The organism is Halomonas sp. SpR1 (assembly GCF_031010175.1).
Lineage (GTDB): Bacteria > Pseudomonadota > Gammaproteobacteria > Pseudomonadales > Halomonadaceae > Vreelandella.
The window spans coordinates 1-55,749 of the sequence record NZ_JAUAMB010000029.1 but is presented as its reverse complement, the minus strand read 5'-3'; the positions used below and the strand labels follow the sequence as shown (position 1 = coordinate 55,749).

The 55,749-nt window shown below is 53.9% G+C and carries 61 protein-coding genes and 2 tRNA genes (1 of these 63 only partly in view); 17 read left to right on the top strand and 46 right to left on the bottom strand.

Annotated features, from left to right (window positions below):
* Window positions 1-567, bottom strand: the 5' portion of a protein-coding gene (locus tag QT231_RS17905; protein ID WP_308338194.1) for a riboflavin synthase subunit alpha. It extends 60 nt beyond the left edge of the window; only the first 567 of its 627 coding nucleotides appear in the window; the start codon lies at window positions 565-567; the stop codon falls past the left edge of the window.
* Window positions 568-1,203: 636 nt separating this feature from the next.
* Here QT231_RS17905 and QT231_RS17900 point away from each other — a divergent pair.
* From QT231_RS17900 to QT231_RS17885, 4 genes are all read left to right on the top strand, one after another.
* A complete protein-coding gene (locus QT231_RS17900) occupies window positions 1,204-2,262 on the top strand; it encodes a methionine ABC transporter ATP-binding protein (RefSeq protein WP_308338193.1) in 1,059 nt (352 codons plus the stop codon).
* A complete protein-coding gene (locus QT231_RS17895; RefSeq protein WP_088700003.1) occupies window positions 2,243-2,896 on the top strand; it encodes a methionine ABC transporter permease in 654 nt (217 codons plus the stop codon). The genes QT231_RS17900 and QT231_RS17895 overlap by 20 nt, the downstream gene beginning before the upstream one ends.
* Before the next feature lie 104 nt (window positions 2,897-3,000).
* Window positions 3,001-3,792 (top strand): MetQ/NlpA family ABC transporter substrate-binding protein, encoded by a 792-nt coding sequence (locus QT231_RS17890; RefSeq protein ID WP_308338192.1) that lies wholly within the window; start codon window positions 3,001-3,003, stop codon window positions 3,790-3,792.
* Window positions 3,793-3,890: 98 nt separating this feature from the next.
* A complete protein-coding gene (locus tag QT231_RS17885) occupies window positions 3,891-4,364 on the top strand; it encodes a GAF domain-containing protein (protein WP_308338191.1) in 474 nt (157 codons plus the stop codon).
* A gap of 68 nt (window positions 4,365-4,432) precedes the next feature.
* On the opposite strand, the gene QT231_RS17880 is transcribed toward QT231_RS17885, so the two are convergent.
* Window positions 4,433-4,509: transfer RNA gene (locus QT231_RS17880), tRNA-Val, on the bottom strand.
* A 23-nt stretch (window positions 4,510-4,532) separates the two neighbouring features.
* Window positions 4,533-4,609, bottom strand: a tRNA-Val gene (locus QT231_RS17875).
* Between the two features lie 247 nt (window positions 4,610-4,856).
* Between QT231_RS17875 and QT231_RS17870 the strand changes: the two genes are divergently transcribed.
* Window positions 4,857-5,927, top strand: a complete 1,071-nt coding sequence (locus QT231_RS17870) for an endonuclease/exonuclease/phosphatase family protein (RefSeq protein WP_308338190.1) — start codon at window positions 4,857-4,859, stop codon at window positions 5,925-5,927.
* A 26-nt stretch (window positions 5,928-5,953) separates the two neighbouring features.
* On the opposite strand, the gene QT231_RS17865 is transcribed toward QT231_RS17870, so the two are convergent.
* Complete coding sequence (locus tag QT231_RS17865; protein ID WP_308338189.1) at window positions 5,954-7,330, bottom strand: class II fumarate hydratase; 1,377 nt, start codon at window positions 7,328-7,330, stop codon at window positions 5,954-5,956.
* Window positions 7,331-7,620: 290 nt separating this feature from the next.
* Here QT231_RS17865 and QT231_RS17860 point away from each other — a divergent pair, with 290 nt between their 5' ends.
* A complete protein-coding gene (locus tag QT231_RS17860; protein WP_308338188.1) occupies window positions 7,621-7,995 on the top strand; it encodes a phasin family protein in 375 nt (124 codons plus the stop codon).
* 101 nt (window positions 7,996-8,096) lie between these two features.
* Here the strand turns inward: QT231_RS17860 and hda are convergent, their stop codons facing one another.
* Window positions 8,097-8,804 carry a DnaA regulatory inactivator Hda gene (gene hda / locus QT231_RS17855; RefSeq protein ID WP_308338187.1) on the bottom strand — a complete coding sequence of 236 codons (708 nt, stop codon included), beginning with the start codon at window positions 8,802-8,804 and terminating at the stop codon, window positions 8,097-8,099.
* Complete coding sequence (locus QT231_RS17850; protein WP_308338186.1) at window positions 8,801-9,931, bottom strand: AI-2E family transporter; 1,131 nt, start codon at window positions 9,929-9,931, stop codon at window positions 8,801-8,803. Before QT231_RS17850 ends, hda begins: the two co-directional genes overlap by 4 nt.
* 306 nt (window positions 9,932-10,237) lie before the next feature.
* Here QT231_RS17850 and purM point away from each other — a divergent pair, with 306 nt between their 5' ends.
* Together purM and purN are read left to right on the top strand one after the other, a co-directional pair.
* Window positions 10,238-11,305, top strand: a complete 1,068-nt coding sequence (purM, locus tag QT231_RS17845) for a phosphoribosylformylglycinamidine cyclo-ligase (protein ID WP_308338185.1) — start codon at window positions 10,238-10,240, stop codon at window positions 11,303-11,305.
* A complete protein-coding gene (gene purN / locus QT231_RS17840; RefSeq protein ID WP_308338184.1) occupies window positions 11,302-12,057 on the top strand; it encodes a phosphoribosylglycinamide formyltransferase in 756 nt (251 codons plus the stop codon). The genes purM and purN overlap by 4 nt, the downstream gene beginning before the upstream one ends.
* A gap of 149 nt (window positions 12,058-12,206) precedes the next feature.
* Here purN and dcd read toward each other — a convergent pair whose 3' ends face one another.
* From dcd to cobA, 4 genes are all read right to left on the bottom strand, one after another.
* On the bottom strand, window positions 12,207-12,773 hold the full coding sequence (dcd, locus tag QT231_RS17835; RefSeq protein ID WP_308338183.1) for a dCTP deaminase: 567 nt from the start codon (window positions 12,771-12,773) through the stop codon (window positions 12,207-12,209).
* An 11-nt stretch (window positions 12,774-12,784) separates the two neighbouring features.
* A complete protein-coding gene (gene apbC / locus QT231_RS17830) occupies window positions 12,785-13,585 on the bottom strand; it encodes an iron-sulfur cluster carrier protein ApbC (protein ID WP_308338182.1) in 801 nt (266 codons plus the stop codon).
* Between the two features lie 175 nt (window positions 13,586-13,760).
* Window positions 13,761-14,993, bottom strand: coding sequence for a kinesin (locus tag QT231_RS17825; protein WP_308338181.1), 1,233 nt, complete (start codon window positions 14,991-14,993; stop codon window positions 13,761-13,763).
* 188 nt (window positions 14,994-15,181) lie between these two features.
* Window positions 15,182-16,003 carry a uroporphyrinogen-III C-methyltransferase gene (cobA, locus tag QT231_RS17820; protein WP_308338180.1) on the bottom strand — a complete coding sequence of 274 codons (822 nt, stop codon included), beginning with the start codon at window positions 16,001-16,003 and terminating at the stop codon, window positions 15,182-15,184.
* Window positions 16,004-16,248: 245 nt separating this feature from the next.
* Between cobA and QT231_RS17815 the strand changes: the two genes are divergently transcribed.
* From QT231_RS17815 to QT231_RS17800, 4 genes are all read left to right on the top strand, one after another.
* Entirely contained in the window at window positions 16,249-17,151 is a 903-nt protein-coding gene (locus QT231_RS17815) for a GGDEF domain-containing protein (protein ID WP_308338179.1), read from the top strand.
* A gap of 30 nt (window positions 17,152-17,181) precedes the next feature.
* Window positions 17,182-17,520, top strand: a complete 339-nt coding sequence (locus QT231_RS17810) for a 4a-hydroxytetrahydrobiopterin dehydratase (RefSeq protein ID WP_308338178.1) — start codon at window positions 17,182-17,184, stop codon at window positions 17,518-17,520.
* Window positions 17,521-18,711, top strand: a complete 1,191-nt coding sequence (locus QT231_RS17805) for an amino acid aminotransferase (RefSeq protein ID WP_308338177.1) — start codon at window positions 17,521-17,523, stop codon at window positions 18,709-18,711. It begins immediately after the preceding gene.
* Between the two features lie 169 nt (window positions 18,712-18,880).
* A complete protein-coding gene (locus QT231_RS17800) occupies window positions 18,881-20,365 on the top strand; it encodes an NCS2 family permease (protein ID WP_308338176.1) in 1,485 nt (494 codons plus the stop codon).
* On the opposite strand, the gene QT231_RS17795 is transcribed toward QT231_RS17800, so the two are convergent.
* From QT231_RS17795 to QT231_RS17785, 3 genes are all read right to left on the bottom strand, one after another.
* Window positions 20,362-21,696, bottom strand: a complete 1,335-nt coding sequence (locus QT231_RS17795) for an MATE family efflux transporter (RefSeq protein ID WP_374694410.1) — start codon at window positions 21,694-21,696, stop codon at window positions 20,362-20,364. The genes QT231_RS17800 and QT231_RS17795 overlap by 4 nt on opposite strands.
* A 93-nt stretch (window positions 21,697-21,789) precedes the next feature.
* Window positions 21,790-22,374, bottom strand: a complete 585-nt coding sequence (locus QT231_RS17790) for a YceI family protein (RefSeq protein ID WP_308338173.1) — start codon at window positions 22,372-22,374, stop codon at window positions 21,790-21,792.
* 79 nt (window positions 22,375-22,453) lie between these two features.
* Entirely contained in the window at window positions 22,454-23,020 is a 567-nt protein-coding gene (locus tag QT231_RS17785; RefSeq protein ID WP_308338172.1) for a cytochrome b, read from the bottom strand.
* Between the two features lie 370 nt (window positions 23,021-23,390).
* Between QT231_RS17785 and QT231_RS17780 the strand changes: the two genes are divergently transcribed.
* On the top strand, window positions 23,391-23,669 hold the full coding sequence (locus QT231_RS17780) for a hypothetical protein (protein ID WP_308338171.1): 279 nt from the start codon (window positions 23,391-23,393) through the stop codon (window positions 23,667-23,669).
* Between the two features lie 115 nt (window positions 23,670-23,784).
* Here the strand turns inward: QT231_RS17780 and QT231_RS17775 are convergent, their stop codons facing one another.
* The 15 genes from QT231_RS17775 to leuC form a co-directional block, all read right to left on the bottom strand.
* Complete coding sequence (locus tag QT231_RS17775) at window positions 23,785-25,011, bottom strand: O-succinylhomoserine sulfhydrylase (protein ID WP_308338170.1); 1,227 nt, start codon at window positions 25,009-25,011, stop codon at window positions 23,785-23,787.
* Between the two features lie 12 nt (window positions 25,012-25,023).
* Complete coding sequence (gene purF, locus QT231_RS17770) at window positions 25,024-26,544, bottom strand: amidophosphoribosyltransferase (protein ID WP_215094674.1); 1,521 nt, start codon at window positions 26,542-26,544, stop codon at window positions 25,024-25,026.
* 87 nt (window positions 26,545-26,631) lie between these two features.
* Complete coding sequence (locus QT231_RS17765) at window positions 26,632-27,207, bottom strand: CvpA family protein (protein ID WP_308338169.1); 576 nt, start codon at window positions 27,205-27,207, stop codon at window positions 26,632-26,634.
* A 3-nt stretch (window positions 27,208-27,210) separates the two neighbouring features.
* Window positions 27,211-27,951 (bottom strand): SPOR domain-containing protein, encoded by a 741-nt coding sequence (locus QT231_RS17760; protein ID WP_308338168.1) that lies wholly within the window; start codon window positions 27,949-27,951, stop codon window positions 27,211-27,213.
* A complete protein-coding gene (folC, locus tag QT231_RS17755; protein WP_308338167.1) occupies window positions 27,938-29,293 on the bottom strand; it encodes a bifunctional tetrahydrofolate synthase/dihydrofolate synthase in 1,356 nt (451 codons plus the stop codon). Before folC ends, QT231_RS17760 begins: the two co-directional genes overlap by 14 nt.
* Window positions 29,271-30,290, bottom strand: a complete 1,020-nt coding sequence (gene accD, locus QT231_RS17750) for an acetyl-CoA carboxylase, carboxyltransferase subunit beta (protein ID WP_308338166.1) — start codon at window positions 30,288-30,290, stop codon at window positions 29,271-29,273. The genes folC and accD overlap by 23 nt, the downstream gene beginning before the upstream one ends.
* 94 nt (window positions 30,291-30,384) lie before the next feature.
* Window positions 30,385-31,188: a tryptophan synthase subunit alpha gene (gene trpA, locus QT231_RS17745; RefSeq protein ID WP_308338165.1), complete on the bottom strand. Its 804-nt coding sequence runs from the start codon at window positions 31,186-31,188 to the stop codon at window positions 30,385-30,387.
* Between the two features lie 8 nt (window positions 31,189-31,196).
* The gene (gene trpB / locus QT231_RS17740; protein ID WP_170938529.1) at window positions 31,197-32,384 is read right to left on the bottom strand and encodes a tryptophan synthase subunit beta; all 1,188 of its coding nucleotides are present in this window, start codon (window positions 32,382-32,384) and stop codon (window positions 31,197-31,199) included.
* Between the two features lie 189 nt (window positions 32,385-32,573).
* Complete coding sequence (locus QT231_RS17735; RefSeq protein ID WP_308338164.1) at window positions 32,574-33,212, bottom strand: phosphoribosylanthranilate isomerase; 639 nt, start codon at window positions 33,210-33,212, stop codon at window positions 32,574-32,576.
* The gene (gene truA, locus QT231_RS17730; RefSeq protein WP_308338163.1) at window positions 33,209-34,147 is read right to left on the bottom strand and encodes a tRNA pseudouridine(38-40) synthase TruA; all 939 of its coding nucleotides are present in this window, start codon (window positions 34,145-34,147) and stop codon (window positions 33,209-33,211) included. The genes QT231_RS17735 and truA overlap by 4 nt, the downstream gene beginning before the upstream one ends.
* A gap of 9 nt (window positions 34,148-34,156) precedes the next feature.
* On the bottom strand, window positions 34,157-36,202 hold the full coding sequence (locus tag QT231_RS17725; protein ID WP_308338162.1) for a FimV/HubP family polar landmark protein: 2,046 nt from the start codon (window positions 36,200-36,202) through the stop codon (window positions 34,157-34,159).
* Between the two features lie 182 nt (window positions 36,203-36,384).
* The gene (gene asd, locus QT231_RS17720; protein WP_308338161.1) at window positions 36,385-37,497 is read right to left on the bottom strand and encodes an aspartate-semialdehyde dehydrogenase; all 1,113 of its coding nucleotides are present in this window, start codon (window positions 37,495-37,497) and stop codon (window positions 36,385-36,387) included.
* Window positions 37,498-37,628: 131 nt separating this feature from the next.
* Window positions 37,629-38,708, bottom strand: a complete 1,080-nt coding sequence (gene leuB, locus QT231_RS17715) for a 3-isopropylmalate dehydrogenase (protein WP_308338160.1) — start codon at window positions 38,706-38,708, stop codon at window positions 37,629-37,631.
* Window positions 38,709-38,807: 99 nt separating this feature from the next.
* A complete protein-coding gene (leuD, locus tag QT231_RS17710) occupies window positions 38,808-39,455 on the bottom strand; it encodes a 3-isopropylmalate dehydratase small subunit (RefSeq protein WP_308338159.1) in 648 nt (215 codons plus the stop codon).
* A gap of 3 nt (window positions 39,456-39,458) precedes the next feature.
* A complete protein-coding gene (gene leuC, locus QT231_RS17705) occupies window positions 39,459-40,910 on the bottom strand; it encodes a 3-isopropylmalate dehydratase large subunit (protein WP_308338158.1) in 1,452 nt (483 codons plus the stop codon).
* Between the two features lie 174 nt (window positions 40,911-41,084).
* On the opposite strand from leuC, the gene QT231_RS17700 reads away from it, so the two are divergent.
* Together QT231_RS17700 and QT231_RS17695 are read left to right on the top strand one after the other, a co-directional pair.
* Entirely contained in the window at window positions 41,085-41,981 is an 897-nt protein-coding gene (locus QT231_RS17700; protein WP_308338157.1) for a LysR family transcriptional regulator, read from the top strand.
* A gap of 329 nt (window positions 41,982-42,310) precedes the next feature.
* Window positions 42,311-43,345, top strand: coding sequence for an IS110 family transposase (locus QT231_RS17695; RefSeq protein ID WP_308338156.1), 1,035 nt, complete (start codon window positions 42,311-42,313; stop codon window positions 43,343-43,345).
* Between the two features lie 428 nt (window positions 43,346-43,773).
* Here QT231_RS17695 and QT231_RS17690 read toward each other — a convergent pair whose 3' ends face one another.
* The 16 genes from QT231_RS17690 to QT231_RS17615 all read right to left on the bottom strand — a co-directional run bounded on the left by QT231_RS17690 (window position 43,774) and on the right by QT231_RS17615 (window position 52,634).
* The gene (locus tag QT231_RS17690; RefSeq protein WP_308338155.1) at window positions 43,774-44,193 is read right to left on the bottom strand and encodes a GFA family protein; all 420 of its coding nucleotides are present in this window, start codon (window positions 44,191-44,193) and stop codon (window positions 43,774-43,776) included.
* A gap of 230 nt (window positions 44,194-44,423) precedes the next feature.
* Window positions 44,424-45,062, bottom strand: a complete 639-nt coding sequence (locus QT231_RS17685) for an SGNH/GDSL hydrolase family protein (protein WP_308338154.1) — start codon at window positions 45,060-45,062, stop codon at window positions 44,424-44,426.
* A 140-nt stretch (window positions 45,063-45,202) separates the two neighbouring features.
* Window positions 45,203-45,709 (bottom strand): DUF6151 family protein, encoded by a 507-nt coding sequence (locus QT231_RS17680; RefSeq protein ID WP_308338153.1) that lies wholly within the window; start codon window positions 45,707-45,709, stop codon window positions 45,203-45,205.
* Window positions 45,710-45,828: 119 nt separating this feature from the next.
* Window positions 45,829-46,377, bottom strand: coding sequence for a macro domain-containing protein (locus tag QT231_RS17675; protein ID WP_308338152.1), 549 nt, complete (start codon window positions 46,375-46,377; stop codon window positions 45,829-45,831).
* Between the two features lie 113 nt (window positions 46,378-46,490).
* Entirely contained in the window at window positions 46,491-47,063 is a 573-nt protein-coding gene (locus tag QT231_RS17670) for a nicotinamidase (RefSeq protein ID WP_308338151.1), read from the bottom strand.
* A gap of 176 nt (window positions 47,064-47,239) precedes the next feature.
* On the bottom strand, window positions 47,240-47,473 hold the full coding sequence (locus QT231_RS17665; protein WP_308338150.1) for a hypothetical protein: 234 nt from the start codon (window positions 47,471-47,473) through the stop codon (window positions 47,240-47,242).
* A gap of 65 nt (window positions 47,474-47,538) precedes the next feature.
* Window positions 47,539-47,967 (bottom strand): arsenic resistance N-acetyltransferase ArsN2, encoded by a 429-nt coding sequence (gene arsN2, locus QT231_RS17660; protein ID WP_308338149.1) that lies wholly within the window; start codon window positions 47,965-47,967, stop codon window positions 47,539-47,541.
* A gap of 76 nt (window positions 47,968-48,043) precedes the next feature.
* Window positions 48,044-48,337, bottom strand: a complete 294-nt coding sequence (locus QT231_RS17655; RefSeq protein WP_308338148.1) for a type II toxin-antitoxin system RelE/ParE family toxin — start codon at window positions 48,335-48,337, stop codon at window positions 48,044-48,046.
* Window positions 48,334-48,558, bottom strand: a complete 225-nt coding sequence (locus QT231_RS17650) for an addiction module protein (protein WP_308338147.1) — start codon at window positions 48,556-48,558, stop codon at window positions 48,334-48,336. The genes QT231_RS17655 and QT231_RS17650 overlap by 4 nt, the downstream gene beginning before the upstream one ends.
* Window positions 48,559-48,810: 252 nt before the next feature.
* Window positions 48,811-49,425: a LysE family translocator gene (locus QT231_RS17645; protein WP_215094711.1), complete on the bottom strand. Its 615-nt coding sequence runs from the start codon at window positions 49,423-49,425 to the stop codon at window positions 48,811-48,813.
* Between the two features lie 14 nt (window positions 49,426-49,439).
* The gene (locus tag QT231_RS17640; RefSeq protein ID WP_308338146.1) at window positions 49,440-50,063 is read right to left on the bottom strand and encodes a SagB/ThcOx family dehydrogenase; all 624 of its coding nucleotides are present in this window, start codon (window positions 50,061-50,063) and stop codon (window positions 49,440-49,442) included.
* Between the two features lie 37 nt (window positions 50,064-50,100).
* On the bottom strand, window positions 50,101-50,328 hold the full coding sequence (locus QT231_RS17635; RefSeq protein WP_308338145.1) for a DHCW motif cupin fold protein: 228 nt from the start codon (window positions 50,326-50,328) through the stop codon (window positions 50,101-50,103).
* Window positions 50,291-50,923: a LysE family transporter gene (locus QT231_RS17630; RefSeq protein ID WP_308338144.1), complete on the bottom strand. Its 633-nt coding sequence runs from the start codon at window positions 50,921-50,923 to the stop codon at window positions 50,291-50,293. The genes QT231_RS17635 and QT231_RS17630 overlap by 38 nt, the downstream gene beginning before the upstream one ends.
* A 58-nt stretch (window positions 50,924-50,981) precedes the next feature.
* Complete coding sequence (locus QT231_RS17625) at window positions 50,982-51,728, bottom strand: thioredoxin family protein (protein ID WP_308338143.1); 747 nt, start codon at window positions 51,726-51,728, stop codon at window positions 50,982-50,984.
* Between the two features lie 153 nt (window positions 51,729-51,881).
* On the bottom strand, window positions 51,882-52,289 hold the full coding sequence (locus tag QT231_RS17620) for a VOC family protein (RefSeq protein ID WP_308338142.1): 408 nt from the start codon (window positions 52,287-52,289) through the stop codon (window positions 51,882-51,884).
* A gap of 111 nt (window positions 52,290-52,400) precedes the next feature.
* Window positions 52,401-52,634, bottom strand: coding sequence for a nucleotidyltransferase domain-containing protein (locus tag QT231_RS17615; RefSeq protein ID WP_308338141.1), 234 nt, complete (start codon window positions 52,632-52,634; stop codon window positions 52,401-52,403).
* Window positions 52,635-52,754: 120 nt separating this feature from the next.
* Here QT231_RS17615 and rlmF point away from each other — a divergent pair, with 120 nt between their 5' ends.
* Window positions 52,755-53,699 carry a 23S rRNA (adenine(1618)-N(6))-methyltransferase RlmF gene (gene rlmF / locus QT231_RS17610; RefSeq protein ID WP_308338140.1) on the top strand — a complete coding sequence of 315 codons (945 nt, stop codon included), beginning with the start codon at window positions 52,755-52,757 and terminating at the stop codon, window positions 53,697-53,699.
* Between the two features lie 87 nt (window positions 53,700-53,786).
* Window positions 53,787-53,981: a hypothetical protein gene (locus tag QT231_RS17605; RefSeq protein ID WP_308338139.1), complete on the top strand. Its 195-nt coding sequence runs from the start codon at window positions 53,787-53,789 to the stop codon at window positions 53,979-53,981.
* 206 nt (window positions 53,982-54,187) lie between these two features.
* Here QT231_RS17605 and QT231_RS17600 read toward each other — a convergent pair whose 3' ends face one another.
* On the bottom strand, window positions 54,188-54,535 hold the full coding sequence (locus QT231_RS17600; protein WP_308338138.1) for a carboxymuconolactone decarboxylase family protein: 348 nt from the start codon (window positions 54,533-54,535) through the stop codon (window positions 54,188-54,190).
* A 526-nt stretch (window positions 54,536-55,061) separates the two neighbouring features.
* Entirely contained in the window at window positions 55,062-55,631 is a 570-nt protein-coding gene (locus QT231_RS17595; RefSeq protein ID WP_308338137.1) for a sulfite exporter TauE/SafE family protein, read from the bottom strand.
* Between the last annotated feature and the right edge of the window lie 118 nt (window positions 55,632-55,749).

The window sequence follows — 55,749 nt, the reverse complement described above, 5'->3', positions numbered from 1 at the left end:
ATCAATTTCGATATTGACCTGATCCCCCGGCGCCCTATCCTGAAGCGTTGTGCGCGACAGCGTCTCAGGAATTAAATTGACGCTGAACTCCACGGCTCCACTCTCAGCGTGGCGTACATCACCAATGGTCAAGCTAATACCGTCCACCCCGATATAGCCTTTTTCAAACACGAACCGGCCCAGCCTTTCCGGTAGTGAAAACCACAGCCGACGGTTGTTAGGCGCTTCTTCGATGGCCACCACTTCGGCCATTGAAATAATGTGGCCCGACATGGAATGCCCACCAATTTCATCACCAAAGCGCGCAGCGCGCTCAATATTGACGCATTGCCCGGGGGTAATTGCACCAAGATTAGTCAATCGCAGCGTTTCACGCATCAAATCAAAACTAACGCTATCGCCCTCAATCGCCGTTACTGTTAAACAAACGCCGTTATGAGCAACGGATGCGCCGATCTCAAGCCCCTCGCGCATTGAAGGAGGCATTTCCACCACATGCACGCGAAAATCATCCAGCTCACGCACCGCCACTACTCTGGCTACCCCTTGCACAATGCCAGTAAACATAAGGCTGTTCTCTCCCAATGTAGTGAAAAACGTATAGTTAAAATTAAGTAGTAAAGAAGGAGTAGTAAGAAGCATTGAGCAGTCAAATGCTAAGTCATGGGCGCAAGCTTACTACTGCTGTCTTATGTTTGTGCACTGCGTTGTTGGTTTTTGACTGCCCTATTCTACGCCACTCACGCGTGTATGGCTGTTGGCCTGGAGGTGGTTTCATCCAGTGAAAGGCTTTTTAAACCCCATCAGCAGAACTAAAAACCAAAACATTCACAAATATTAGAAAATAATGCCAATTCACTGACTAAAAACATAAAATACGACGGCTAAAATTGACAACACAGCTGCCTAACTCTAAAATTTTGCCGCAAATGTAATGACGCCGATTTGTACCCAGATTGCGGGCGTCCACTTGGTCACTGATTTAGTATTGGTTATTGACCCAGTGAAGTGCAGCTAAAAGGGTGTGTCCAGCGTTAATGGCCACCCACTAGGGTGGCCTTTTTTTATTCCCCGCCCTATCCTTAGCCGCCCTATTTTTAGTGACCCGAGAGCTTAGCCGCTCCGTTCGCTCCGAACTGTTTTTAACCGCGTGGGGCGCGCACTCCCGCACACTGTTTTCGGCCTACCGGTAAGGCAAACGCTATGATTGAACTTAGCAACGTCAGTAAAACCTATTTCAGTAACAACAAGGGCAGCGGTGCAAACGCCATCCATGCGCTCAAAAACGCTACCCTTACGGTGCCCAAGGGTACAATTCACGGCGTCATAGGCCTATCCGGCGCAGGTAAATCGACGCTCATTCGTTGCGTTAACCTGTTAGAACGCCCCACTAGCGGCAGCGTAACAGTCGATGGTCAGGAAATGACACGCCTGAGTAACGCGCAACTCAACCGAGCGCGTCATCGTATCGGCATGATTTTTCAACATTTTAATTTGCTAACCACACGCACAGTATTCGACAACGTAGCGTTACCCCTTGAGCTGATGGGACAAAAACGCCACACCGTGCGCGATCGCGTTATTCCGCTATTGGAGATGGTGGGTCTGGCGGATAAAGCCAATCAGTACCCTGCCCAGCTTTCCGGGGGGCAAAAGCAGCGGGTAGCGATCGCCCGGGCGCTAGCCAGCAAGCCGCAAGTACTACTCTGCGATGAAGCAACCTCGGCGCTAGACCCACAAACCACCAGTTCAATCCTGGAACTGCTGCGCGACATTAACCATCAGCTAGGCATTACCATCCTATTGATCACCCACGAGATGGAAGTGGTCAAATCGATTTGCCACCGGGTGAGCCTGATTTCGGACGGCGAACTGGTGGAGGACTCGGAAGTTGGCGACTTCTTTACCGCCCCGCGCACCCAGCTGGGTCGTGAGTTTCTCAACGACTTCCTGCAGCTAACGCCACCTAAAGAGCTGATCGAGAGGCTGCTTGATACCCCCGGCGAAAACACCCATCCCGTGGTACGCCTGACCTTCTCTGGCGATGCAGTCTCGACGCCGTTGATTTCACGCCTGGCGCGGGAGTGCGGGGTCGATGTGAGCATTTTACAAGCGAAGGTAGAGTCGATTCAGGAGCGTACCCTGGGCCTGATGATTGCGGAACTGCTGGGCTCTGCGACGCAAACCCAGCAAGCCATGCACTATCTCGAATCTCATCAACTACAAGTGGAGGTACTCGGCCATGTCCAGCGCAATGATTGATTTAATTTTACAGGCCACGCTGGATACGCTTTATATGGTGGCCGTTTCCGGGCTTATTTCCACCCTCGTTGGCCTGCCACTCGGGGTGATGCTCTACGTCACGCGTCCGCGGCAAATTTTAGCGAAGCCAGTACTTAATCAAGTACTGAGCATCGTTACCAACATTGGACGCTCGATCCCGTTTATTATTTTGATGGTAGCGATCATTCCTTTTACGCGCATGCTGGTGGGTACCTCGATTGGCATTAATGCCGCATCGGTGCCGCTCACCATTGCCGCTATTCCGTTTGTCGCGCGGCTGGTCGAGGCAGCGCTCAATGAAATTTCCCCCGGATTAATCGAAGCTGCCCAAGCCATGGGGGCAACTCCCTGGCAAATTATTCGCAAGGTGCTGATTCCGGAAGCTCGTGGCGGCATCATGACCGGCTTAACCATCACCGTGGTCACACTGGTAAGCTACTCCGCCATGGCAGGCGCGGTGGGCGGCGGCGGCCTCGGCGATTTAGGCATTCGCTACGGCTACAACCGCTTTAACCCCACCATCATGCTGATTACGGTGGTGATCCTGGTCGTTATGGTGCAGGGCTTTCAGAGCCTGGGCGACTACTTGGTACGCAAAAGTGATCGCAAGTAGCAGTAAGCTCATCAGCAATCCTTTATAACCAAAATGCATTAGACAACGGTTTTTTATTGCCGCATCATTGCACTATCAAGCACAACGTCCACTGGAGAGACCTCATGCAAAAACTGATTATTGGCAGCCTTACTGCCCTGGCACTTGCGGTTAACGTCGCCAACGCTGAAACGCGTAGCATTAAAATGGGTACCGTTGCTGGCCCAGAAACCGAAGTAATGGAAGTGGCTGCGCGCATTGCCAAAGAAGAGTACGACCTTGATGTGGAAATCATCGAATTTACTGATTATGTTACCCCGAATGCCGCCCTGGCGGATGGCAGCCTGGACGCCAATGCTTACCAGCATGAACCCTACTTGCAGTCGATGGTCGACGACCGCGGATACGATCTGGCCATCGCTGGCTATACGTTCGTTTACCCGATTGGCGCTTATTCCGAAAAGTATGACAGCATCGATGACCTGCCTGACGGCGCTCAAATCGCATTGCCCAATGACCCTTCAAATGAAGGTCGCGCCCTGATTTTGATGCACAACGAAGGGCTGATCACACTTAACGATCCTGAATTTCTCGAATCCACGCCTATCGATATCGCTGAAAACCCCCGCGACTTCCGTTTCCGCGAGATCGAAGCCGCTCAGCTACCCCGGGTGCTGCCCGATGTGGACATGGCATTCATCAACAATACCTTCGCACAGCCGGCCGGTTTAAGCCTGGATGATGCTTTGATCAAAGAGGGCCCTGAGTCCCCTTACGTCAACCTGATCGCGGTGCGCGGCGGTGACGAAGATCGTGAAGAGATTCGCCAGTTGGTCGATGCTTATCAGCGCGATGAAGTGATCGAAAAAGCCGAAGAGCTCTTCAAGGGTGCAGCCGTTCCTGGTTGGATCGAGTAATACCGCAAGCCGTCAAAAGATGACCTCAGGCCGACACGCATAGGTAACCCCATATGCAAAAAGTGTCGGCCTGTTGCGTTAGCAACAAAGGATGCCAAATGCAAAACAGTGTTGACTACTCATTGCTTAATCGCCAGCTTGAAGCGCTGCTCGATACCCGCGATTGGCTCACCAATAGTGCACAAACCTGTGCCTTTATTCATCAACAGCTTAACGACTTAAACTGGGTAGGCTTTTACCTTCAGCGCCAGCCCGATGTGTTAGGTTTAGGCCCTTTTCAGGGACAGCCCGCCTGCCACCCGATCCCCTTTAGCAAAGGCGTATGCGGCGCAGCCGCCCGCGAGCAAACCACCCAACGTGTGGACGACGTCCATGCGGTTGCCGACCATATTGCTTGCGACGCCAACTCCCGCTCCGAACTAGTGGTTCCCATCGTAGTGGATGGCCGTCTGTGGGGCGTCCTGGATCTGGATAGCCCACTGCATGCGCGCTTTACTCAACAAGATCAAGTCGGTGTTGAAGCCCTGGTCACCACCTTTTTGCGCCAAACTGACCTGCCCCACTTTGTTTAAAAAGCGCGCTATAACACCCACGCAAAAACGCCCCAAGCATCGCTGCTCGGGGCGTTTCTGATAAAAGCTGGTAGGACCAGGCGGATTTGAACCGCCGACCTCCACGATGTCAACGTGGCGCTCTAACCAACTGAGCTATGGTCCTGAAAAGAGGCGTTGGCATTAGACTGGTAGAACCAGGCGGATTTGAACCGCCGACCTCCACGATGTCAACGTGGCGCTCTAACCAACTGAGCTATGGTTCTATTACGCTAGCTATTCGTCTATCTGCTATTAGTCTATCTGGAGTGCGCTATTTGGATAGCTACGCGCCTTGCAACGGATGCATATCTTACGCTTTTATCACTGAATTGCAAGCTCTTTCCCATTGTGTGCCCTCTTCCCACCGGCGTTACTCCCATGACGAATAGATGTTCGATTCGACACCTACAACCTTCTAGCGCTAGGCTTAGCGCTTCAATGCGCTGGACGTCATCTACAGGGAGATAAACCATGCTGGGTATTTTGCTAGGAAGCATAGCGATCGTGCTGTTATTGGCGACGCTGATAGCACGCATACATTTGCACTGGTGGTGGATTCGCAGTTTTGAATTTCCGCGCCTGCAGATCGCTTTCCTAGCCCTAATAACCTGGTTATTAGCCGTTATCTTCGTTGAGCCCGACCCCTGGCTATGGGTGGCCCTACTCGCCTCGGGCATCACTTTGCTGTTTCAAGGCTACTACATTCTGCCCTTCACAAAGCTGTGGCCTGTGCAGGTCAAGTCGGCAGAGAGTAACGATGCAGATAAAAAGATCACGCTGCTGATTGCCAACGTGCTGACCCCGAATCGCCAGGCGCAAGCGCTAATCGAGATGATCAAACAGCACCAGCCTGACATTGTATTGACGCTTGAGTCCGACCAGTGGTGGCAGGATCAGTTGGATCCTGCACTCGCAGAGCAGTGGCCGCACAGCGTTAAGATCCCGCTCGACAACCTTTACGGAATGCACCTCTACTCTCGCCTGGAACTTACTGATACTTCCGTTGAGTGGCTAATACAGGACGACATCCCGTCAATCCATACCCGAGTGACGCTTGCTAACGGCGATAGCATTCGGTTTTACGCACTCCATCCACGGCCACCGGCGCCCAACGAGAGTGAAAAATCCTTGTGGCGGGATGCTGAGCTGCTGTTAGTGGGCAAACAGATTCATAAAGATCCCCGGGCAACGCTGGTCGCCGGGGATCTGAACGATGTAGCCTGGTCACGCACTACTCGGCTTTTCTGCCGCGTTGGCGGCATGCTAGACCCACGCCGTGGGCGGGGCTTATTCAGCACCTTCCACGCCAAATATCCCGTGTTGCGCTGGCCCCTGGATCATATCTTCGTGACCGAGCACTTCACCTTGGTTGGTATGCGGCGTCTTAACTACTTCGGCTCCGACCACTTTCCGATACTGGCCACCTTTTGTTACCGCCCCTCGCGCCAAGACGAACATGAAACGCCCGAAGCGGATGCCGAGGAGCGCAGTGAAGCCAGCGAAACAATTCAGGAAGGCAAAACCGAGCAGCAGGAAACCTGAGGCTAAGCTAGCGAACCTACTTCGCGTTACTCAGGGATGCCTCCCTGAGTTAACGCGGCGGGATCCAGCAGCCGCTCAAGCGTCTCACGGTCAAGGTCAGTTTGCTCCTCTGCCACATCAATAATCGGCCGCCCCTCTTGGTAAGCCTCTTTGGCAATCGCCGCGGCGGCATTGTAGCCAATGGTGCCATTTAACGCCGTCACCAGGATGGGGTTTCTGGCCAAGGGCCCTTTAAGGTTATCTTCACGCACCTTGAAAGTGGCAATCGCCCGATCAGCCAGCAACCGGGCGGTGTTACTCATCAAGCTGATTGACGTAAGCAAATTGGAAGCCACCAGCGGCAACATTACGTTTAGCTGGAAGTTGCCACTCTGCCCTGCGACGGTAATCGCCGTATCCAGGCCGATGACCTGCGCGGCAGCCTGGGCGGCCGACTCAGGAATTACAGGGTTCACCTTCCCCGGCATAATCGAGCTGCCGGGCTGTAGCGCCTCTAGCTCGATCTCACCCAGCCCCGCCAGCGGGCCGGAATTCATCCAGCGCAGATCGTTGGCAATTTTCATAATCACGCAGGCCAAGCCTTTCAACTGCCCGGAAAGCTCTACCGCTGCGTCCTGGGAAGAGAGGCTGGCAAAGAAGCTGTCGTTAGGGGTGAACATCAACCCCGTCTGTTCGCTCAGCTCTTGGGCGACCTGCTCAGCAAAACCGATCGGTGCGTTAATACCGGTTCCCACGGCGGTTCCGCCTTGAGCTAATCGGCACAGCCGTTTCATGGCGCTATCAAAGCGCTCAATGGCCTGACTTAACTGGCTCGACCAGGCGCCCAGTTCTTGATCCATACGCAGCGGCATGGCGTCCATGAGATGGGTACGTCCGGTTTTCACCACATGGCTCAGCTCACTGGCGCGCTGGTCGATGGTATCGCGCAGGTGAACCAGGGCTGGGCGCAGCGATTCGTGCACCGCGATGGCAGCCGACAGGTGAATCGCCGTGGGAATTACGTCATTGCTGGACTGCCCCATATTGACGTGATCGTTCGGTGTTACCTCGACACCTTCCCGGCTTGCCAAGGTCGCCAACACTTCATTGACATTCATATTGGTGGAGGTGCCTGAACCGGTTTGAAACACGTCGATGGGAAAGTGCTGATCATGCTTACCAGTTAACACTTCGCGCGCCGCTTTTTGAATCGCCTCCCCACGCGCGCTATCAAGCCCTCCCAGGGTTTGATTAGCGCGGGCTGCCGCTAGCTTGATACGCGCGACTGCGTGGATAAAGGCTGACGGCATAGGCGAATGAGAGACAGGGAAATTATTGATTGCCCGCTGAGTTTGGGCGCCATATAGGGCCTCAGATGGCACTTCCAATTCGCCCATGCTGTCGCGTTCTATCCGTGTTGCCATTGCTCTTTCTCCCAACAGTGAGATTAACAGTGATGCTTATCTGAGCCCGTAACCGGTCTATCGTTCGCTGGCTAAAACCACATTCTCTACCTTCAAGCTAGCTGTTTAGACCATACGGGTAAACATATGCTTACCCCACGGGCATTAAATGCCAAAAACCAAATGTTGCACTGCACAAAAACAGTTGCTATGCTGCAACGCAAGATAGCTTAAAAAGCTAACCACTCAATAGGCAGCGCCAACCTCTGGATAGCTGCTTTTGGCAAGACCAAACCCTGGAGGGTATGACGATGCGTACATTAAATACTAACGAAATGACTCAGCAATTTGACAACATGTTTATGGCACCAGTACGCGCTTACTTGGCGCTGAGCATCGATTACAGCGAAAAAATGCTTAACGCCCAAATGGACGCCAGCAAAGCCTACGTTGATACCGGCATTGCGCAAATGCGCCAAATGATGGACGTGAAAGACGCAGAAGGTCTGCGCAGCTATATGGAAGGTCAGCAAAAAGTGGCTAAAGAGCTGGCTGAGCGTGTTAAGGGCGATACCGATAAAGTCGTATCCCTACAGCAGGACTTCATCCAGAAAAGCCAGAAAATTACCGAAGACAACGTTAAGCAGGCGCAAACCGCTGCTAGCAAGTTGAGCAAAACGGCTTAATCGCTTACTGAATCAGTAAGCTGGTAAGCAGTTCCTATAGAACGCCCCTGTTGGCTCTCGCCAACAGGGGCGTTCTAGTTCGCATGTCTTTAACAGCAGCTTTACCAACCTAGAGCGGATTTTACAAAGGGAATCGTTAGCTTGCGCTTGGCTGATAGCGATGCTTTATCCAGAGTTTCCACCGCTCGGCAGAGTTCGCCTAGCTCCCGGGGGCCGCGATGCAAAATATAGCGTCCAACGTCATCAGGCAGTTGCATCCCTCTCACGCTGGCGCGCAGCTTTAGCGCTGCCAAACGCTCTTCGTCATCCTCTAAGGGGTGAACGTGAAAAGTGACCCCCCAAGTCAGGCGGGAAGCCAAATCGGGTAACGCTACGTTGAGCTGTCGCGGGGAGGCGCTGGCTGCAATCACTAATTTCTTGCCTGCATCTCTTAGCCGGTTAAAAGCATGAAACAGCGCTTCCTCCCAGCGCTTACGGCCAATCACGCATTCCAGGTCATCAATGGCGACAAGATCCAGACGCTCGATGTCTTCCAGCATTAACGGCGGAAAGTGGCCCAAATCATCCAGCGGCAAGTAAAGCGCACGCTTATCTGCATCAGACGCCGCATGGCACGCCGCCTGAAGCAAATGGCTACGCCCCACCCCTGGCGCTCCCCACAGATAGAGAAACTGCTCACCTTCAGGGGTAAGCTGCTGAGTAAGGTGCTCTACCAGCGGCGTATTTGAACGCGCCACATAGTAGTTATCAAAGGTCGCGTCATCGCGCAGGCCAATCCCCAAAGGAAGCTGTGCCGGTATTCGGCTCATGGTGACTCCCGTCCATCATGATGTCCCAGCTCATCATGGTGCGAAGAACTGACCTCGATGATTGAGCTATGTTTGTCGGTATTATTTTCGTCGTATAGCTCGCTATGCTGATAGCGAACTTTCACCTCTTTTAGCAGCACTAGGATCACCGCAGCCACCGGCAGTGCCAACAATACGCCGGTTAGGCCAAACAGGTTACCACCGGCCAGCACGGCAAATATAACTGCGACCGGGTGCAGGCCAATTTTATCCCCAAGTAATTTAGGCTGCAGAATCACGCTCTCGGCCATTTGACCAATACTAAACACCACGATGACCCCTAGCACCGCCCACCAGGTGGCGTATTGGAATAGCGCAACCACAAGGGCAATCACCAAGCCAACAATAAAGCCCAAGAATGGCACAATACTTACCAACCCAGACACAAAGCCAATTAAAAGGCCAAAATTAAGCCCCATCAACGTTAAACCCACCGCATAAATAATCCCCAAACAGAGCATCACCAGCAGTTGACCACGTAAAAACGATGACAGTACTTCATCGCAACGGCGCGCCAATCGAAAGGTATCGTCTGCCCACTGGCGTGGAATGAGGTTAGCAATATTGGCCAGTAAGCGATTCCAGTCCAACAGCAAATAGAAAGTCACCACAGGAATCAGTGCCACGTAGGTGATCCATGTCGCAAACGCCATACCTGAACGGCCAATTTGTCCTAACACCTGGGCTAAGTAGCCGCCAGCATCTCGCCAGTTTTCGACTAGCGTCTCCCGGGCATTGGTTAACTCCGCGGTTAAGTCATAGCCTGTCCACTCTTGCACCTGTGGTGCGAGTCTGTTTTCTACCCAATTAAAGATACCCGGAATAGCTTCACCCAACTGTTTAAGCTGCTGGACAAGCAACGGGATCAATATCAACAGGCTTGCCACGAGGATAATCAACAGCACTAAAAAAACGCTGCTTACCGCGAAGGGTCGGTTCATGCCCCAGCGCTGGAAACGGTTAGCCAGCGGATCAGCTAAGTAAGCGAGAATCATCCCAGCAATAAAAGGCATCAGAACCGCATCTAACAGATAAATTAAACCGCCTATTGCTACCAAAAATAGGACACCCCACCAAGAATTCCGCATAGATCCCTCTCAAACGTGGATTTAATCCGCTTATTTGCACTTATCGTTACTATTGCACTTATCGCGACACATTTTACTGATCACACCTAACGTTCACTCGCCACTACACTCTTTTCATCCGCTGCTACTGTTTTTATCACGCCACCACTATGCCGCATATAAGCGAAAGTCGCTCGTAAGCTTTTCATCATGTGCGACAGCGGTGCGGCTTGCGCCGCTGAGTGTTACAATCCGCTCCAGTTATCGTCTAGCACTGGCCATGTCGCCAGCACTATCAGCACCGCTATTTGCTTCACAGGATCTGTCATGACCGAGACTTCCTCTTCTTCGGCTACTCCTTCCCTCAGCTACAAGGACGCAGGCGTCGATATTGATGCCGGTAACGCCTTAGTTGACCGCATTAAACACGTTGCCAAACGCACTACTCGCCCAGAAGTCATGGGCGGGCTTGGCGGTTTCGGCGCGCTATGCGAGATCCCCGCAGGCTATCGTCAGCCCGTACTTGTCTCAGGTACCGATGGCGTCGGCACCAAGCTGCGCCTGGCAATGGATCTTGGCAAACACGACACCATTGGTATTGATTTGGTCGCTATGTGTGTCAATGACCTCATCGTGGCCGGTGCCGAACCGCTGTTATTCCTAGACTACTATGCCACGGGTAAGCTCGATGTGGATATTGCTGCTGACGTTGTCACCGGCATTGGCGCTGGTTGCGAACTGGCTGGCTGTGCCCTGGTAGGCGGCGAAACCGCCGAAATGCCGGGCATGTACGAAGGCAGCGACTACGATTTAGCGGGCTTCTGCGTAGGTGTGGTTGAAAAGGCGGATATTTTAGATGGCAGTAAGGTGGCCGAAGGCGATGTTATCTTGGGGCTGGCCTCATCCGGGCCACACTCCAACGGCTACTCGCTGATTCGTAAAATACTCGAGGTCAGCAACGCTTCTCTAGAGACCGATATCGACGGCAAAACCCTCGGCGATGCACTGATGGCACCTACCCGCATCTATGTTAAATCGCTGCTCTCCTTGATGCGCGGCAGCGATATTGCCGTACACGCGTTATCACACATTACCGGCGGCGGCTTGCTTGAAAACATTCCCCGCGTGCTGCCCGACAACCTCGCTGCGCATATCGATATTGCCAGCTGGCAGCGCCCTGCGGTGTTTGATTGGTTGCAGACCCATGGCAACGTGAATGAAACCGAGATGCACCGCGTGCTTAACTGCGGTATCGGCATGGTCGTGGTGGTACCACAGCATCAAGCTGAGCAGGCAGTGGCGCATCTGGAAGCCGAAGGCGAATCCGTTTATCGCCTGGGCCAGATCGTTGCGCGCCAAGGGGACGCCGTTATTCTGGAGAACCTCTCGGCATGACCAATACGGACTACCAGAGCGATACCATTAAAGACGTAACGCCGGAACCCCTCGGTGCGCGCCGCATTGTGGTGCTTATCTCAGGCAGTGGTAGCAATCTGCAGGCGCTGATTGATGCTCAGTCCCACGACCGTCTAGGCGGTGGTGAGATTGTCGCGGTCATTTCCAATATCGCTGACGCCTATGGCCTTAAGCGCGCCCATGAAGCGGGCATTGAAGCGGTCGCGCTTCCTCATCGGGAGTACGATAGCCGCGAAGCTTATGACGGCGCCTTGATCAAAGTCATTGAGCGCCACGAGCCGGATCTGATTGTACTGGCGGGCTTTATGCGTATTTTGACGCCTCGCTTTGTGCAGCGCTTTTTGGGCCGAATGTTGAACATTCACCCTTCGCTGCTGCCAACGTATCAAGGGCTTAACACCCACGCCCGCGCCCTGGCAGACGGTGTTGCCAGCCACGGCTGTAGCGTTCACTTCGTCACCGAAGAGCTGGACGGTGGCCCGGTGGTACTGCAAGCGGAGCTGCTGGTGAGCAGCGACGACACCGCTGAAACGCTGCAAGAGAAGGTTCGCGCCCGGGAACATCTGATCTACCCGATCGCGGTGCAGTGGTTTTTGGAAGGCAGGCTGCAGTTCAGCGCCGAAGGCGCCAAGATGGATGGCCATCTGCTGCCGGAACACGGTATGCGGCTCTCCCACGCCGACGCAGCGGAAGAGCTTGATGAGGGGCTCGACGAAGAGTCGCAGGACTAAGCCAACCCCGATGCCAAGAGCAGGTTTCCACGAGGGCGCTGTGAACCCATCCCTGGGAGCTACTTTTTCCATCCCTGGAAAAAGACCCTCGTTTCAACCTGCCCTTGTCATCGCTGCCCAGTCAGCACAAGCAACCACATATTTCAGTATCAGGTCCGCGGCAAAGTAACGCCGCGCTGGCCCATATACTTCCCGCCGCGGTCTTTATACGAGGTCTCGCATACTTCATCGGACTCTAGGAACAGCATCTGCGCAACACCCTCATGGGCATAGATCTTTGCCGGCAGATTGGTGGTATTAGAGAATTCCAGGGTCACGTGGCCTTCCCATTCGGGCTCCAGCGGCGTCACGTTGACAATAATGCCGCAGCGCGCGTAAGTGGATTTACCCAGGCAAATTGTGAGCACGTTACGGGGAATGCGGAAGTACTCCACCGTCCGCGCCAACGCGAAAGAGTTGGGCGGAATAATGCACACGTCGCCTTTAATATCGACAAAGCTGTTCGCATCAAACGCTTTGGGATCGACAATCGCTGAGTGAATATTGGTAAAGACTTTGAATTCATCTGAGCAGCGCACGTCATAGCCATAGCTTGACGTGCCATAAGAGATCACCCGCTGATCATTCACATAGCGCACTTGGTCGGCTTCAAACGGCTCGATCATCGCGTCGCTTTTGGCCATGCGACGAATCCAATTATCAGATTTGATACTCATTTATTTCGTTATCACTCACTAAAGGAAATAGTTGGGCCGTCGCCTTGGTTTGCACTCACCGCCTCAGCGACTTTTTGGGCAATAGCCGCGAAGGTTTGGCTCACTGAGCCTTCAGGTTCAGACACGACGCTTGGGCGCCCCGAATCCGTTAGTTCACGGATGGAGAGCGTCAGCGGCAGTCGACCAAGCACCTGGGTATCGTACTCTTCGGCGATGCTGTCGCCACCGCCGGTGCCAAAAATAGCCGCCTCATGACCGCAATTTTCGCAGTGGTAGAGGCTCATATTTTCCACCACGCCAAGCACCGGCACATTGACCTTACGGAACATTTCGATCCCTTTCCGGGCATCTAGCAACGCAATGTCCTGCGGGGTGGTCACAATCACCGCGCCTGCGACCGGCACTTTCTGAGCCAGGGTCAGCTGGATATCACCGGTACCTGGGGGCATGTCGATCAACAGAAAATCGAGATCATCCCACTGGGTTTGCGTCAGCATCTGCTGGAATGCGCCCACCACCATCGGCCCGCGCCATACCATCGGCTCGCGGGTATTGACCATAAACGCCATCGACATCGCCTGTATGCCATGGGCCTGGAGCGGGAGAAATCTGTCATTGCTGGCCGCCTGAGGGCGTGTGCCCTCTTTAACACCGAGCATTTGCGCTTGGCTGGGCCCGTAGATATCCGCATCCAGTACACCCACGCGGTAGCCCTGTGCTGCCAATGCTAATGCCAGGTTCACGGTGACGGTGGATTTTCCCACACCGCCCTTACCCGATGCCACTGCAATAATATGCTTAACCCCATCCATTCAATGGCACTCCTCGTTTTAAGCTGTTCACAGCTGCTTTAAGATTTGCGTGAATGATACGCCTCGTAGCCAGAATCATAAACCAACAACAAGAGGGCGGATGTCGATTCCCCGACATCCGCCCTCACTTTGCTAACGCGAAAGGTGCGTTAGCGCATTACCTTCTACCCTACTATTAGCCAGCGTTTTGCTGCGACTCTTCACTGCCGCCATCGCTGTCGTTGGCGCTCTCACTCGAAGAGCTTTCACCTGAAGAGCTTTCACTTGAAGAACCTTGATCTGAGGAACTCTCCTCTGTTGAACTTCCCTCTGTTGAAGACTGTTCAGAACCGCCGTTCTGTGAAGAGCTGTCCTGTGAAGACGAAGTAGCCTCAGCCGCAGACTGCTCTGCATCGGCCAAACGGCTGTCGAGAGTCGACAGCTCATCGCGCCATTCGCTTAACTGGTTCTCCAAACGCTCCAACTGATTTTCACGCTGCTCGATGTCACTCTCGACGCTGGCCACCTCTTCACGCCCCATATCCAGAGCGACCATAACGTCATCCAGTTCACTACGCACCTGGCTTAAGCTTTGCTCTTCCTCTTCGCGCAGTGCCGTCAGAGAATCAACATTACTTTGCAGTTCATCACGTTCACTGGTGAGTGAATCGCGTTCATTTTTTAGCTCATCTAGCTCGCTTTGGGCAGTGGAAATTTCCTCCTCCAAGCCGCTTAGCTGTTCGTTAGCTTGGCTAATCTGTTCTTCAAGCGAAGATAACTCTTCTTGAGTGGCACCCAGCTCTTCAACCGCTTGCTGACGCTGCTGCTCAGCTTCCTGACGGGCGGCTTCAGCCTCCTGACGGGCTTCTTCAGCGCTCGTACGTGCCTCTTCAACTTGCTGGAGGGCGCTCTCCGCTTCATCACGAGTACTGGTGATCTCGTCGCGTTCCTCACGCAGTGCGCCCATCTCACTTTCAGCGGTCGCTACCTGCTCATTAAGAGTGGCAATTTCTTCTTCCAGCGCGTCCCGTTCAGATTCAAGTTCTGCTAACCGCGACTCTACATCGCTGACATTGCCTTGGGCACTTTCAAGCGAAGAACGGGCTTCTTGCTGCTGCGCTTCCAGGAATGCCATCTCCTCCTGCAGCGCGGCTAAATTGGTTTCAGCCTGCTCAATCTCGCTGATGCGCTGGTTCATTTGGTTGTTTTCTTGCTCAGCACTGGCGAGCTGCTCTTCAAGACTATCAACGCGATCCTGGCGGGAACCTGCATTGGATTGCGCCATAATCGCCCAGATAACCGCAATGGCGGCGATACCGGCAATGGCTTTTACCCGGTTATCTTGAAAGAGGGTCTTCATATCCGACTTTTTAGCCGGCTCTGGCTTGTTGGCTGGTGACTGGTGATCTGAGTGGTTTGCTTCCGACATCATGCGTTCCTCTATGGTCTAAGCTAACGTTTGTCCAAGCTAACGATAATCAAGTACGTGGATAATGCGCTAACTTTGGATGATCTCCCTTTCAGCATACACAGCTCGCTGTATCTAGCCAGTATGTTTGCAAATTCGTGTACAAATGTTTCCGTAGCGTTACCACACAAGCAAAGATGCCTATCAATTTAGCCTGAAGGCGGATGCTTTCCCTCATGGAAGCCTGAAGCCTCCCCATTGAGCGCATCAAACCAATCCAGTGTGGTATGCAGTGATACCACACTCCCCACTATTAGCAGCGTAGGCGGTTTAATGAGGCCCGCCAAGAAAGTATCAGGCAGTGCAGACAGCGTACCTACATGGGTAAGCTGTTGACGGGTTGTCCCCTGCTCAATTAGCGCCAGCGGTGTTTCTGGCACTAAACCGTGCTTAATCAACGCCTGACTGATCACCTCCACACTGCCTAACCCCATATAAAACACCAAAGTTTGCCCAGGCCGCGCTAGCGCATCCCAGTCAAGCTCACACTCGCCCTGCTGCAAATGTCCAGTGACAAAACGCACTGACTGAGCGTGATCGCGATGGGTTAAAGGAATACCTGCATACGCGGCACAGCCGGAGGCTGCTGTCACCCCTGGAATCACTTCCACGCTCACTTGTGCTGCTACCAGTGCTTCAAGCTCTTCTCCGCCGCGGCCAAAAATAAACGGATCGCCGCCTTTCAAGCGCACGACGCGCTTACCCTGCTGAGCCCACTTCACCAGCGCTTGATTGATGCCCTCTTGGGGAACACTGTGCAGCGAGCGTGCCTTACCCACATAAAAGCGCTGCGCCTGGGTGGGTATAAAGGCGATAATTTCATCGCTAACCAAGCGGTCGTAAAGCACCACTTCCGCGGACTGCAGGCGTTTGTACGCCTTTAGCGTTAGTAACTCTGGATCACCAGGGCCCGCCCCCACTAGGCTTACCCGCCCATATGGCTGAGACGTTTGCTCTCGTCCTGCTTCCAAGAATCCACCTCAGGAATAAAAAAGGTTTTTAATATGCAAAAAAGTAATTAATTTTACCACTAAATGCCAATAACGCCTTGTCTATTACTTAGAATACAATCGAATATATATAAAAAAAGAACATATATATTCTAAAATAATATAGATAATGACCATTTTGTCTGCAATGGCTTACATCCTGATTACGTATTTAGGGCTAATCTTCACGATCGAATTCAAATTGGCATATGTTTGGAGATTCACGCATGCCCGTGAATGATATAGATGCACCCGAGCGAGTCAGTGCAGACCACCTAGTACCCCATATACCCGGCGTTATCTTCCAGTTTCACCGTGCGCGCAATGGTCATATGCGGTTTCCCTATTTAGAGGGCGGCGGCGTGGCTCTCAAACATATCGACCGGGAGCTTCTGGCGCAAAATGCTGGCCAATTAGTTGAGCAACTGACCGGCAGTGACCACCCCAAGATAATGTCTGCGATCGAACGTTCGGCGCGCTGGATGCTGCCTCTTACCACGCGCTTTCGGCTACCGTTCCCAAAAGACAAACCTCACTGGATTGCGGTTAGCGCCCAGCCGAAGCCAGTTGCTGACGGTGTTCAGTGGAACGGCATAATGATGGACATTAGCGACCAAGTAAGCGAGGAGCAGCGGCTTCGTAAGCTATGCGATACAGACCCTCTGACGCAACTGCCCAATCGCCGCAAACTGATGATGCATTTAACCCATGTTGCGTCGCTTAGTACCCGCCACGGCACTCCGCTCTCCATCATGATGATCGATATTGATCACTTTAAACGTCTTAACGACCGCTGGGGCCACCTACACGGGGATGACGTACTTAAACAGTTAGCGACGCACACCCAGTCACTACTGCGCTGTGAAGATATGGTGGCTCGGCTGGGAGGAGAAGAGTTCATGGTCGTGCTGCCGCTCACGCCGCTGCAGCAATGCCATGCACTTGCCGACCGCTTGCGCCAAGCCATCAGTGCGCGCGACTTCGGCATGGGGCCAGGCCAGGTGACGCTAAGTATTGGGGTGGCTGAATATCGCTGTGGCGAACCCCTTACGAGCCTGATCGAGCGGGCCGACCAAGCGCTGTATAGCGCCAAAGACGTTGGTCGCGACTGCGTTTGCCATCTACGCTAATAGGAAATACCCAAGCGCAGGAGCCAAATGATGACAACGCTAGCTGACACCGTTTGTGAACCGTGCAGCAAAAATGCTCTGCCACTAAGTAAAGATGAGGCCAATGAGCGGCTAAAAAGCCTCAGCCAGTGGCAGATTGTCGAGCACGATGGCATCATGAAGCTGTCACGAAGTTTTAAATTCCGTGACTTTGCCAGCGCCTTGGCGTTTACCCAAAGCGTTGGCGATATTGCCGAGCAGGCTGGCCATCACCCCGTTATCGTGACTGAGTGGGGCAAAGCTACTGTCACGTGGTGGTCTCACGCTATCAAGGGCCTGCATCTTAATGACTTCATTCTTGCCGCCAGAACCGACGAGGTAGCCGAATAAATGTTTGAGCATATTGAGCGAGTCCCAGGAGACGCCATTCTCGGGCTGATCGAAGCTTTCAAAAAAGATACCAACCCGCAAAAAGTGGATTTAGGTGTCGGTGTTTACCGTGATACCCAAGGCAATACGCCGGTAATGCGCGCCGTTAAGGAAGCAGAAGCTCGCCTGCTCAAGAATGAAACGACGAAAACCTATATCGGTTCTCACGGCGCCCCCAGCTATGGTGAAGTAGTCCTTCCCATGGTATTCGGCGCCGAGTCACCGGTACTCAAAGCCAACCGTGCCAGCGCTACACAGTCGCCTGGCGGTACCGGCGCTCTGCGCTTAGCAGCTGACTTCATCTCTTCACAGCTGCCGGGCAAAGGAATCTGGGTAAGCGATCCAACCTGGCCCAACCACCACGGTATTTTTACCGCGGCGGGTATCGAGCTGCACAAGTATCCTTACGTCGACCCCGACAACCGTCTTGATTTTGACGGTATGCGGGCAGCGCTGAAAAGCATTCCAGAAGGCGATGTAGTCGTACTCCACGCCTGCTGCCACAACCCCACCGGCTTTGATCTTTCCCACGCCCAGTGGCAGGAAGTGCTGGAGATTGTTCGTGAGCGCAAACTACTTCCGTTGATCGACTTTGCCTATCAGGGCTTTGGCGAAGGCCTGGATGAGGACGCTTACGGCGTTCGCCTGCTGGCAGAAAACCTCGACGAAGCCATCATCACCAGCTCCTGCTCGAAGAACTTCGGTATTTACTGTGAGCGTACCGGCTGTTTGATCATGGTGGCAAAAGACAGCGAGCAGATGGACAACATTCGCTCACAGGTCGCGATCGTGGCACGGGAAAACTACTCAAACCCGCCTGCTCACGGCAGCGCTATCGTCAGTGAGATTCTCCATGACCCTGAGCTGACTGCGCTATGGCGCGAAGAGCTCACCGAAATGCGCGATCGTATTAATACCCTGCGTCGCGATTTCGTCGAAGCGTTGAAACCCTACGGGCTGGATGAGAAATACGCCTGCGTAGCAGAGCAGCGCGGCATGTTCTCCTACACCGGCTTAACGCCTGAGCAGGTAGATCGTTTACGCGATGAATTTGGCATCTACATGGTGCGCTCGGGTCGCGCCAACGTAGCAGGCTTCTCCCAGGAAAACCTGCCCTACCTGGCCAAAGCGATCGCCGCTGTCAACGACTAGGTAGCGTCCAAGCACTTAACAAGTACTACAGCACTACAAACGCCCAGGCCTTCCTGGGCGTTTTTGTGTGCTGAACGTTTTTGCGTACCGGGCGCTTGACCGATTAGTCAACTCTTCGGCACACTCAGTATTGCCTTGTATACAACACACCATAATCAAGAGGCCTAATATGGCGACTGCCAGCACCCATTACCCCTGGTACAAAAAAGAAGACACCGACGCGTTCTTCGCTCTGTTTCAAAACAACATTGCCAACTTTGTGATTATCGCGATCACGATGCTGGGCATGGGATTCCCCTCCTCTATTGTATACGGCCAGGTGCTGCCAGGCGCTGCGGTAGCAGTAATGGTGGGCAACTTCTACTATGCGTGGAGCGCGGCAAGGCTGGCACGCAAGGAGAACCGCGCCGATGTGACGGCGCTCTCTTACGGCATTTCAACCCCGGTCATGTTCGTATTTCTGTTCGGTGTGTTACTCCCCGCCAAACAGCTCACCGGTGATGCAGAAATGGCCTGGAAAGTAGCGGTAGCCGCCTGCTTTATTAGCGGCGCTATCGAAGCGGCGATCAGCGTAATTGGCCGTTGGGTGCAGTATCACCTGCCGCGTGCTGCCATGCTAGGCGCCGTTGCTGGTGTCGCCCTGACCTTTATCGCCGGTGAAATGCTGTTCAAAACCTTGGAAATGCCGGTTATTGGCTTGCTGGTGTTAGCGATCATTATTGTGGGGCTGGTTGCTAGAGTGAGCATGCCGTTTAAGCTACCCACCTCGCTCTTCGCCATTATCCTCGGCACCGCCATGGCCTATTTAATTGGCGACGCCGGCACCGAGCGCTTTAGCGATGCCTTTACCCACTTGGGCTTTTATCCGCTGCTTCCCAATCTGGCCTGGTTTGAAGGGCTGGGGTTACTGCTCACCAGTATGCTAGCGGTACTTACCGTGGTGCTGCCGATTACGCTCTATAACGCCATTGAGACGATGAACAACGTAGAGGCGATGGAAGCCGCAGGCGATAAGTACGATGTACGCGAGTGTCAGGCAGTCGATGGCGCTGGTACCATGATCGGCGCGCTGTTTGGCGGCGTGTTTCCTACCACGGTCTATATTGCCACCGTTGGAGCCAAGTGGATGGGCGCGGGTCGTGGCTACAGCCTGCTCAATGGCGCGGTATATGCGCTGGCCACCATGTTCGGCTTAATCGCCGCCCTGGCCGCCATTATTCCCGTTTCGGTGGTCGCCCCGATTTTGGTGTTTGTCGGCATGTCGATGATTGCCACCGCCTTTCAAGCCAACGATACACGCTACTACCCCGCCGTGGCGCTGGCCATGCTGCCCTACTTCGCCAACTACGTAATGACGCGCTTTAACCGCGGGGCGGGCGAGGTCGTCACCGATATCTCCAGTGCCATTGTGGTAATGGGCCAGGGGGCTATGTTTATGGCCATTTTGCTCGGTGCCATGACGGTGTCGGTGATTGACCACCAGTTCAGACGCGCGGCCGCCTTCGCCGCCATTGCCGCAGGCTTCTCCTTCGTTGGGTTGATGCATGCCCCGGAGCTGTCGCTCAATGCTGCCCCAGAGTTCGTGATGGGCTACTTGGGCATGGCGCTGCTGTTTATCTACTTCTCTTTTCAAGAAGCAGCGCGCCTGCGTTAATTGACGAATCCCGCCTGCCGATGCGGGCGGGAAAGAATACGCCGCATGACTTGCCACGCCATCAAGCCCGCCAGGAGGTTACCCACCGCAGCGCCCGCCGCCAGCCCCCACCAACCGAATAACTGCGAGCCCAGCCATAGGCAGGGCAAATAGCAAATAAACAGCCGGGCGCTGGATAGCAGCATCGCTCGCAGCGGCCAACCTAACGCGTTCCCTGCTGAGACCACCAGCATGCAGACACCCAGCGCTGCGTAGCTGGGCAGCAGAAAGCGGATGAGCAGCGCCAACTCACTCTGTACCTCAGGATTGCCCGCTAACGCCATGGCTAGCCAGGGAGCCCCTAACGCTAGCACCACACCAAGGCCTAGCTGCCAAACTAGCGCGACCTTGACCGCCAAACGCATCAGCTGTTGTATCTGACCCCAATCACCGGCGCCGTAGCAGCGACCTAACCACGGCGGTAGCGACATGGTCATGGCCAGAATCACCATCAGCGATAGCGTTTCCAGACGGCTTGCCAAGCCCCAGGCCGCTACTTCACTCTCACCCAGGCCCGCCACCACAGAAATAGCCAGCATCGCCGCCAAGGGTGGCATTAGTTGGCTGACCATAGCTGGAGCCGCAATTCCGGCAAACGGCCGCCACGACTGTTGCGCCTCTAACCACAGTCCCTGTTGCGATGCCCACTGGCGTTTGAGCAATTTGCGCGTGGTCACCAACAGCCCCACTGTAAAAGCGATTGCGGTTGCCCAGGCAGCGCCGGGTAACCCCCAGCCCTGCCAATCGCCTACTCCAAAAATCAGTAGAGGGTCGAGCGCAAGGTTAACGAGGCTACTCAGCACCATCATCTTGCCCGGTAAACGGGTATCCCCATGGGCGCGAAAGACGCTATAACTAAAATAGAGCAGTGCCCCCAGCCACGCCGATAAGAGCTGCGGGCCCCAATAAATGCGGATATACGAGAGCGTGGTTTGATCCGCCCCCAGTAGTTGAAAAATGGGCACATGGAATAGCCATAAGACGATGGCTAACAGGCCGATCACCCCACCGCCAGCCATTAACACCAAACTGCTTAAGCGCCTTGCCCGATCACCTTCCCCTGCACCTAGCGCTCGGGAAATAAGCGCGGCAATGGCGATACCCATGCCCACCTGAATGCCAATAATCAGAAAGGAGAGCGGAAAGGTGAACGACTGAGCGGCGAGCTGGGCAGTGCCCAAACGGGCAATAAAGGCGCTATCCACAAGCTGAAAACCCAATAACGCCAACACCCCGATGGCCATTGGCCAGGTTTGACGCCATAGGGTTATTGCCAACTCGCGTTGCTGCATAACAATTGCCAAGTCAACTCTCCTTTCATTCACCTTAAACGCAAAAACGCCACCACCCCTAGCGGGGTGATGGCGCTTAACTAAACGTACTCTTTACTGACGAATACCTTCAAACGTGACGTATAGCTCAAGCTCATGCATGGATTCAGGGAAATCGCTCATATCGATGCCGTAATCGCTCAGAGTCAGCGTTGTGCTGCCTTCAAAACCAGCACGGTAGTTACCCCAAGGGTCATCGCCTTCACCCATCAACGTCACCGGCATTTCAATTTCCTGGGTTTCGCCGTGCAGGGTCAGGTCACCTGTCAGCACACCTTCATTCTCGCCAGTTGATTCAAAGCCTGTTGAGGTGAACGTAGCGGTGGGGAACTCGCTAGCATTGAGGAAATCATCGCTTAAGATATGGCGATCACGCTCAGCGTGGTTGCTGGTCAGACTGTTAACCTGCACTTCGATTTCGGCAGAGGAGGCATCGAGATCTTCAGGATCGTAAGCAAACTGGCCATCAAACTCTTCAAAGCTGCCCAGGATGTAAGAGAAACCCAGGTGTGAAATTTTGAACTGAATAAAGGCATGCTGGCCTTCGGTATCGATTTGATATTCAGCTGCCTGGGCCTGGCTCAATGGAACCAGCGCCGCGGCGGCAATCGCAGTGGCAAATGCAGTCTTCTTCAACATAGTAAACAACTCCTTGGGTTACTTAATAAACACCGTGACAGGCGGAGATCGCCTTCACGGCGGTCAAAACGAATCTATCTCACGACTCTGAATCAGAGCGCATGCTATAGGCTGGATTAAGCATGCGCACCAGCGTTGCGTGTTTGTCCAACCAATGGTGCTTGAGCGCTGCGAGCGCATGCCCACCGGCAAGAATCATTAGCGCCAAAGCGCTGTACCAATGGATGTCACCCGCCAAGCTTGCCTGATTGGGCAAGTCATATAACAGCGCAGGCACCTCAAACCAACCAAATACACTGATACCACGACCATCGGCGGTAGAGATCAAGTAGCCGCTCACCATGACCCCTAATACAAGTACATAAAGAATAATGTGACCGAGATGAGCCGCAATAGTTTCCAAACGGCTACCCTCTGCACGGGGTGTCGGCTGGACGAAGCGCCATACCAAACGCACCAGTGTGGCAAACAGCAGCAGGATACCAATTGAGCGGTGTACCCAGGGCCCCTGATTATACCAAGGGTCATAATAGCCCAGATCGGTCATCCACCAGCCCAATGCAAACAGTCCGATAATGGTCAGCGCACTTAGCCAGTGAAATAGAATACTGATCAATCCCCATCCGCTGCGACTGTTCCGCAACATTTTGCTATTCCTTATTTTATCTATGACTACTTCTTATTTATGGATACTTCAATTTCGCCAACGCACTTATCAGAGCTTGGATTACGCTATGCTCCATGCTTTGAACCTTACCGCTATAGGCTACTGAAAACCTCTGAAAAAAGCAGAATATTTCATTCGTAAAAACCATTGAATAACCCGCTAACGATTTTTTACGCAGCACTTTTCTGAAAAAAGAACCGATAAATCATTCTATAAAATCGAACAAATACTGCAAATTTAATCAATTTAATTATTTTGTTTGCACGCTTACTATTAGTGCATGTCCTAAGAGACATTGTGCAACGAGCTTAAAAGCTGCACACAAATTTCCTATTAGAGAGCGCCAATCATGAAAAAGATCACCCTTATTACCGCTATTGCCATGACATTGACTTCTACTGCCGTTCTAGCTGAACAGGGATCTGGCGAACTTAACCAGATTGTTCACCCTAGCTCTTCAGCGAATTACAGCGCTGATACTTTGTACATGACGCCGGCTGATTTGCCTTTAGTTAACGGCGGTGCAGAGAAAAACGGCGTTGCTGCTCCGAGCTCGCACATCAACCCCTCTTCCAATAATGATGACCAGATTGCGCTGTCAGATCTGCCCCACCGCAACGCTTCTTAAAACATGTAATGGTTCGTTGCTTGCACAGCATATGAACCACTAGGGTTCAGAAATGCGAAAAACCCACCTTCATCAAAGGTGGGTTTTTCGTTAGTGCCGGATTGCTCACTATCAACTAGCCAGCGAGAATATCCAGGCCACGGGCAAGATCGCGCTGGATATCCTGCTGGCTCTCAAGGCCTACTGCCACTCGAATCAGCCCTGGCGTAATACCCGCTGCCTCTTTCTGCGTGTCGGATAAACGACCATGGGTGGTGGTCGCAGGATGAGTAATGGTGGTTTTTACATCACCTAGGTTACCCGTGATAGAGAGCATACGAGTCGCGTCGATCACCTGCCACGCACCCTCCTGGCCGCCCTTCACTTCAAAACCCAAAACGGCACCAAAACCTTTTTGCTGCTGTTTAGCCAAATCGTGCTGGGGATGATGTTCCAGACCGCTATAGAAGACTTGCATAACCGCCGGGTGGGCATCCAGCCAGCGCGCCAGGGTCAAGGCGTTGTCACAGTGGGCATTCATACGTAGCGACAGGGTTTCCAGTCCCTTGGTAAAAATCCACGCGTTGAAGGGGCTAAGGCAAGGTCCGCAAGTACGCACCACACCGAAAACTTCTTCAAGCAGTTTATGACTACCTACCACAGCCCCCCCGACTGCACGGCCTTGGCCGTCCAGATACTTGGTCGCCGAGTGAATAACCAAATCAGCGCCTAACGCCAGGGGCTGCTGGAGAGCCGGGGTAAGAAAGCAGTTATCGATGGCCAATAGCGCATCGTGACGATTTGCCAACGCTGCCAGGGCCGGTATATCGGCAATTTCTGACAGCGGATTTGAGGGGGTTTCGGCAAACAGCAGTCGCGTTTTGGGGGTAATGGCAGCCTCCCACGCAGCGACATTGGAAAGCTCAACATAACGCGTGGTAATACCGAACTTACCAAAGTATTTATCAAACAGGCTCACCGTCGAGCCAAACAGCGACCGGGAAGCAACAATCTCATCCCCTGCTGAAAGCAGTGCCAGTACGGTGGAAAAGATCGCCGACATGCCCGAACTGGTGGCGACACAGCGCTCGCCACCCTCAAGAGCCGCTAGGCGGCGCTCAAAGGTATGCACCGTAGGGTTGGTAAAGCGCGAGTAAACGTTGCCCGGTTCATGCCCACCGAACTTACGCGCCGCTTCGGCAGCGCTTGCGTAGACAAAGCTTGAGGTCGGAAATATAGGCTCCGAGTGCTCCTGCTCGAAAGTGCGCTGATGGCCCGCTCGGATCGCCAGCGTCTCAAGTGACCACTCGTCCTGGTGGCTGTCTATCTGGTGACTGTTTTCCTGGTGATTATCATCATGCATAAGGCTGCTCTCCTAATCGTCCAGGTCATCGTCCTGATTGTGCATATCGACCAGGGCATGGTCACCGGCGCTTTGATCCTTGGCGGAATCATTGCGGCTAGCTTCCAGGGCGGCCAGGTAGGCATCGTCGATATCACCGGTCACGTAATTGCCGTCAAACACCGAGCAATCAAACTCTTCCATCTCTGGATTTACTTCGCGGCAGGCCGCTTTTAGATCGTCCAGATTTTGATAGAAGATACGGTCGGCGCCAATCAGATCCCCCACTTCCGCTTCGCTACGGCCATGAGCAATCAGCTCAGACGCCGCAGGCATATCGATGCCGTACACGTTGGGGAAGCGAACCGGAGGCGCCGCCGACGCAAAATAGACCTTGCGCGCCCCGGCATCGCGAGCCATCTGAATAATCTGCTTACAGGTGGTGCCGCGCACAATGGAGTCATCTACAAGCAGGACGTTTTTACCCTTGAACTCAACGTCGATGGCATTGAGCTTCTGACGTACCGATTTTTTACGCTGGGTTTGCCCCGGCATAATAAAAGTGCGACCAATATAGCGGTTCTTCATAAACCCTTCGCGATAGGTCACACCCAAATGCTGCGCCATTTCCAGGGCGGAGGTGCGCGACGTGTCAGGGATCGGAATGACTACATCAATATCGTGATCCGGCCACTCGTTGAGAATACGGTCACCCAGCTTACGGCCCATCTGCATGCGGGTGCCGTACACATAGGCACCGTCCAACAGTGAATCCGGGCGGGCAAGATAAACATGTTCAAAAATACACGAACGCAGCTGCGGACGGTCCGCGCACACCTGCGTATGAATATTGCCTTCGATATCGACAAAAATGGCTTCGCCCGGCGATAGATCACGTTCAAGCTCGAAACCGCCCACATCCAGAGCAACGGATTCGGAAGCGATCATTACCGCTTGGCCGTTCTCCTCTTCGCGAGTACCAAAGACAACGGGGCGAATACCGAAGGGATCGCGGAACGCCACCATACCGAAGCCGTTAATAATCGCCACGGCGGCGTAACCACCCTTGCAGCGACGGTGAACTCGACGCACGGCGTCAAAGATATCTTCCGCTTCCAGGTGTAATCCCTGCTTCCCCAGCTCGTGAGCAAAGACATTGAGCAGCACTTCAGAGTCGGAACTGGTGTTGATATGGCGCAGATCGGTAGAGAACAACTCCTGCTTCAACTGCTCGGAGTTGGTCAGGTTGCCGTTATGCGCCAGCGCAATACCATAAGGAGAGTTAACATAGAACGGCTGTGATTCGGCTTCGCTTGAAGAGCCTGCCGTCGGGTAACGCACGTGACCAATGCCTAGGTTGCCTTTTAGGCGGGCCATATGGCGGGTATGAAATACATCACGTACCAAGCCGTTACTCTTGCGCAGCAGGAAGCGTCCCTCGCTCCATGTCATCATGCCGGCAGCGTCCTGGCCACGATGCTGAAGTACGGTCAGGGCATCGTAGATTCCCTGATTTACCGCCTGCTTGCCCAGAAGGCCCACTATACCGCACATTCACGTTACCTCGCTTAATGCCATGGTTTGCCTAAGTCATTTACCTATGCAAGCCCGAACGTTCGTAGAATCAACTTCAGTAACAGGTCAATCACCTGTCGGGATAACTTCTCGCTCCGCCGAACCAGGCATACGCAGTTCGGGCAGAGAGATGTCACGTAGTGACGCTGGCGCCTCAGGCAGCTCACGATCCCACTGATCTAACTGGCTCACCGCCCAATCGCGCAATTGAATAAAAGTGGGCCGCAGCTCCGCCTGTTGCCACGCCTGCAGTTCCGCCAGCGGCGTGAGGGTAATCAGCACGGTGGCAATAAGCAAAATAACCGCCCCGCGGGCAACGCCAAAAGCGGCCCCCGCCACGCGGTTCAAAAGCCCCATGCCCACCCACTCAATCGCCGCATGCACCAAGCGGATCACGATGCCACAAAGTAAAATAACGGCAAAGATCACCAGTATAAAAGCGAGTACCAGGCGGGCATCAAAGCTGTCGATGAAGCCGCTCATTAGCTCGGCCACTGGCTCGGCGAGCACTCGGGCAACCATTAACGCCACCACCCAGGCGGCCAAACCCAAGGCTTCGCGGACAAACCCTCTGACAAACCCGGCCAGCATCGACAGCGCCAGCACGGCCAGGAACACCGCATCAATCCATGTTAACGCCATGGTTTAGTCTCTTACCCGCACAAGCAGGCCCTGCACATTGGCTCGCTGCTTAATCGCGGCCATGGCGGACTCCCCATCTTCAGAAGTAGCATACGGGCCCACAAAGACGGTGGTCATATTGTTATCGCGTTCGCGCTGATAAACAGTAAAGCCTTCACCTGACAGCTGTTCGCTTAGGCGCTGCGCATTAGCGGGCTCACCAAAACTGCCAACCTGCACCGCCCACTCCCCCTGAGCGCTGGATGAAGGGCTGGGGACGCTAGATGACGCACCTTGTGAAGAGCTTTGTGACGAACTTTGTGAAGAGTTCTGCGACGAACCTCCAGCGTTGCTCTGACCACTGCCGCTATTACTGGCGATTAAATCCGCGATAGGGTCGCTATTGGAGCTGGCTGGGGCTTCATCCGGCTCACTGGAGCCCGCCGCTTCTGGGCGGGAAGACGACTGTTCAGAAGCCGCGATTTGATCGGTTTCCGGCAACCGCGGGTTGGCGTCAATAGGCATATCGCCCTCTTCACCCTCTCCCTGCGGAGTCGACGATAGCGACGGCTCACCAATGGTTGAAGGTCTTTCCGGTGCGGGAACGTCACGGCGCTCCACTTCAACCGGCTGCTCGATCACAAAGCTCGGCTGAGGACGCTCTTCTCTAGGCGCAGGGTCGCTCATTAGCCATGGCACAAAGATCGCCAGTAGCGCGAGTAGAATCACAATACCGCTGATGCGTTCCGTTTTACCGTATTTCATTTCCGTCTCCATCAAGCGACGCAGCGCCTGTTGGCAGTGGCCGAGCTAGCAGTGCTGCAACTGTAAAGAACGACCCGGTAGCCAAGACACGATCATTGGGCGTTAACACCTGAGCCAGCCAATCGACGCCTGCTTGCGGCGAATCGGCGCTAAAATGCACCCGCCCTCCCTGAGCGATAATACGTTGCGACAACTCGCTTGCCTGGCAACCTCGCTCTCCACTCAGCGACACGCACACCCAATCACTAATGCGGGACGCTAACGCCTGTATGACACCGTCGATATCCTTATCATTCAACATGCCGATAAAGCACCACTGACGGCCTCCTGCTGGGGGTGGAGGCAAATGGCGAACCACATACTCAGCAGCGTGGGGATTATGCCCCACATCCAGACACCAGGGACCGATCCATTGCAGCCGCCCGGCTAACTGCACTGAACCCAGCGCTGCTTGCACTCGCGATTTCTCTAGTTCAAGCCCCGCTAGCACAAGTGACTGTAAGGCAGTGGCAGCGTTATCGATGGGCAGCCGAGGATCCGGTAGCTCGTCAAGAACAACGCTTTGGCCATTCGCATCCTGCCCCTGCCATCGCCACTGGGTAGGCTCGGCAGCCATCGTCTTATGGGTAAATTGCTGACCCAGACTAAACGTAGGCGCCGCTAGCCGTTGGGCACATTCAGCGACACTGGAAGGTAGCGCCTGACTGCCTAATACTGCGGGTCGGTTGGCTCGAAAAATGCCGGCTTTTTCACGCCCAATCTGGGCTAAATCGGTGCCTAAAAAGTTGGCATGATCCTGAGCGATAGTGGTGACGATAGCCACATCCGCATCAACGATGTTGACCGCATCAAGACGCCCCCCAAGCCCTACTTCAAGTACCGCAAGGTCAAGTTCTGCACTCGCCAAGCACCACAGCCCGCAAAGCGTACCCGCTTCAAAATAGGTCAGGCTGATTTCGCTACCTTGCAAGCGCGCGCGCTCGACCTGCTCAAAACCTTGTACAAGCAGTTGATCGTCAGCTTCCTGTCCAGCGATTTTAACGCGCTCGTTGTAGCGTAATAAATGGGGGGAAGTGTAGGTACCCACGCGCCAATCGTGGGCGCGGGCAACACTATCGATCATGGCAAGGGTTGACCCCTTGCCATTGGTACCTGCCACCGTAATGACGCAGGGGGCGATGGGATTTGCAAGCAGCCCCATACGTTTTGCCACCTCAGAGACACGCTCCAGGCCCAGATCAATCCCTACCGGGTGCAGCGTTTCCAAATGCTGGAGCCACTGTTTTAAAGAATATGGCTGTAGAGAGTGTTCTTGAGAGTCAGGCATTGCGTGAATAGTCATCACTCTTAGCGGAAGTGGTGTCCTGCTTGGTCACATCGACCTTGTCAAAAGTGACGTTAGCAGTGTCCGCTAAGCTAGCTTCCTCGACAATCGGCTCAACCACCTCAGCATCATCAGGGATTATCGATGTATCCGGCGTCGCTTCGTGATGCGTCAACTTACGCAGCACGCTACCCACGCGAGTGCGCATTTCATGGCGATGGACGATCATGTCGACGGTACCGTGCTCAAGCAGAAACTCGCTGCGCTGGAAACCTTCTGGCAAGGTTTCACGCACCGTTTGCTCGATAACCCTGGGGCCTGCAAAACCAATCAAGGCGTTGGGTTCGGCGATATTCAAATCACCCAGCATGGCCAACGAGGCGGAAACACCGCCAAAGACGGGATCCGTGAGCACCGAAATATACGGCACCCCCGCTTGCTTGAGCTTTTCAAGCGCGGCAGAGGTCTTAGCCATCTGCATCAACGAGAAGAGTGCTTCCTGCATGCGAGCACCACCGGAGGCAGCAAAGCACACCAGCGGGATATTCTCTTCCAGCGCCAGGGTAGCAGCACGAACAAATTTCTCGCCGACCACCGCCCCCATTGAGCCACCCATAAAGGTAAACTCAAAGGCAACGGCGACCACCGGCAGACCGTCCAACTCACCGCGCATTGCGACCAGCGCATCTTTCTCGCCGGTGTCTTTTTGCGCCGCGGTCAGGCGGTCTTTGTATTTTTTGGAGTCGCGGAACTTCAACCGATCGTTGGGCTCTATTTCGGCCGCAATCTCTTCGCGTCCTGCTTTATCCAAGAACCAGTCCAAGCGTTTGCGTGCTGTCAAGCGCAGGTGATGATCGCACTTGGGACAGACGCTGTTATGTTTCTCTAGCTCGGGGAGGTAGAGAACCGCTTCGCACTTGGGACATTTACGCCAGAGGCCGTCGGGCACGCTAGCGCGACGGTCTTTACGCTGGATACGACCCATGGAGGGTACGATCTTGTCTAACCAGCTCATATCAAAAAGGCTTCCGTTATACGTCAACGCCTGGCAAAACCAGGCTTGATGAGTGTCGTGAATCTATTCAGTATAGGCGATAAGGCGTATAGCCTTAGGCATCCATCGCCGTACGCATCTCTGCTAATACACTTTTCAACTGGCCCGCAATGGTTTCCGGCGCATCGACGCTTTCGGCGATACGGTTAACCAGAGCGCTACCTACAATCACACCATCGGCGACTTTAGCTACTTCAGCGGCCGTCACACCATCACGGATGCCGAAACCAACACATAGTGGTAAATCGGTCATTCCCCGCAGCGGCGCCAAGTGCTCGGCCACATCGTCTGCGTTCAGAGTGGCGGCTCCCGTCACGCCTTTCAGCGAAACGTAGTAGAGGTAGCCTTCACCATGGGCGCATATTGTAGCGGCACGCTGATGAGAAGTGGTAGGCGCAACGAGAAAAATCGCGGCTAAATCCCGCGATTTCAGCAGTGGCCCGATCTCTTCGGCCTCTTCAGGCGGCATATCCACAATCAGTACACCGTCAACGCCCACGCTGGCGGCTTGATCGGCAAAATTTTCGTAGCCAATCCGCTCAATGGGATTCAAATACCCCATGAGCACAACCGGCGTTGTGGTATCGGTTTGGCGAAACTCTTTGACCATCTGAATAAGGTCAACCAGCCGTGTACCCTGCTTTAAGGCACGTTCACAGGCTTTTTGAATCACCGGGCCATCGGCCATGGGGTCGGAAAAAGGCACGCCTAGTTCAATCACATCGGCGCCCGCTTCCACCAGGGCATGCATAAAGCCCACGGTGTACTGCGGCGCTGGATCCCCTGCGGTGATATAAGGGATCAGGGCCTTGCGACCCTGCTGTTTAAGTTCACTGAAACGCTGATCAATACGGTTCATGCTCGCCCTTAAAATTCGATGCCATCAATCTTAGCAACTGTCATGATGTCTTTGTCGCCACGCCCGGAAAGGTTAACCACGATATGCTGGTCAGGACGCATGGTAGGGGCCAATACCTTGGCATGGGCCAGCGCATGGGCTGACTCAAGGGCGGGCATAATACCTTCCATATGGGTCAGCTCGCGAAACGCTTCCAGCACTTCTTTGTCATTAGCCGCCACATAGGAGACCCGCCCCACGTCTTTCCACAGCGCGTGCTCGGGGCCCACGCCCGGATAATCCAGTCCGGCTGAAATAGAGTGGGTATCAGACACCTGCCCGGCTTCATCAGACATTAAGTAGGTGCGGTTACCGTGGAGCACGCCACGCGGTGCATTGGATGCCAGCGGCGCTGCATGGCGGCCGGTTTCAACACCATCGCCCCCCGCCTCTACGCCGTACATAGCAACGCCGTCATCTTCCACAAACGGGTAGAAAAGGCCAAGGGCGTTAGAGCCACCGCCAACGCAGGCAATTAGCGCATCGGGCAGGCGGCCGATCTGCTCCAACGACTGGCGGCGCGCTTCACGCCCCACCACGGCGTTGAAATCGCGCACCAGCAGCGGATAAGGGTGCGGGCCCGCCACGGTACCGATGATATAGAAGGTGTTATCGACGTTGGTGACCCAGTCGCGCAGGGCTTCGTTCATGGCGTCTTTAAGCGTGCGAGTACCGGACTCCACCGGAATCACCCGCGCGCCCAGCAAGCGCATACGATAGACGTTCAGCTTTTGGCGCTGGACGTCTTCAGCGCCCATATAAACGTCGCACTCAAGCCCTAAGCGAGCGGCCACAGTCGCCGAGGCAACGCCATGCTGGCCCGCTCCAGTTTCAGCGATAATGCGCGGCTTGCCGGTTTTTTTAGCCAGCAGTGCCTGGCCGATGGTGTTGTTGACCTTGTGAGCGCCGGTATGATTAAGGTCTTCGCGCTTCAACCAAATCTGTGCACCGCCAAGACTCGCCGACCAACGCTTGGCGTGGTACAGCGGTGACGGGCGCCCCACGTAGTGGGCAAGATCGTAGTCAAACTCGGCCTGGAAATCAGGGTCATCACGCAGGCTCAAGTAGGTTTTCTCTAACTCTTCCAACGCAAAGCTCAGGGTCTCTGACACAAACCGACCGCCATAAGGGCCAAAATGACCGCGGGCATCCGGCATTCGAGTCAGATCACTGAACTTGGTTTTGGGTGCAGGCGTCGCAGAAACAGTCACAGGGATACCTCACAAGATCGCCAGAACAGGCAAACAAAAAATGAATCGACGTAACACGTAGCTCGATAAAATACCCATAAGCAGTACGTATAAATTACACACAAACCGGGCCCACATAAACGTATGCGGCGAACGCTAACGGGCGTCGGCTAACGCCACTTGGCTAACGAAAGACGCCATCTTGTCGACATCTTTACAGCCATGGGAGGCTTCAATACCGCCCGACACATCCACTGCATAAGGCTCTACCTGACGCACAGCGTCAGCAATGTTATCAGCACTCAACCCACCGGCGAGGATAACAGGTTTTGCAAGATTTGCGGGGATTCTCGACCAATCAAAGGTCTCCCCCGTGCCCCCCGGCGTTCCGGGGCGATAAGCGTCTAGCAACAGCGCCTGGGCGTGATGATAGCGCTCCGCCTCATGCGCTAGGTCTATCTCATCGCGCATACGCAGCGCTTTCATCCAGGGTAACCCAAAGCGCTGGCACTCATCAGGCGTTTCATTGCCATGAAACTGAAGCATATCAAGATAGGGCAAGCACTGCTCAATAAGCTCTGCAGGCTGGTCAACGAATAGCCCCACCCGGGTCACAAACGCAGGCACCCGGGCAGACAGCGCGGCCAGCTGTTCTACACTCACGCTACGCGCACTTTTAGGCCACATTACGAAACCCAAAGCGTCCACGCCCAGCGCCACGGCTCGGTCAATATCCTCACCACGGGTAAAGCCACAGAACTTGATTCGTGTGCGGGCTAACGGAGCAGACCTCATGACGACGCCTCTTGTTCAGGGGTAGCTGATGGATTACGCAGCGAGCGATTGCGCCGATAGGCCACCCGTGGCGTATCAGGAAGTTCACGCTCTCCCGTCCATTCACCGGTAAACGAGAGCAGATGGGGCCCCAGCGGCTCTTTTGGCAGGTCAAAGCGCTCATCGTAAACCGAATCGACAAAGTGCAGCCCGCAGGCGGGCGCCGTAACGTCACCTTTGCGACGGTTTTTAAGCGCTAAAAGTTCACCAATATAAGCTTCATCCTGGGCACCGCGTCCGACACTTACCAGCGCCCCGGCAATGTTGCGAATCATGTGGTGCAAGAACGCATTGCCTTGAATATCGATCATCACCAGCTGGCCGTAGCGCTTTACATCCACAAAGTGCATGTGCCGCCAGGGAGTTTTGGATTGACAACCTGCCGCGCGGAAGCTCGAAAAATCGTGCTCCCCTACCAGCGCCTGGGCAGCGCGGTGCATGGCATCGGCGTCTAACGGGTCGCGGCACCAGGTCACATTGGCCCGCTCCAACACCGGACGGCTTATCTGATTCAACAGCACGTAGCGGTAGCGGCGCCCCAAAGCGCACAGGCGTGAATGGAAGTCATCGCCCACTGGCTTCACCCAGCGCACGGCAACGTCGCGGGGCAAATGGGTATTAGCACCAAAGATCCAGGCTTTTTCGGAGCGCCCCACCGGCGGGTCAAAATGCACAATCTGGCGCGTCGCGTGCACCCCAGAATCGGTACGCCCACTGGCACTCACCTGGATGGGCTCGTTGGCCACCTTGGACAGCGCATCTTCTAGCGATGCCTGAACAGATGCGGCGTGGTTTAAGCGCTGAAAACCGCAGTAGCGGGTACCGTCGTACTCGATACCCATTGCCAAGCGGCCGGTAAGCGGAATTTTCTCATCGAAGTGATAGAACAGCGTCATCAAGCCACATCATGTTGGAGATTTTGAAGGATCGCTATTATCCAGCCCTCGCGGCTTGAATGCTACCTCTTCAATTTCCCACTCCTCCTCAATCGGCCGTCGCGACTGTTTAGCCGGTGGCAGCGGCGCTATTTGCGGCTCACTAGAGAACTCTACCGTGGGCTGCATTGGCGTTTCGCTTTGCAAGCCATCCTGACTCTCTGTAAAGCTATTTGAAGCGCTATTTAAGACCGGCGGGTGGTAGTCGATAAAACGATGACCTGGATCCTCAGTTACTTCAGCAGACTTATCGGCTTGCTGCCCATCAGCATCAGTCACCGGATCAGACGCAGGCAAGCCGGCCTCAAGAGAAGCCAGCAACTGGCTCACTGGCACGGGATTCTGCGGCGGCGCCAATGAAACACTCTCAGCGCGCTCAGCGGGAACGGCTGTAAGCCCCAGCCGCCGCGGGCGCCCCTGTTCAGCCAGTCCCGATGCCTGACTTTTATCATAGCGAAGTGGGTAATCTTGGGTCGGCTCTGGCTTCTCTGTATCTGGCCTTCCTGGCTCAGGCTCGGACTCGCTTTGAGACGTTGTTGATTGGCCGCTGTCGTTGTGCGGCTCATCAACGTCACCACTATGGGGTGGCCCTGGGTACGTAACAGAAACAGCCTCTGGCATTGGCGGTGCCTTAGGCGCTGTGCGGGGCGAAACCGTTGGTTTCACCACTGGCTCTGCAAGCGGAATCTCTTCCCAGGTCTCCTCACGGCGCTTACGTAGCCATACCAACAGCCCAACCAACAGTACGATGGCACCCAGCGCCAACGGCCACTGGTAGCGCTCGATTAAAGCAGCTACTCCCGGGCTATTCATCTCGTCCATGCTGGCAATAAGTGGCGCAGAGGATTGCTCTTGGTCGGTCTGCTCTTGGGCAGTTAGGGTATTGCCTAGCGCCTGAGTCAATGAGGCGACTTCGCCACGTAGCTGGTTAAGCTCTGCGCGCATCAATTCACGCTCTTCGAGCACCTGCTGAAGTGTCACTTGGCTGAGGCGTAGTTGCTCGGTGAGCTCCATACGGGTTAATGCTTCAGGCGCGTCGGTAACGGCTTCAACCGTGGATTGATCCATTGGTTCAGACCCGTCTGTTCCTGGCTCATCTTCCTCAAGCACCCTCGAATCCTTCACGACCGTTTCCGAACCACCAGCGGCAAGCGCACTATTAGAGCGGGTGCGTGCATTAGCGTGTAGCGTTTGAGCGGGGGCTATTGAAGTGTCCGCAACAGACGCAGGTTCAAGCTCTGGGAGCGACACAGCCTGCAATGAGCCATTACGGCGTAACCGCCAGGCTTCGTTCATCGCCTTGATGGCAACGTCAGCATCATCATGAGAGCGAGCCAGAACGCGCTCAGCATCCGGTATGCGTAGCGTTTGGCCTGCACGCATGTCATTTATATTGCCTGAAGGAAAGACTTCAGGGTTGGCCTCCAGCAGCGCAACCATCATCTGCTGAACGCTTACTTCGCCGGGCTTAATGCGCTCGGCAACGCTCCATAGCGTATCGCCACTGCCAATATAAGCGCTACTGGCATTGCCGTGGGCGCCAGGGGACGCCGCATGCCTCGCTTCAGCAACCGGGGTGGCAACCGCTGAAGCACTAGCGGTTTGTCTCTGACCCTGTTGAGAATAGCCCTGGGGGTCAAACAGCAGCGTGATATCGCGAAACTGTTCCCCGCCTGGAAATTCGACTGTTAACAGCAAATCAAGCCAGGGCTCCTGCATTGCTTGATCAGAACTTAACCGCACTTGTCGCTGGCCCTGCTGCTCCACCACCTGAGTACGAACACTGGCAGCTAACGGCGTCCACTCAAGGCCTGCTGTGGCGAAATCAGAGGGGTCGGCAACGCTGACACGAATGTCGTCGAGGGCGTAATCACTGCTTTCAATCAGAGGGATAGAGGCATCTAACGGCGCATTCAAGTACGAGCTGACACTCGCCTGCCCCAAGCCAATGGCCAGTGCAATAGGACTCACAGCGCTCAGCGAGAGCCATGTCATCCATGTCAGTATTTTTTTCATGCAGGTTCCCTGATCGCCTACCTACTTTTAACGGCTTATATCAGATTATCGTATTACATCGCTTTTATCATAACTTAACGAAATAGCGCCATTATTCCCACTACCGTGATGACTGGCTGCATAAAAAAAACGGGAAGCTGCGAACAGCTTCCCGTTTTCGACGGGGGTACAACAATCAGTAATTACTGTTCGCGCAGAATCTTCAGCATCCGCTTCAGTGGCTCTGCGGCACCCCACAGCAGTTGGTCACCCACGCTAAACGCCGAAAGATATTCACCGCCCATTCGCAGCTTACGCAGACGGCCAACCGGCACTTGCAGCGTGCCAGTAGCAGCCGCAGGCGTTAGGCCAGCGATGGTGGCGTCTTTATCGTTAGGAATCAGCTTGACCCACTCGTTGTGCTTGGCGATGCGATCTTCGATCTCATCCAGCGGCACATCGTGCTTGAGCTTGATCGTGAATGCCTGGCTGTGCGAACGCATCGCGCCGATACGCACGCACAGACCATCGATGGGGATCGGGTTGTTGTCGAGGCCAAGAATCTTGTTGGTCTCAACGCTGCCCTTCCACTCCTCGCGGCTCTGTCCATTATCCAGCTTGGTATCGATCCACGGAAGCAAGCTACCCGCCAGCGGCGCGGCAAAGTTATCGGTCGGGAAGTCACCGCTGCGCATGGCTGCCGTTACTTTGCGATCGATATCCAGAATCGCGCTGGATGGGTCTTTTAACTCTTCGCCCACGCTATCGCGCAGCTGGCCCATTTGATTGAGCAGCTCGCGCATGTGCTTGGCGCCAGAGCCAGAAGCCGCTTGATAGGTCATGGAAGTCATCCATTCGACCATATCGGCTTCAAACAGACCGCCCAAACCCATCAACATCAGGCTTACGGTGCAGTTGCCGCCTACAAAGGTTTTAGCGCCTTTGGCTAGCTGATCGTCAATGACCTTGCGGTTGACGGGATCCAGCACGATGGTCGCTTCATCTTCCATACGCAGGGTACTGGCGGCGTCGATCCAGTAGCCCTTCCAGCCTGCGCTGCGCAGATCCTTATAAACCGGCTTGGTGTAATCACCGCCCTGACAGGTGACGACAACATCCAGCGCTTTGAGCGCTTCGATATCAAAGGCGTCTTTCAGCGGAGGCACGTCTACACCGATGTCGGGGCCGGGCTGACCAACCTGGGAGGTGGTGAAGAATACCGGCTCAATGCCGTTAAAATCACCATCTTCCTGCATGCGCTGCATGAGCACTGAGCCCACCATACCGCGCCATCCCACGAAACCGACTTTCAACATATGAAGTCCTCCTGCAAAGAATGAGTCCCTGTATTATACACACTTCTTTACGGTGATTTTGAAACCGCCCAGAGCGGCTCCATGATAACGAAAGAGTAAACAAGGTCGCCGGGGTAGCCCGACGACTTCTCTCACTGCTTTGAAAACGCCGCTAACACGGCATCGCCCATGGCATCGGTGCCGATGGTTTGCATGCCCTCTGATGCAATATCAGCGGTGCGCAGGCCGTCATTCAGCACACTGCCCACAGCGGCTTCAATTCGCTCCGCCATGGCATTCTCATTCAGCGAGTAGCGTAGCATCATGGCCACCGAAAGCATCATCGCCAGCGGATTAGCCACGTTTTGACCGGCGATATCCGGAGCGCTGCCGTGGCATGGCTCGTACATGCCCTGCCCGCTTTCGTTTAATGATGCAGAAGGCAGCATACCAATGGAGCCGGTAAGCATCGCAGCGGCATCGGAAAGAATATCGCCAAACATATTGCCGGTCACCATCACATCAAACTGCTTGGGCGCGCGCACCAGCTGCATGGCAGCGTTATCCACATACATGTGGGAAAGCTCGACATCCGGGTACTCCGGCGCCAAACGCTCCATCACTTCACGCCACAAAATGGTCACTTCCAATACGTTGGCTTTATCTACCGAGCAGAGCTTCTTACCGCGCTTTTGGGCCATTTCAAAGGCAACACGGCCGATGCGCTCAATCTCGCTCTCGGAGTAGATATAGGTGTTAAAACCCACTCGCTCGCCGTTGCGCTCTTCAATGCCTCGGGGCTGACCGAAGTAGATGCCGCCAGTGAGTTCGCGGACGATCATGATATCCAAACCCGCTACCAGCTCAGGTTTCAGACTGGAGGCACTGGCCAACTGCGGGTAGAGCATAGCCGGGCGCAAATTACCGAACAGACCCAGGTTTTTGCGCAGCCCCAGCAGGCCTTTTTCCGGGCGCTTGGCGAGGTCTTCAATCTTATCCCACTTGGGGCCACCCACCGCACCCAATAAAATAGCGCTGGCGGCTTTGGCTTTTTCCAGAGTTTCCGCGGGCAGCGGCTCGCCATGAACATCGTAGGCAGAGCCACCCACTAACCCTTCTTCGACCTCAATATCCAAGCCCGCTTCCTGGCACGCCCTCAACAAACGTGCCGCTTGAGCGGCAATCTCGGGGCCAATACCGTCACCCGGCAGCAATAAAACCTTATGCGTCATGCTGAATCCTTAACGTGTTATAGAGCGACTTTGGCCGCTTGGCGCATTGCAATGGGGTTGCAATGCGCTATCAAACTGACTGTAAAAACTGAAATCTCTTTAGGCAGACTGTCGGAACAACCAGGGGCGCGCAGCTTTATGTTTCTGCTCAAAGGCACGAATAGCGTCTTCGTCTTTTAGCGTCAGGCCGATATCGTCCAGCCCTTCCAGCAGGCAGTGCTTGCGGAACTCATCCACTTCAAACTCTAAAATCTCGCCGCTAGGGGTGACTACGCGCTGGTTCTCCAGATCCACATCCAACTGGTAGCCTTCGTTGGCCTCCACTTCGGCAAACAGCCGATCGACTACGTCTTCTGGGAAGGTGATCAGCAAAATACCGTTCTTGAACGAGTTGTTGTAGAAAATATCCGCAAAGCTGGGCGCAATTACCACCTTAAAACCGAAATCTTCCAGCGCCCAGGGTGCGTGCTCACGCGAGCTACCGCAGCCAAAGTTGCGCCGAGCAAGAAGCACTTCAGCGCCTTTAAAACGCGGCTGATTCAAGACGAAATCAGGATTAAGCGGACGCTGCGAGCAGTCTTGCCCTGGCTGCCCCTCATCTAAATAGCGCAGTTCGTCAAACAGATTAACGCCAAAACCAGTGCGCTTGATCGACTTCAAAAACTGCTTCGGGATAATCAAATCGGTATCGACGTTGGCGCGATCAAGGGGCGCAACCACGCCTTCAAAGCGTTCAAATTTTTTCATGGCTTAGGCCTCCTGAGCGTGTGTAGCGTCGTTGGCAGGCAAACTGCGAACATCGACAAAGTGACCGGCAATTGCCGCTGCCGCTGCCATGGCAGGGCTGACCAAGTGCGTACGGCCACCGTAGCCCTGGCGACCTTCAAAATTGCGGTTAGAGGTAGATGCGCAGTGTTCACCGGCACCCAATTTGTCCGCGTTCATGGCCAAACACATGGAGCAGCCCGGCTCGCGCCACTCGAAACCGGCATCGATAAAGATTTTATCCAAGCCTTCAGCCTCCGCTTGGCGTTTCACCAAGCCTGAACCCGGCACTACCATGGCCAGCTTGATGGAGTCAGCCACTTTTTTGCCTTTGGCCACCTTGGCGGCTTCACGCAGGTCTTCGATACGCGAGTTGGTGCAGGAACCGATAAAGATCTTATCCAACTTGATATCGGTGATTTTCTGGTTGGGCTGAAGGCCCATGTATTCCAGTGCGCGGGTGTGGCTGCGCTGCACGGTTTCATCCATCGCAGCCTGCGGGTCAGGTACTTGGCCGGAAATACCGGTGACCATTTCCGGGCTGGTACCCCAGCTCACCTGCGGCTCGATCTCTTCCGCCTTCAGGGTAACGACCTTATCGAACTCTGCATCGTCGTCAGAGACCAGATTGCGCCAATCCGCTACGGCGGCTTCCCACTGCTCTGCCGTGGGCGCGAAAGGACGCTTGGCTAAGTAATCAATGGTGGTGTCGTCCACGGCGATCAAACCGACCCGTGCGCCCGCCTCAATGGCCATGTTGCACACGGTCATGCGCCCTTCCATAGATAGCGAGGCAATGGCACTACCGGCAAACTCAATGGCGTAACCAGTGCCACCAGCGGTACCAATTTTGCCAATAATCGCCAGCACTACGTCTTTCGCAGTCACGCCCAGGCCCAACTCGCCTTCCACGCGCACCTGCATATTTTTCATTTTTTGCGCCAGCAAGCACTGGGTCGCCATCACGTGCTCGACTTCAGAAGTGCCGATACCGTGGGCCAAGGCACCAAAGGCGCCGTGGGTGGCGGTGTGGGAGTCGCCGCAGACCACCGTCATGCCCGGCAGCGTTGCACCCTGCTCCGGGCCAACCACATGAACGATCCCCTGGCGAGGGTCGTTGATCTTGAACTCTTCGATACCGTATTCCAGGCAGTTATCGTCCAGCGTCTGCACCTGAATCAACGACACTGGGTCTTTAATACCGCTGTTGCCCTCAGCGCGCTCTTTAATCGTTGTTGGCACGTTGTGGTCGGGCGTAGCCAAGTTGGCATCCAAACGCCACGGCTTACGATTGGCTAAACGCAGGCCTTCAAACGCCTGAGGGGAAGTCACTTCGTGGAGCAACTGGCGGTCAATGTAGATCAACGCGGTGCCGTCATCACGCTGCTTCACCAAGTGTTGATTCCAAAGTTTGTCGTAAAGCGTTTGGCCTGACATGGGACTCTCCTGGGCAGTGCCCTGCTAGTTCGGTATGGCCGCCTCTATGGGCTGCTTAAATTGCTTGTAGAGCAAGTGTCACGCGACTCGCGCATAAAAGCAATTCATGTTATTCATAGTTTAGATTCCATACAGGAATACTTGGCGGGGAACGGCATGCTTAGGAACACGTGAATGGATACCCAAAGCCTGCAAGCCTTTTTGGCAGTGGCGGATACGCAAAGTTTCTCCCGCGCAGCGGAACAGCTTTACCTTACCCAGCCCGCGGTGAGCAAACGCATTGCCACGCTGGAGTCCCAGGTGGGTACACAGCTGTTTGATCGTATTGGTCGGCGTATTGCGTTAACCGAAGCCGGTAACGTGCTGCTCCCCCAAGCGCGGCGCATTCTATTGACCGTTGAGGATAGCCGCCGAGCGCTGGCCAACCTTTCCGGCCAGGTAGGCGGCAAGTTGACCCTTGCCACTAGCCACCATATTGGCCTACACCGCTTACCGCCGCTATTAAAGCAGTACACCCAACGCCACCCGGAAGTCACGCTAGATCTGCACTTTCTGGATTCAGAGCAGGCTTACCAGGGCGTGCTGGATGGCACCCTGGAAATGGCCGTGGTGACGCTCGCCCCCCACCCCCATGAACAACTACAGGTGGTAGAATTATGGCGTGACCGACTCTGCTTTGCCTGCGCTATCGATCATCCTCTTACCCATCAGGCTTCTCAAAATGAGCTGTCATTGACCGATCTATGCGAATACAACTGCGTGATGCCGGGGGCGAAGACCTTTACAGGGTCACTTATTGCGCAGCGTTTTAGCGAAGCGGGCCTGCAACTGCCGGTTAGCATGGCGACCAACTATTTAGAAACGCTAAAGATGATGTGCAGCGTAGGGTTAGGCTGGAGTCTGCTGCCGGAAAAAATGATCGACAGCGAACTGGCAGAGTTAAAAGTCGCCACCCCGCCTATTTACCGCCCGCTGGGGTACCTAGTACATACCAACCGAACGCTGTCGAATGCGGCACGCAGGATGATTGAAGAGTTGGAAAATACGCGGGGAGAGAGTGTTATCAAATAAACCTCATGTGCTCCCGTGGGGGCCTCTAAACACTCGTAGAACTCGTTTTCTCGTTACCACACACGGTATGTGCGCGAAGCGGGATCGATGGTTTTTGTAGCACGTGGTAAGCGAAGCGCACTCGCGGAAGCAGCGTGCAGCGGTGCCGGGGTTTGGCTTAGGTGGCACTGGGCGTCGTTCCGACGCCTCCCGCGGGTGCCTCAAAACGCTCGCTGAGCTCGCTTTCTCGTTACCCAATGGGATGGACTCCTCCTCACCCTACTCCGGCGTCAGTGCGCCATACTGGTAGGTGGTTAGAACTATCAGCTTGAGAGTCAGGAGAAGCCCATATGAACATTAGCCGAGTTGGTGTGGATATCGCAAAGTCTGTCTTTCACGTACATGGCGTTGACCGGCATGAGAAGCCTCAATGGCGGGGTAAATATACCCGGGCCAAGTGGCTGGAGGCTGTCTGTCGGCGCGTTCCTCAAGGCGCTACCATCGGCATGGAGGCATGTGCATCGGCGCATTATTGGGCGCGAGAACTGCAAGCGCGTGGCTACCACGTGAAACTCATAGCGGCCCAATTCGTGAAGCCTTACGTTAAAACGAATAAAAATGATCGGGCAGATGCCGAAGCGATTTGTGAAGCATTAGGCCGCCCCACGATGCGCTTCGTGGCCGTCAAAACCGTTGATCAACAAGACAGCCAAGCCACCCACCGGATCCGTGAAGAGCTGATTAGCCAGCGCACAGCGAAGGCCAATCAAATCCGTGGCCTCGTCGGTGAGTATGGCTTTATTGCCCCCACCGGTCTTCAGCAGTTACGGCGGGCGCTGCCTCTTTGGTTGGAGGATGCCACCAACGGGCTCAGTGACCGCTTTCGCCACCTACTGGCCGACTTAGCGGATGACCTACGTTATTTAGATGATCGCGTTGCGCAGTTAACGTCTGCCATTGAAACGCATGCTAATACAGACCCAGTTGCCAAGCGCTTGATGACCCTCCGCGGCATTGGCCCCATCACCGCCAGTGCCTTATCGGGTGTGCTGGGGGACGGCGCTATTTACAAGCGTGGACGCGACTTTGCTGCCTCGTTAGGGCTGACCCCGCGTCCACATAGCACGGGCGGGCGAGAGCGCCTGTTGGGCATCAGTAAACGTGGTAATAGTTACTTACGAAAGCTGCTGGTACATGGCGCCCGCGCTGTCCTGCGTTATGCGGTGAAGCAAGACGATGGGCTCAGCCAGTGGATCAAACACCTTGCCATGCGAAAACATCGCAACGTGGCGATCGTGGCACTTGCCAATAAAACAGCACGTATGGCGTGGGCCGTGACACGTTACGAGGTGCCGTATAACCCTGAGTTGGCCGCTGCCGCTTAAGCAGGTGATGCGACCCTCAATGTTCAACCATTAACCGGTGTTCCTACCGCCCCGACTGCACCACCACAAGAGAGATGGCGAACAGGTCGAACCGACGTCGGGCCATACCGTGTAGCGCGTAGAGCAATAAAGCTCGTTTACGCTGAGGGTACCCGACGTGCGAATAGCCCATTAAGATCCGATGCCTACACTGTAAGCATCATTAACGAGACCGGATATACGCTAGCAGTCGACCGTGCCGCTATGACCTTTTGTGCTTGCAGACGAGGAGGAGTCCATATACGCGCTACGGTTTGTGCTCGAAGCTGGATCGTTGGGTCTTCGTAGCGCGTGGTAAGCCTCAGGCGCACCCGCGGAAGCAGCGCGCAGCGGTGCCGGAGTTGGTGTATGCCACTGAGCGTCGTTCCGACGCCTCCTGAACTGCCCCTCTATTTACCAAACTGGGCGAACACTTCTTCGCCGGTCAATTGCTTGGTTTTTTCTGCTAGTGAATAGAAGCGCGGCTTTTGATCGATAAATATTTGCTCGGTTATTATCCAATCATCCGCACCATCAAGAAGCCCAACGGGAAGCGCGTAATGTCCATCCTGCTTTAAGCGATAGAAGAGGTGGGTGCCACACTGCTGGCAGAAACCACGCTCAGCCCACTCAGAAGAACTGAAGGTGGCTATATGCTCTGAGCCTTTAAAGTCCACATCACCGGCAAACTCAACCGCAAACAACGGGCCACCACCCCACTTTCTACACATCGAACAGTGGCAAACACCGACATGGTTGCTTTGGGTGGTAACGGTGACGCTGACTATACCGCACAGGCAAGCCCCCTGAAGTTGTGTGGTAGATGCCATGCTTGTCTCCATCAGTTGTTATTACACTTAAATCGTATTTAACCCTTAAAAGCCAAGATAGCTCAAAATTGCCCTCGCACTATTGGCCCCCTTTAATCTATGAGGGCTTTCCGCTATGGGCGGGTATATTTTGGATCAAGGGGGGTAGATAACAGCACGCTTAGCTTTCTCACCAGGGCCCAGTGGCAACGAAACCCCGCCATCATGCCTAGATTGAGGATTCCGCAACATTACGACACCAGCGGATGAATTATTTTGGCCAAAGCCGTACCAAGGGCATAGTGCTGATCTTCGTCCAAATGAACGCCATCAATCCGGCTAGTGGGTGTCACCAGTCCCGCATCGAAAAAGTAGCATTCGCACTCTTCGGCGACTGCTTCAATGGCTGCAGATAATCCCACCGCTTTTCCCTCGGCTCCTTCAAACTTTGGCGCTATATTGCCTTTCGCTTTTTGAATTTCGGGAGGAGCAACGAGCATGACCGGAGGCACTGGCATGCCCGGCTCAATGGGAGCACGTCGAATGGCGCTAACCAGTGTCTTTAACCCCTGCGCTGATTGCCAAGCATTGAAATGATGCATAGATTGAAAGTCGTTAGTGCCTAATAGCATAACTACCAGCGACAACGGCGAATTGATCTCTATGCGCTGCTCTAACCCCTCCAATCCGTTGCGTCCTGGTTTGTAAGGGTCATCCCACACGGTTCGACGTCCGTTCAGGCAATCCTCGATAATCCTTACAGAAATGCCCGCTTCAAGCAGTTCCTTTTCCAACACTCCTGGCCAACGGTGTTCGAAATCTAACCGACTACGGGTATCCGGGATAATGCCCCAGCTTAATGAGTCTGCGTAAACAAGAATCTGATGCATGGCTTCCCCCGTGGCTTAGTTCACAGGCTTTGTTTGTATGATTAATGCTGGCCCGGATCTTGACACCAACCTGACATGCGATGAGGCCCACCAGCACATATTCGATCCCCAAGCTACCCGTATCTGATCGGGTAGAATAATCACCGGCCAATAATCATCTGAAGCCTACTGACAAGTAGGCGAAAGACCAGCTTCAAAGGAAATGACTTATAGGCAGGTGGATCAGTTGGAAGAGAACTGGGATCCTTGAGAAACTTGGTTGCAATACGTGACTGAAGAGCCGGTGTTTCGCCTACAAATCGTTGGCGATACAACGAGATCCAGTGCTGCGAATTTTCGAACGTAACAAAAAGAGGGGAATTGCAGCACGCTGCCACTATACGACTCGTTGGTGATTTAACACGAAATTTATAAGGATGGAGATGCTCCTGACCGCGCACTACAGCGTATCGATCATTACGATGAAGCACATAGGGGGTTCCCAGGAATTGATCCATGACGGGCTCCGGCGGCAAAAGTTTTGCAAGCTCATCTGCCGCAAATTGACAATCATCACAATGGCACACAGTGCAATAAATTGGCGCTCCCACAAGCTCAACGGCAACTTGGCCACATGAACACTCGACTAAAAATGTATCAATCGGCATGCGATTATCTCCATGTGGGCACTATCGTCTAGGCTCCCCTGCGGCAATAAAGCGCCTGCTGACAAGTAATCCGGCCACTGCGCACTGCTATGCAAATCTCGCCCAAAAACATACCGAAGCTAGAATTCTAAAGGGTCAATGGTTAAGCGTTGAGCCAATGCTTCTTGGAGAGTCTGCCCAGCCGCTTCGTTGAATAGTACAAAACGGATCAGGCGCACTTTGTGCAAGGTCGGCAGTATGGTTTCCAGGGTAGCCGCGCACACTTGAGCAGCTTCTTCCGCTGGGTAACCGAAAGCACCAGTAGAGAGTGCCGGGAAGGCCAGCCGCTCAATGCCGTGCTCATCGGCTAACTTCAGCGCATTGCGATAACAGTCAGCCAGTAGTTGATCCTCCGGCTTATCGACGCCATATACCGGGCCCAGGCAGTGAATCACCCAACGATTGGGCAAATTATGGCCGCCAGTGAGTACCGCTTGGCCCGGAGCGATGGGTGCCATAGGCCGCCCCTCTTCCGCTAAGCCAGGCCCGGCAGCGCGATGAAGCGCCCCAGCGACGCCGCCACCGGTTCGCAATTGTGCATTGGCAGCATTAACCACTGCATCCACATCGGACTGCTGGGCAATATCGCCCACCACGCACTCCACGCGGATTCTGCTCTGATTGCTCATAAACTCCCCCATCTATTACGACGCATAGCTGACGCTCGCTAATGAAAGCTTCCTTTACTACGGCTAATACTGGAAATGCTGACTGAACAGAGCACCTTCGTTCAACCTATCGTTCATGCGTTGTCTTCGATAACCGCCCCGGCTTCACGCATTTCGTTCATCACGGCGCTCAATTGCTCCGGGTTCACTGCGCGAGTGGCATCGGCGATCAAGTGGGTTTCAAAGCCGAATTTACAGGCGTCTAGCACGGTAGCCTTAACGCAGACATCGCAGGCCAGCCCACCAATCCAAACGCGCTTGATCCCTCGACTCTCAAGAAAGCCCTGAAGACCAGTGCCGTCGAAGGCGGAGTAAGCATCGCGGTCGAATGCTGTGCCCTTGCTCACTCGCACAGTGTCCGGTGGCAATTGCAGCCCCGGGTGAAAGGCGGCACCTTCGGTGTCCTGAAGGCAGTGCTCTGGCCAGGGGCCACCTTGGCTCTCAAAGGAGCAGTGCGCCACCGGGTGCCAGTCCCTGGAAGCAATAACAAGAGCGCCCTGCCGAGCGGCCTTAGCCAACCAATCGTTGAGCACAGGCACCACCGCATCGCCACCTTCAATGCCCAGCGCCCCGCCGGGGCAAAAATCGTTCTGCACATCCACGGCGATTACTGCATCTTGTGAGCAAAGTGTTTCCGCTGTATGCATAAATGCCTCCTTAGTTAATCCAAGGCAAGCGGAGACGAAACAATCTTCATTACGCCAGCATGTTGCTCACTATGCAACAACAGCGCCTAGTGCTTGCGGCTTGCGCGCCATTGAAATGAAGCTAAAGGTGCAATGGAAAGAGGGCGTCCCCGCGCCAGTATTTGTGATGTCAAAACTCAATCAACACGAGAGTTATCATGGGTACGAAAAACGATAGCCAACATCAGGAATGGGAACCATGCGATATAAGCAGGAAACCACTGGAACCACCACCCCGGGGAGAAATAAATAGCTTCGGGCTTTCCAAACATAAAAATGGCAACGACGTTTAGCAATAATACGATTGAAAACCCGGCAGCACTGATAACCGAAAATATACGACCTAGCTGCTTCAACCTCCCTTTAAGCATTGAAATTCTCCTTTATAAACTATTTCTGTATAACGCCGCAGACATCGGTTTTTCTGGCAAAATGCTTAGTTAGCGCCTAGCGCTTTACCCATGAAAACCGCTGACGCCGGGCAGAGTCCAGCAAATTGGGGAGTCTGAGTGATGGCTTTTGGAGCATCTGAACGATCTAGCACCTCATAGCCCAACCTCTCAAAAAAACCATCCGCCGTGGTGGTAAGAAGATACAGCGCCTTTAAATGAGAGCGCGCTGCCCACTCTTCAGAAAATGCTACAAGTTTTTGTCCAAGACGATTGCTTCTATGGGCTGCAGAAATCGCAAGCGAGCGAAGAAGACCGAAATCACCGCACACCTCTACCCCTATGACACCCCAAAGCTCGCTTTCATGATGGAAGCCGAAGAAGTAAACGTCACTATCATCCCGCAAATCAGAAACTGGCAGGTCACAAGCAACCAAGAGATCAATGACTTCTTGGCTATAAGCGACTTGTTCCATGCAAACCTCCCCAAACGCTAACGAAACCGTAGAAAAGCCAATGGTAAATCTCTTCTCGATAATTAATACGCCCTTGTTAAAGCCTAGTCAGCCAGTAATACGGGCGGCGCCGGTCATGTGCAACAGCAAGAACCTGAAAACCTCCTGGTTGCTCTCGATAGACGATGGATAGTGGAAATCGATGAAGGGGAGCCCTGCGAATGTCTGGCTCAAGCTGGACTTGCCAAACTTCTGGCGACTCGTCAATCAATACGGCCAGGGCCTCAAATTCCTCTATAAAGGCACCACCCAACCCTGGAACTTTCGACTCGTAGTAACCGACTGATTCCAGAAACTCGGCTTCCGCTGCCGGGTGAAAAAAATAGTTCATTTGATCAGTGCTCGAGCCTTCCTCATAACGTCGTCACCAGGCACAGCTTGCACCGACCCATTATCAAGTTCTTCTGCTCTCCTGCGAGCCTCAAACAACCAGTCGGATTTCAGCTCTTCCTCTGTCGGAGATTCAAGACTCAAGACCAATCGCTGGATCAACTGAGCTCGCTCCTCTTTTGGCAGGTGGAGCGCCTCGTCTTCAATTTTTTGGAGACTCATGGGCGAAACCTCTCGTTCGTTTATCCGTGAATTTTGGCACGGTTGGGTAGCGACTGCCATGTATTTGCTTTTACGCTTTAACGCCCTATGTAAGCCGCTGCGACGAAGCGCAGCTAATCGCCAGTCGGCTAGATAGCACTGAACGACGGTCGCTGCTTTGCCTCCCTTGGCAGCAACCTTAAGGGCCTCCATTAATAGCGCTGAATTAAGCCGCACCGCTTTGCGGTGTGGGTTTAAATGAATTGTTAGGATCTACCGCTCAGTCAAAGCGAGCTGTACGCCTAGACCCGCGAATGCTGCCGCGAAGCTTCTGCGCAACCAATTCTGAACCTTTGGTGAGTCAATGACAGTTGCTCTAAATGCATGGGCAAGCTGCCCGTAGATGATGAAGACAACAAAAGTCATCGCCATGAAAATAGCGCTCAGTCCGAGCAATTGTCCTAACGATGACTGGGTGTCAGTTGCAACGAACTGCGGCAAGAAGGCTAAGAAGAAAATGGTCAGCTTGGGGTTAAGGATATTCAGCAGGAACGCCTTACTCATAAGCGAAACGGCATCGCCCTTTCGCCTCACCTCATGAACAGAGAAAGCGCTTCGATCACGCCAAGTAACGACGGCAAGGTAAAGAAGATACACAACACCCGCATACTTGAGCACCTGAAATGCTATCGCGCTCGTATGCATGATGGCCGCCAGGCCCAGAACAGTGGCCAGCAGGTGGGGCACAATACCAAGTGTGCAACCGATGGCAGCATAGAGACTTGCCAGGCGCCCATGCATTAAGCCAATGGAAACGGTAAAGATAACACCTGTACCTGGGATAAGTACGACAACCAATGAGGTAAGCAAGAATTCAGCAGAGAACATGAAAGACGACTCCTCTATGGGGCATGTCGCTGCCCGATGCACAGCAGTGCAGTAGGTTCCAAGTCTGGAGGCAATCTCAATGCTTCCTTCACCCTTGTATCATCGAACCCTGCTACTAGAACACAACCAACTTCGAGAGCAGTACTCTGAAGATGGACATTTTGAGCTAGAGCCCCCGTTTCCATATAGACATAGCGAGCGCCACGCTCTCCCTGGGGTGGCTGAGATTCAAAGTGCCGAACCGCATCGTCAAGTTTCGCGGTAACCCCGATGACGAGAGCCGCTTCTTTCAACCATGGTTGATCGCCAATCCCTAGCTCTTGCACTGCCCCTTCCGAAACACGGTTCCCCGTTAGGTTTAACGAATGGCTATCAGTCTGATACTCATAGATACCGGGTTCCAGTTCCGATACCCGCTGCACCAAAATTTTCAGGTGCAGCGGATATAACCCACCAGCCGATGGCGTTGCTCTTCTCTTATCCGGCCCTGTTACGCCCTGGGCCGACCAAAGCAATTGAGACAAAACATCGATTGATAACGGGGCATTCGTGTACTCCCTTACGCTGCGCCGAGCCGCAATACTGCCAACCAATGACTTGGAGTCGTGCTGTTCTGGAGCAGGTAAGTTGAAGACCATGCGTTTACTCCCTATGTATAACAGTGATTATGTGATGCTAATCGACGATGAACAACTTAGCTCCCTGCTCCGTCGAAGAACGATGGAATTCGATATTATCAGCGACTTGATAGTTCGAACTAGGCGTGAGGACAAAGCAACCACCATCATCTTGCTCAGTATGAAGCTCACCTTCTAGGCAGAGTAATATGTGCCTTCTAGCACACCAATGATCTGATAAGACACTACTAACTCGGACTATTGCGCGCCAAGAGAGCGCCAGCACCGATCATCAAACTGCCAGTACCCCAATCCCACCACTGCCGAATGCGCGGTCTGCGTAATGCCCCCGCTACACGCTCCATAAGTAAGACGATGCCCCACCACCATGCGACACCAATCAGTACATCAAGCACACCGAGTATCAAAATTTGCCGAGCTGCACCGACCATCGGATCGATGAACTGGGGTAAGACACTAAGGAAAAAGATGATCGCCTTGGGGTTGAGCAAATTGCACAAAAAGCCATTGGCAAAAGCACGGCTGCGGCTAGTGATCTTGATGTTTTCTCGTGCGTCTGCCTGTGCACTAAGGTGCTGGCTACGTCTGCAGTACAGAACTGCTAGCCCCATCCAGATCAAGTAAGCCGCGCCTGCCCAACGAATCAGTATAAACAGCTCAGCGGAGCGGGCCGCAATGGCCGAAAGGCCCAGAGCAGCCATCAACATGTGTATACAGAGCCCGCTTTGAGCACCCAGTGCAGCGGCTAAACCAAGTCGACGATGCTGTACCGCATATCGACTGACTAGCAGAAAATCTGGACCAGGAATAAGGTATGCCAGCAATACGACTGCGATGAAGCCAATAAGCTCAATGCCCATCCACTTTCCTCCTATTACTACAACCCCTTGGTATGGAGCTAGCGGCGACGAGCGGCAATCAGCAGGTGTTACAGACCGCTTCTACCGGACTCGCATCGTACTCATCGTGGCGCCGAACCCAGTCCATGATTTCCTTCTCGTTGCGGCCCTTCGGCGTGATGTCGAGATAAACGAAGGCGCCAATGACCTCCTCATTGCCACGGGCGTAGCTAGAGTAGGTGTGGAACACTGCCCCGCTTTCATCCTTGTAGAAAACGCTAAGACCGGGCAGTTCTTCACTGAAGTATTTCGGATCCTCAATCGCTTGGTAATTGTAGTAGAGCCGAACAGCCTCCAGGTCTTCCCGGTCGAAAGAGACCTGAAAGTCGAAATTAAAATCGCTGCAAAGAGAAGACACCCACCGGGCTGTCCAGTCCATGCGCCTACGATAGGTTTCCAGCTTCTCCAGCGGGGCGCGGGATACTCGGACGTAACTGACATCGTGATTGGCAAGATGGACGATGGCGCCCTCGGCATGATCTGCCTCCAACGAACAGCTCGGGCAGCCTTCACTCCAGTCAGGGCCGAACATAAAATGATGAACGACCAGTTGACTGTTTGTGCCGAATAGCTCAGCAAGCGTCCTCTTCCCTTCCAGTGTGTCGAAGATGTATTCCTTCTCCACCCTCACCCATGGCAGCTCGCGCCGCTCACAGGCGACCAGATCGCGCATGCGGGTGAGCGCCTTCTCGTTCTTTAGGTGGGCTTTGCGTGCCTGAAACCATTCCTCTTTGGACACTACTCTCGGTGATTCAATTTGGCTCATGACGGACTTCCTCGCGTGGATTCAGCGTTGCTCCGGCTTGCAGCACCGGAATAATGCGTTTTGCATAGAGTAGTCGTTCGCCACTGATCAAAATCGACAACACCGGCGCAATTAATGACGATGCGCTTGGTGAAGTATTGATGCATCGAGGCCTTAGTTCGACAGGTTGAGCTGCCAAGAAACGCCATACTTATCCTTTAACCATCCAAACTGCTCACTGAAACCGTAGTTATTCAAAGGCATTAGCTCGGCGCCACCCTCAGCCAGGCCATGAAAAGCCTTTTCAATTTCACGTTTAGATTCACACTCCACACACAATGACATCGATGGCGTGAAAGTAAATTGATGATCAAGGTGGCTATCTAGCGCCAGAAACTCAGTACCGTTTATCGTAAAGCGTGCCATCTTGGTAGAACCCTCCGGCTCATTCTCACCCGCTTGGTAGCGCTGAATATCGATGATTTCTGAACCAGGGAACAGTGAGGTATAGAACTTGATTGCCTCTTCGGCCTTCCCGGCTTGTTCTCCAACAAACATTAGCGATGTCGTAATGGACTTCATTGGTGCCTCCGTTCCAATTGGTACACATAACGCTGAGTTTAGCGCCCTTGTAATGGAGGCGAAGCCACAGACAAAGGGCGTCTGGCTGACATCGGCCGCATACTATTAGGCTTATGAATTACCAATCGCGCCGGATACGCTCATCAATTGAGCAACTGGGGTCTTCCTTTGTATCAAAGTAGGCGGGATAGAAGCTGCAGCCAAAATATCTACATCGCTGTCGCGCTTTAAACCACCAACGACAGAAGAGCCGAAGAGATAAATGCCGACGACCGCCTCACCAAACACATTTTCAACGACTGACTGTGCCTGCCTTGCTTCATCTGGTATCTCTGGGTTTACCATATGCTCAGGGAGTTCCTCTCGCCATCCTCTAACTACCGAGTAAGCTCAACACAACCATTTAAGGTTATAATCACGGTCTAAGCCCCCTCGACATCAACGCCAAGCCTCGAGCCTATTACTGTGTACAACCACCATAGAAGTGAAAATAGCCGAGCCAAGCCTGTTCGCAAAGGCCTGCACCCAAAGAATCTTCACAACCAAGGCTATGACTTCCCAGCTCTCGTAAAAAGCCACCCAGCGCTAGCCTCCCATGTGAAACCGAACGCTCATGGTGAACTTTCCATCGATTTCGCAGATCAACTGGCAGTAATAACGCTCAACGCCGCGTTATTAAACCGATACTACAACATTGTCGATTGGGATATTCCAGAGGGCGCGCTTTGCCCTCCCATCCCAGGCAGGGCCGACTATATTCATCACATGGCGGATTTATTGGAGTTTGGGCTTGGAAATAAACAGCCCAGCATCAAGCTGCTCGATATAGGGACTGGTGCCAATGGAATCTACCCGCTACTGGCCTGCCAGATTTACGGCTGGCAGTGTGTCGGTAGTGACATTAACACTCAGTCGCTTGAGAACGTCACCACGATTATTAACCACAACCCCACACTCAAAGATCGCTTCACACTGCGCACGCAACACGATAAGAACCACATATTTGAAGGGATCATTCAAGCTGGGGAGTTCTTTGACGTCAGCGTATGCAACCCGCCCTTCCATGCCTCGCCCGATGAAGCCCTTAAAAGTAGTCAGCTTAAGCTCAATAACCTTGCGCGTAGTCGCGGTGAACAAAAAGCAAAAACCAAATCGCCTACGCTGAATTTTGGCGGGCTGGGGGCCGAGCTTTGGTGTAAGGGGGGCGAACAGCTGTTTCTTAAAAAGCTAATAAGAGAAAGCCAAGCGTATTCAACTCAATGCCGCTGGTTTAGCAGCCTGGTTTCAAAAGCTGACAATGTTAAGCCTGCCAAGAAGCTGATTCGCAAGCTCGGGGCAGTTGATATACGGGAAATAGAGATGAAGCAGGGAAATAAGATCACGCGGATATTGGCCTGGACATTCATCTGAGCCGCTGCCGAGGTGATGCATGATTATGCGAAATCTACCGTGACATTATTCCGCTGTAAGCACATCCCTCAGGATGGAGAACTGTCAGTGCTCGATCAGATAGCCCGCTACATGAAAGGCACCTGGCTAAAGCGGGTCTTGGTAGTCAATTATCACCATGGCGTATTGATCGTGGTTATAGGGCTTGAAGCGCGGCATGCTGATCACTCCGAGTATGTTTTCTCGAACCTGCCAAACTTAGCCGTCAGTGGCTTTTTTCTACAGCCTCAGCGCTCAAAATAACGGCTCGTTTATACGCCCGACTGCTTTTGCTCGTTATACGATCATTCCTCTTCTTTTCATTTCTTCCTCAAGGTTTTGCGGAATGGGGCGACAGGAACAGTTTTTAAAATGCTCCAAGTGCCACTCGATTCTTTCCTCTAAGGTAGGGTTTTTAGGCATCCTATGGTTTCGATGCCACTCTGCGTTCGGTTTTTTCATAGTGGGCTCTAGCTGTCATAGGCTTGAAGGGCGACAGGCAGCGAGCGTATAACTATGTTGCCTGCTGCTGGCAGGCCAACGAGTATTGCACTGATTATTTCTTCTCTAGATGCGCCCGCCTCCTTCGCAACCTTCACATGAAATTGAACACCACTATCAAGGCCTTTAACAGACAATACGGCTAAGTAAGCAAGGCTCTCTGTTTTCTTGTCTAAAGCACAGGCATTGCCCAAGCTCTGGACTGCTATCATCCATGCTTGAGCATGCTCCGGCGCTTCCTGCACAAATATCTGATAAGCATTGCTCACCAAGTTTTCATTACCATTCATTTCGTTCCCCTTTTTCTTTAGGCTCATACGCCCTCCATAAACAGCGCGAGGAAGGAGCGTCCTGCGACCGAAAGGAGCGAATTAAATGGCTTGGTTATGCCCTTTTTTCATCAGTGACAGGAACCAGCTGGTATGTGTGCCAATCAGTGATGAATCGTTTCAAAAAGTCATCTTTGGTTAGAACCGTATCAACATAGCCAAGATCACGGAGAAGCACCACCATCAACTTACGAGTGTCTGTATCAATTCTATTCCGTCTAGCTCGCCACTCTGGACTTAGCTTTCCACTCGCCAGAATCTATTACTGCCTCATCTGAGGCAAAGAAAAAAAGCCGGTGCCCAGCTCCATCACTTACGAATTCAGCTCAGGCAGATTGCAGCGAGATAATGGCAGGATGGTGGCCATAGGGGGCGATGATGCCCGTTGCTCGCCCAAGCGTGGATACAAGCTACAGAGAGAGCTCGCCTGTGGGAGCTTGTCGGGAATCGGCGGCCATGATGCTGCCACGGCCGCTTTCAGATCCCACAGCCGCCACGAAAGGAGCTGCCCGCCCTATGCAAGGGCGGTTTTGCTGACTAGCACGACACCGAAGGCGATCAGCATCAGCAACACCACTTTGCGGAAGGTATCGGCATCCATCCGCTGGCGCACGATACCGCCGATCTTGGTGCCGACGTAGACGGGTATCAGCCCTAGCAGCGAGATCCAAATCGATTCGACCGTCATGAGTCCCAGCTTCGCCAGGCCCACGGCCATAACCAGGCTCGAAAGGCTAAAGGAGATATTGATCGCCTGGATAAACCGTTTGGGATCGAGTTGAAGCGCCAGCAGAAACGGCAAGACCGGCATGACTTGCGATCCTGTCATGCCATTCACCACACCGGTGAGAAAGCCGGAAACCGGGGCAAGTTTGCGGCCCAGGCTCTCCGACATCGGTTGGCCAGGGCGAAACAGCGTGAAAGCGCCGTAGCCGATAAGCACCAGGCCCAGTATCGCGCCGGCGACCAGGCTATCGATCAGATCCAGTACGGCGAGGCCGATCAGCAGGCCGGGAATGGTGGCGAGAAACATCGGCCAGAAACGCCGCACCGTCTCCCCAAAGTGCCCTGCCTGCGACGTCACCCCCTTATTGAGTAGCGCTACACTTTAGAGTCCGATCCTATGCATAAGGAGATTGGACATGAAGAAGCGTTTCAGTGAAGAACAGATCATTGGCTTCCTGGGCGAAGCCGAAGCGGGA

Excerpts from the sequence above, each read along its gene's own strand:
- QT231_RS17625 (WP_308338143.1), bottom strand. The coding sequence starts at position 51,728 with ATGAGCCAAATTGAATCACCGAGAGTAGTGTCCAAAGAGGAATGGTTT.
- QT231_RS17810 (WP_308338178.1), top strand. The coding sequence starts at position 17,182 with ATGACAACGCTAGCTGACACCGTTTGTGAACCGTGCAGCAAAAATGCT.
- asd (WP_308338161.1), bottom strand. The coding sequence starts at position 37,497 with ATGTTGAAAGTCGGTTTCGTGGGATGGCGCGGTATGGTGGGCTCAGTG.
- QT231_RS17600 (WP_308338138.1), bottom strand. The coding sequence starts at position 54,535 with ATGAGCCTAAAGAAAAAGGGGAACGAAATGAATGGTAATGAAAACTTG.
- QT231_RS17645 (WP_215094711.1), bottom strand. The coding sequence starts at position 49,425 with ATGTTCTCTGCTGAATTCTTGCTTACCTCATTGGTTGTCGTACTTATC.
- trpA (WP_308338165.1), bottom strand. The coding sequence starts at position 31,188 with ATGAACCGTATTGATCAGCGTTTCAGTGAACTTAAACAGCAGGGTCGC.
- QT231_RS17690 (WP_308338155.1), bottom strand. The coding sequence starts at position 44,193 with ATGGCATCTACCACACAACTTCAGGGGGCTTGCCTGTGCGGTATAGTC.
- QT231_RS17780 (WP_308338171.1), top strand. The coding sequence starts at position 23,391 with ATGAAAAAGATCACCCTTATTACCGCTATTGCCATGACATTGACTTCT.
- QT231_RS17650 (WP_308338147.1), bottom strand. The coding sequence starts at position 48,558 with ATGAGTCTCCAAAAAATTGAAGACGAGGCGCTCCACCTGCCAAAAGAG.
- purM (WP_308338185.1), top strand. The coding sequence starts at position 10,238 with ATGACCGAGACTTCCTCTTCTTCGGCTACTCCTTCCCTCAGCTACAAG.
- QT231_RS17615 (WP_308338141.1), bottom strand. The coding sequence starts at position 52,634 with ATGGTAAACCCAGAGATACCAGATGAAGCAAGGCAGGCACAGTCAGTC.
- QT231_RS17860 (WP_308338188.1), top strand. The coding sequence starts at position 7,621 with ATGCGTACATTAAATACTAACGAAATGACTCAGCAATTTGACAACATG.
- QT231_RS17890 (WP_308338192.1), top strand. The coding sequence starts at position 3,001 with ATGCAAAAACTGATTATTGGCAGCCTTACTGCCCTGGCACTTGCGGTT.
- QT231_RS17885 (WP_308338191.1), top strand. The coding sequence starts at position 3,891 with ATGCAAAACAGTGTTGACTACTCATTGCTTAATCGCCAGCTTGAAGCG.
- QT231_RS17620 (WP_308338142.1), bottom strand. The coding sequence starts at position 52,289 with ATGAAGTCCATTACGACATCGCTAATGTTTGTTGGAGAACAAGCCGGG.
- apbC (WP_308338182.1), bottom strand. The coding sequence starts at position 13,585 with ATGGATGGGGTTAAGCATATTATTGCAGTGGCATCGGGTAAGGGCGGT.
- leuC (WP_308338158.1), bottom strand. The coding sequence starts at position 40,910 with ATGTCAGGCCAAACGCTTTACGACAAACTTTGGAATCAACACTTGGTG.
- QT231_RS17685 (WP_308338154.1), bottom strand. The coding sequence starts at position 45,062 with ATGCATCAGATTCTTGTTTACGCAGACTCATTAAGCTGGGGCATTATC.
- accD (WP_308338166.1), bottom strand. The coding sequence starts at position 30,290 with ATGAGCTGGTTAGACAAGATCGTACCCTCCATGGGTCGTATCCAGCGT.
- hda (WP_308338187.1), bottom strand. The coding sequence starts at position 8,804 with ATGAGCCGAATACCGGCACAGCTTCCTTTGGGGATTGGCCTGCGCGAT.
- dcd (WP_308338183.1), bottom strand. The coding sequence starts at position 12,773 with ATGAGTATCAAATCTGATAATTGGATTCGTCGCATGGCCAAAAGCGAC.
- QT231_RS17785 (WP_308338172.1), bottom strand. The coding sequence starts at position 23,020 with ATGTTGCGGAACAGTCGCAGCGGATGGGGATTGATCAGTATTCTATTT.
- QT231_RS17865 (WP_308338189.1), bottom strand. The coding sequence starts at position 7,330 with ATGGCAACACGGATAGAACGCGACAGCATGGGCGAATTGGAAGTGCCA.
- QT231_RS17680 (WP_308338153.1), bottom strand. The coding sequence starts at position 45,709 with ATGCCGATTGATACATTTTTAGTCGAGTGTTCATGTGGCCAAGTTGCC.
- QT231_RS17900 (WP_308338193.1), top strand. The coding sequence starts at position 1,204 with ATGATTGAACTTAGCAACGTCAGTAAAACCTATTTCAGTAACAACAAG.
- QT231_RS17670 (WP_308338151.1), bottom strand. The coding sequence starts at position 47,063 with ATGCATACAGCGGAAACACTTTGCTCACAAGATGCAGTAATCGCCGTG.
- QT231_RS17630 (WP_308338144.1), bottom strand. The coding sequence starts at position 50,923 with ATGGGCATTGAGCTTATTGGCTTCATCGCAGTCGTATTGCTGGCATAC.
- leuD (WP_308338159.1), bottom strand. The coding sequence starts at position 39,455 with ATGAAAAAATTTGAACGCTTTGAAGGCGTGGTTGCGCCCCTTGATCGC.
- folC (WP_308338167.1), bottom strand. The coding sequence starts at position 29,293 with ATGACTATTCACGCAATGCCTGACTCTCAAGAACACTCTCTACAGCCA.
- QT231_RS17870 (WP_308338190.1), top strand. The coding sequence starts at position 4,857 with ATGCTGGGTATTTTGCTAGGAAGCATAGCGATCGTGCTGTTATTGGCG.
- QT231_RS17765 (WP_308338169.1), bottom strand. The coding sequence starts at position 27,207 with ATGGCGTTAACATGGATTGATGCGGTGTTCCTGGCCGTGCTGGCGCTG.
- QT231_RS17895 (WP_088700003.1), top strand. The coding sequence starts at position 2,243 with ATGTCCAGCGCAATGATTGATTTAATTTTACAGGCCACGCTGGATACG.
- QT231_RS17675 (WP_308338152.1), bottom strand. The coding sequence starts at position 46,377 with ATGAGCAATCAGAGCAGAATCCGCGTGGAGTGCGTGGTGGGCGATATT.
- QT231_RS17825 (WP_308338181.1), bottom strand. The coding sequence starts at position 14,993 with ATGTCGGAAGCAAACCACTCAGATCACCAGTCACCAGCCAACAAGCCA.
- leuB (WP_308338160.1), bottom strand. The coding sequence starts at position 38,708 with ATGACGCATAAGGTTTTATTGCTGCCGGGTGACGGTATTGGCCCCGAG.
- QT231_RS17760 (WP_308338168.1), bottom strand. The coding sequence starts at position 27,951 with ATGAAATACGGTAAAACGGAACGCATCAGCGGTATTGTGATTCTACTC.
- QT231_RS17735 (WP_308338164.1), bottom strand. The coding sequence starts at position 33,212 with ATGAGGTCTGCTCCGTTAGCCCGCACACGAATCAAGTTCTGTGGCTTT.
- QT231_RS17775 (WP_308338170.1), bottom strand. The coding sequence starts at position 25,011 with ATGCATGATGATAATCACCAGGAAAACAGTCACCAGATAGACAGCCAC.
- trpB (WP_170938529.1), bottom strand. The coding sequence starts at position 32,384 with ATGCCGGATGCCCGCGGTCATTTTGGCCCTTATGGCGGTCGGTTTGTG.
- QT231_RS17725 (WP_308338162.1), bottom strand. The coding sequence starts at position 36,202 with ATGAAAAAAATACTGACATGGATGACATGGCTCTCGCTGAGCGCTGTG.
- QT231_RS17850 (WP_308338186.1), bottom strand. The coding sequence starts at position 9,931 with ATGCGGAATTCTTGGTGGGGTGTCCTATTTTTGGTAGCAATAGGCGGT.
- QT231_RS17640 (WP_308338146.1), bottom strand. The coding sequence starts at position 50,063 with ATGGTCTTCAACTTACCTGCTCCAGAACAGCACGACTCCAAGTCATTG.
- QT231_RS17800 (WP_308338176.1), top strand. The coding sequence starts at position 18,881 with ATGGCGACTGCCAGCACCCATTACCCCTGGTACAAAAAAGAAGACACC.
- QT231_RS17805 (WP_308338177.1), top strand. The coding sequence starts at position 17,521 with ATGTTTGAGCATATTGAGCGAGTCCCAGGAGACGCCATTCTCGGGCTG.
- purF (WP_215094674.1), bottom strand. The coding sequence starts at position 26,544 with ATGTGCGGTATAGTGGGCCTTCTGGGCAAGCAGGCGGTAAATCAGGGA.
- QT231_RS17655 (WP_308338148.1), bottom strand. The coding sequence starts at position 48,337 with ATGAACTATTTTTTTCACCCGGCAGCGGAAGCCGAGTTTCTGGAATCA.
- QT231_RS17815 (WP_308338179.1), top strand. The coding sequence starts at position 16,249 with ATGCCCGTGAATGATATAGATGCACCCGAGCGAGTCAGTGCAGACCAC.
- QT231_RS17795 (WP_374694410.1), bottom strand. The coding sequence starts at position 21,696 with ATGCAGCAACGCGAGTTGGCAATAACCCTATGGCGTCAAACCTGGCCA.
- QT231_RS17695 (WP_308338156.1), top strand. The coding sequence starts at position 42,311 with ATGAACATTAGCCGAGTTGGTGTGGATATCGCAAAGTCTGTCTTTCAC.
- truA (WP_308338163.1), bottom strand. The coding sequence starts at position 34,147 with ATGACGCTGTTCTATCACTTCGATGAGAAAATTCCGCTTACCGGCCGC.
- purN (WP_308338184.1), top strand. The coding sequence starts at position 11,302 with ATGACCAATACGGACTACCAGAGCGATACCATTAAAGACGTAACGCCG.
- arsN2 (WP_308338149.1), bottom strand. The coding sequence starts at position 47,967 with ATGGAACAAGTCGCTTATAGCCAAGAAGTCATTGATCTCTTGGTTGCT.
- QT231_RS17790 (WP_308338173.1), bottom strand. The coding sequence starts at position 22,374 with ATGTTGAAGAAGACTGCATTTGCCACTGCGATTGCCGCCGCGGCGCTG.
- QT231_RS17700 (WP_308338157.1), top strand. The coding sequence starts at position 41,085 with ATGGATACCCAAAGCCTGCAAGCCTTTTTGGCAGTGGCGGATACGCAA.
- QT231_RS17665 (WP_308338150.1), bottom strand. The coding sequence starts at position 47,473 with ATGCTTAAAGGGAGGTTGAAGCAGCTAGGTCGTATATTTTCGGTTATC.